The sequence below is a fragment of the Stenotrophomonas sp. NRRL B-14846 genome (genome assembly GCF_050473585.1).
In the GTDB taxonomy this organism is placed as follows: domain Bacteria; phylum Pseudomonadota; class Gammaproteobacteria; order Xanthomonadales; family Xanthomonadaceae; genus Stenotrophomonas.
The window spans coordinates 2,038,592-2,095,070 of sequence record NZ_JBFLUN010000022.1 but is presented as its reverse complement, the minus strand read 5'-3'; the positions used below and the strand labels follow the sequence as shown (position 1 = coordinate 2,095,070).

Genomic DNA, 56,479 nt, shown 5'->3' with positions numbered 1-56,479 from the left:
CCAACATCCCGCCGCACAACCTGAGCGAATCGATCAACGCCTGCATCGCGCTGATCGACAACCCGGACATCGATGTCGACGGCCTGATGGAGTACATCCCGGGCCCGGACTTCCCGACTGCCGGCATCATCAATGGCACCGCCGGCATCGTCGCCGGCTACCGCACCGGCCGTGGCCGCGTGCGCATCCGTGCCAAGGCCGATATCGAAGTGGCCGACAACGGCCGCGAATCGATCATCGTCACTGAAATTCCTTACCAGGTGAACAAGGCGCGTCTGATCGAGAAGATCGCCGAGCTGGTCAAGGAAAAGAAGATCGAAGGCATCAGCGAGCTGCGCGATGAGTCCGACAAGGACGGCATGCGCATCTACATCGAGATCAAGCGCGGTGAATCTGCCGAGGTTGTGCTGAACAACCTGTACCAGCAGACCCAGATGGAGTCGGTGTTTGGCATCAACATGGTGGCGCTGGTCGATGGCCGCCCGCAGTTGATGAACCTCAAGCAGATGCTGGAGGCGTTCGTCCGCCACCGTCGCGAAGTGGTCACCCGCCGCACCGTGTTCGAGCTGCGCAAGGCGCGCGCCCGTGCGCACGTGCTGGAGGGCCTGACCGTTGCGCTGGCCAACATCGACGAGATGATCGAACTGATCAAGACCTCGCCGAACCCGAACGAAGCCCGCGAGCGCATGCTGGCGCGCGTGTGGGAGCCGGGCCTGGTCGGTGCGATGCTGGGTGCGGCCGGTGCCGAAGCCTCGCGTCCGGAAGACCTGCCCAAGGGCGTGGGCCTGATCGAGGGCGGCTACCAGCTGACCGAGATCCAGGCCACCCAGATCCTGGAAATGCGCCTGCACCGCCTGACCGGGCTGGAGCAGGACCGCCTGACCGACGAGTACAAGCAGCTGCTGGAAGTGATCGCCGGGCTGATCCACATCCTGGAAGATCCCGACCGCCTGCTGCAGGTGATCCGCGAGGAGCTGGTCAACGTCAAGGCCGAATTCGGCGACGAACGTCGTACCGAAATCCGCCACAGCGAAGAAGACCTGGACATCCTCGACCTGATCGCGCCGGAAGACGTGGTCGTCACCGTGTCGCATGCCGGTTACGTGAAGCGGCAGCCGGTGAGCGTGTACCGCGCACAGCGCCGTGGTGGCCGTGGCCGCAGTGCGGCGGCGACCAAGGAAGAGGATTTCATCGAACAGCTGTGGCTGGTCAACACGCACGATACGCTGCTGACCTTCACCAGCTCGGGCAAGGTGTTCTGGCTGCCGGTCTACCAGCTGCCCGAAGCCGGTTCCAACGCCCGCGGCCGTCCGATCATCAACTGGATCCCGCTGGAACCCGGCGAACGCGTGCAGGCCGTGCTGCCGGTGCGTGAGTACGCCGACGGCCAGTTCGTGTTCTTCGCCACGAAGAACGGTACGGTCAAGAAGACCCCGCTGAGCGAGTTCGCCTTCCGCCTGGCCCGCGGCAAGATCGCGATCAACCTCGATGAGGGCGATGCCCTGGTCGGCGTTGGCCTGACCGATGGCGAGCGTGACATCCTGCTGTTCGCCTCCAACGGCAAGACCGTGCGCTTCGGTGAAGACAAGGTCCGCTCGATGGGCCGTACCGCCACCGGCGTGCGCGGCATCAAGATGCCGGCCGGCGAGGAAGTGGTCAGCCTGATCGTGGCCGAAAGTGCCGGTGGCATCGAGGACGAGAACGAGGACGACAACGGTGTCGAGGAAGCCGTCGCCAATGGCGATGCGGTGATCGACGGCGCCGATGACGCCAGCGTGCAGTACATCCTCACCGCCACCGAGAACGGCTACGGCAAGCGCACCCCGCTGCCGGACTACCCGCGCAAGGGTCGTGGTACGCAGGGCGTGATCGGCATCCAGACCACCGAGCGCAACGGCAAGCTGGTCGCCGCAGTGCTGATGGGGTCGGGCGACGAAGTCCTGCTGATCTCCGATGGTGGCACCCTGGTGCGTACGCGTGGCTCGGAAATCAGCCGCGTCGGCCGCAACACCCAGGGCGTGACCCTGATCCGCCTGTCCAAGGACGAGAAGCTGCAGGCGGTGGAGCGCATGGACGCCTCGATCGACGAGGACGAGGACGAGGTGGCAGTGGCCGCCCCGGCCACGACCACGACCGATGGCGCCCCGGCGGCTGCCAGCAGCGAGGACGCCGCACAGGAGTGATCCTGCCGCGAGCCTGAGGTACCCGACGACGCCGGCCCTGTGCCGGCGTCGTCGTATCCGGATGCCGCACATACGCGCGCGCTTCACGTCGGCGGTGGGATAACGGCGCATGCTGCCCCCGGAGATCGACGATGTCCGCCACGCCGCCGTCTGCTCCTGCTCCCGTCCGCGCCTTCCGGCATCCCCTGGTCACCGTGCTGTCGCTGCTGCTGGTCGTGCTTGGCCTGGTCATCGGCGGGCTCGGCGCGTGGCTGCTCAGCCTGGGCGGCTCGGCGTACTACGCCATCGCCGGGGCCGGCCTGCTGGCCAGTGGCATCCTGTTGTTCGGCAATCGCCGCAGTGGCGCGCTGCTGTACGCGCTGGTGTTCATCGGCACGCTGCTGTGGACCTGGTGGGAATCGGGCGGCGACTACTGGCGCTGGGTACCGCGGCTCGGGCTGGTGACCGCGCTTGGCATCGTGCTGGCGCTGCTGGCGCCCACCCTCCACCAACCGGTCTCCAGGCGCCTGTCGCGCAGCGTGGCCGGCGTGCTGATGCTGGTGTTCGTCGCTGCCTTCGGATTGGCGTTCGCGCCGCACGGCGAAGTGGATGGGCACCAGCCGTTCCCGGAAGGCGCGGCCAGCGCCGGGCTGGAACCCACGCGTGACACCACCGGCCTGCAGCCTGCTGACCAGCCGGCCGAGGGGGACTGGCCTGCGTGGGGCCGCAGCAATACCGCCACCCGCTATTCGCCGCTGCAGCAGATCACCCCGGCCAACGTGGCCACGCTGCAGCCGGCCTGGCAGTTCCGCACCGGCGATATGCCGAAGAAGCGCTGGGGTGCGGAAACCACGCCGCTGAAGATCGGCGACCGCCTGTACCTGTGCACCGCCCGCAACCGCCTGATCGCACTTGATGCGGCCAGCGGCAAGGAAGTGTGGCGGTTCGACCCGAAGGTGAAGGACGCTTCGATTCCGTACACCGCCGCCTGCCGCGGCGTGAGCTACTACGAGCAGCCGGCCACGCCGACCTTCGCCGACGTGGCATTGGCCGATGTCGCTGCTGATCTGGCGTTGCCGGAACCGCCGCCCAGTGCCACCCGCAGCGCTGTACCGGGCAGTCGCCCGGCGTGCTGGGCGCGCATCATCGAAGGCACACTGGACGGGCGCATCATCGCGGTGGATGCGGACAGCGGCCGTCCGTGCGCGAATTTCGGCAACAACGGCCAGGTCGACATCACCCTGGGCATGGGGGAGGTGCCCCCTGGATACGTGTCGATCACCTCGCCACCGGCCATCGTGCGCGGGGTGATCGTCACCGGCCACCAGGTGCTTGATGGACAGCGCCGAGATGCGCCATCGGGCGTGATCCAGGCCTACGACGCGATCACCGGCAAGCTGCGCTGGGCGTGGGACATGGACCAGCCCGAGCGCAGCGGCCTGCCGCCGCATGAGCAGACCTACACGCGCGGCACGCCGAACATGTGGACCACCGCGACCGGCGATGAGGCGCTGGGGCTGGTCTATCTGCCGCTGGGCAATTCCGCGGGCGATTACTGGAGTGGCTCACGTACGGAAAACCAGAACCGCTATGCGACGTCGCTGGTGGCGATCGACGTGGCCACCGGCAAGCCGGCCTGGCATTTCCAGGCCGTGCGCAAGGATGTGTGGGATTACGACCTGGGTTCGCAGGCCAGCCTGATCGACTACCCGACGGCGGCGGGCAAGGTGCCGGCGCTCCTGCTGCCGACCAAGCAGGGTGATCTCTACATCCTCGACCGCCGCAACGGCCAGCTGCTGACCGCCGCCGAAGAGCGCAAGGTGCCGGTTGGCGGTGTCGAACCGGAACAGCGCTCACCCACGCAGTTGTTCTCGCTGTACCACACGCTGCGCCGCCAGCATGACCTGACCGAGCGCGACATGTGGGGCATCACCCCGATCGACCAGCTGATCTGCCGCATCCAGTTCCGCAAGGCCTATTACGAAGGCTTCTACACACCGCCGAGCAGTGATCGCCATTCCATCGAGTACCCCGGCTACAACGGCGGTTCGGATTGGGGCAGCGTGTCCATCGATACGCGCCGCGGCGTGATCGTGGCCAACTACAACGACATGCCCAACTACAACCGGCTGGTGCCACGTGCCGAGGCCGACCGGCTGGGCTGGTTGCCACGCGAGAAGATCCGGTTCGACAAGGGCGGCGCTGAGGGCGCGGGCGACCCACAGGTGGGCACGCCCTACGCCATCCAGGTGAATGCCGGTTGGCGCCTGCCGTTCACCGGTCTGCTGTGCAAGCAGCCGCCCTATGGCGGCATCCGTGCCATCGATCTGCGCACCGGCAAGCTGCTGTGGGATCGGCCGTTCGGCAGTGCGCGCGGCAATGGGCCGTTCGGCATCCGGTCCGGCCTGCCGATCGAGATCGGCACGCCGAACAATGGCGGTTCGGTGGTGACTGCCAGCGGACTGATCTTCATCGCCGCCGCGACCGATGACCTGCTGCGTGCCATCGACCTGAAGACCGGCAAGGAGCTGTGGCACGCCAAGTTGCCTGCCGGCGGCCAGGCCACGCCGATGGTATACGCGCAGGGCGGGCGCCAGTACGTGGTGATCATGGCTGGCGGCCACCATTTCATGGAAACCCCGAACGGCGATTACGTGATGGCCTTCGCCCTGCCGAAATAGCGGCTGCCGGCCTGAACACGGCATGCGGGGCTGTGATCGCTGTCGCTGAAGTTGCGCTGGCGAGCGGGCAGCATCCATCATCGGAACAGGACGGGGCCGGTCAAAGCCCCAGGGAAGGAATCGCATGCTGAACTCTGAACGCCTGCCGGGGCGCGCCACCCGGTTGCTGGCAGGACTGCTTCTGCTTGGCCCGTGCCTGGGGGCAAGCGCGCAGGCGTCACCCCAGCCCACCGTACGCAAGGTACCCAGCGGTGCCGAACTGATCGCCGGCGATGCGCGCTATCTGAGCCCCGCCCATGCGCCCTGCATGGCGGCCGCGGGCAACGCGCTGGACGCCCGGCGTCGTTGTGCCGACGCTGAATTCAAGGTGCACGACGATGCGCTCAACGCCGCCTACAGCGCGGCGCGCTCCGCGCTGACGGCCAGTGACCAGCAGGTGCTGCGCGACCTGCAGCGGCAATGGCTGCGCCAGCGCGACAGCCGCTGCCCGGAGGGTGGCACGGCCGTTGCCCAGCTGGATGCACAGCAGTGCCGCACGCATATGACCCTGCTGCGTGCCCGCCAGTTGCAGGGCAGCGGTGCGGCGGCGCTGGTGGCGGAAGCCAAGGCGGCCCCGGCGCCGGCGCAGGCCGCTGTGCATGCCGCCGATGCCGCACCCGACAAACAGGGCAGGATCGTCCTGCGGCCCGGGGAGGGCAGGATCACGCCTGCACTGCAGGTGGTTTTCCAGGTGGCCGATTGCAGCGGCACCGACAACGTGACGACCTGCCGGGTGCGCAGCATGAGCGTGACCCGTGGTGGGCGCAACGTGGCGGTCACGGGCGTGCAGCCGCGCCTGACCCGCGCTGGTGCCGATGCCCAGGGGGCGGCCGCCGTGCTGCTGACCGCTTCGGATTTCAATGGCGATGGCGTGCCGGACCTGCAGGTGTGGCAGGACAACAACGGTGTCTACAACGTTCCAGTGCATGCGTTCTATCTGTTCGACGCCAAGGGCAACCGCTATGTGCGTGCCAAGGCATTGGAAGCGGCCATCGGTGGGCGCGACATCGACCATATCGACAATGGGCGGTTCGTGCTGCGTGCGAAGGTCAGCCCGTGCGAGCGCGAGGACATGGTCATCCAGCTGCGCGGAACCGAGCCACGCACGCTGCTGCAGCGCCGCTATGACACCTGCAGGGGCGAGGCCCCTACCGAATCGGACCTGCTGAAGTAGGCCGTCCCCTGACGAACGGATGCGTTCCGGAACTGGAGAGCTGAAGGATGAGCGAAGGCTATGGAAAAGGTGGGGTGGGCTTCGGCCTGACCCGGGACCAGTCGGTCGAGATGATCGTGCGCACCTGCATCGACAACGGCATTACCGACCATCGGCAGATTGCCTACGTGCTGGCCACGGCGCAGCACGAATCGCGTGATTTCGCCGCGCCCGAGGAAGACTGGGGCAGGAAGCAGGCGGTGGATCTGCGCTACTTCGGCGGCGAGGAATATTTCGGCCGGGGCTTTGCCCACCTTACCCACGTCAACAACTACGAGCGACTGGGCGAGGCGCTGGGCATGGGCCGCGAGCTGGTCGAGCATCCGGAACGGGCTGCCCAGGCGGAAATCGCCACCAAGGTGCTGGTGGTGGGGATGCGCGATGGCATGTTCGGTGCGCGGTTGTCCGACAACGTCAACGCCAACCATGCCGACTACCGGCAGGCGCGGGCCTCGGTGAATGGCGGTGAGCTGATCAACGGCAGTCCCTATCCGGACGCCATCGCCACGCTGGCCACTGGATGGGAATCCCAGGTCGCCGGCCTGGTCCAGCGCGTGCAGCAGCCAGGCTTCCAGATGCCGGTGCCAACCCTCCAGGCGCCCGCCGGGGCGTTGGACCTGCACCGGGGTGACGCCAACCAGCAGGTGCTGGAAGCGCAGCAGTACCTGCAGCGGCTGGACATCCGCAACAACGCCAATGCCGCGATCAAGCCCGACGGTGATTTTGGCGCCTCCACCGAGCAGGCCGTGCGCCGCTTCCAGACCGAACGGGGCATCAGTCCCGCCAATGGCCGCATCGACGATGCGCTGCTGGAACGCATGCGCACCGACACGCTGGAGGTCGATCCGGACTTCAAGCGCCGGACGGTGACCGACCTGACCGGGCCGCTGGCCGACGGCAACCTGGGGCCCGGTGAGAAGGGCGAGCCGGTGTTCGAGATGCGCCGGCAGCTGGAGGCGTTGGGGTACCTGACCGAACCGAACCCACGTGCCGAGCGCGAGGCGCGCACGTTTGATGCCGGCATGCAGGCAGCCCTGCGCACCTTCCAGCAGGACTACGGCCTGCCGCTGCGCCCGGGCGGCATCATCGACGCGGATGCGCGCCGGCAGTTGAACGATGCCGCCGTCGCACGCGAGCATGCGCCGACCACCGAGTTCGACCGCGCGGAGAACTGGCCGCCGCAGCGCCCGCCCTATACGCGGGCGGAGTTCCAGCCGGAGCAGGTGCAGGCGCGGCAGCAGGCGGCGGCGAATCCACCGGTCGCTGGTCCAGCCACGCCGGAGCCCGCACCGCAGCCCAATGGTGTGGAATCGCTGTCGCCCAGGGACGCCGCGCTGTTCGAGCGCATCCGCCAGGGGGCGCCTGGCAGCATCGGCGACGAGCACGTGATGCAGGCGGTACTGGAATCCAAGCGCAATGGCATCGACGATGCCGGGCGCGTCGACCGGGTGATGATGGCCGGAGATCGCTTGTGGGTTGCCGGGTTGATTCCAGGTGAGCGCGCCAGCGTGGATACGGCGCAGCCCGCGCGCTCGATGGAGCAGACCGTGAATGATCTGGCCACCGACAACCGGCAGCGCGAGCACCAGCTCGCCGTGGACAGCCGCCAGCATGAGAGCCGCGGGCCTTCAATGGCCTGAGCCTGCGGCAGCGACGTGCCCGTTGTGGGCCTGTCGCTGCCGCCAGCGGATTACAGCGTCACCACCACCTTGCCGATCTGCTCGTTCGATTCCAGGTAACGGTGTGCGTCCTGGATCTGCGCGAACGGGAACACCCTGGCGATCTTCGGTGCCAGCGTGCCCTTGTCCAGGCCATCGACGATGAACGCCTTGGCACGTGCCAGCGCGGCATCGTCGGAGACGATTTCCGAGTACAGGTAGCCCTTCAGCGTCAGCGACTTGCCCAGTACGTTGAACAACGGGAAAGGGGTGGGCTCGCTGCTCAGCGCGCCGTACTCCAGCAGGATGCCGCCACGCGCCATCGCCTCGGTCAGCGGCACGAACTGCGGGCCACCGATCGGATCGAACACCACGCGGGCACCGGCACCGCCGGTGATGCGCGCCACTTCGGCTGCCAGGTCCTGCTCCTCGGTGGCGATGACATGGGCGGCGCCAGCATCGAGCAGGGCCTGGCGCTTGCCTGGGCCACGCGTTACCGCGATCGGCGTGGCACCCATCGCGTTGGCGATCTGGATCGCGGCCAGGCCGACGCTGCTGCTGGCAGCGGTGATGATGACGAAATCTCCGGCGGACAGGTGCGCCTGCTCCAGCAGCGCCCCCCAGGCGGTGACGTACTGCATCCACACCGCGGCGGCCGTTTCAAAGTCCAGTGCCTGCGGGTGCTTGACCACCAGTCGTGCCGGCACGTTGGCCAGTTCGCCGTAGGTGCCCCAGCGGGCGATATCCAGCGGCGGTACCACGCTGACCGCATCGCCCGCGGCGAATCCGCTCACCGCACTGCCGATGGCTTCGACCACGCCGGCCGCTTCGTAGCCCAGCCGGCTGGGGAACTGCGCCTCCTGCAGGTAGGCGCCGGTGCGGAACATCACCTCGGCGCGGTTCAGGCCGATGGCCTTGACCCGGATCTGGACCTCGTCGGCGGCGGGGGCGGGAACGTCGATGTCGTCGATGCGCAGTACATCGGCATTGCCGTATTCGTGGATGCGGACAACCTGGCTCATGGGGGCTCCTGGGCAAGGCCGGCGCTGGGGCCGGCGGAAAGGTGAGGGCTACTGTGCGCGTGGCCTGCATCCAGAATAAGGGGTAATCTGGCGTTTCATTGAAAAACAATTGTTTGCAATGGACCTGATCGCTCCCCTGCGTACGTTCGTCAAAGTGGCCGAGGTCGGCTCCTTCGCCGCGGCTGCCGACGCGCTGGACCTGTCGCCTCAGCTGGTCGGCAAGCACGTGCAGTCGCTGGAACACCACCTGGGCGTGCGCCTGCTCAACCGCACCACGCGCAAGCAGAGCTTGACCGACTTCGGCCAGGCCTATCTGGCCCGTGCGCGAGTGATCCTGGAGGAAGTGGAAGGTGCCGAGCAGCTGGCCGAAGTGGCGCGTGGGCGGCCGATGGGGCGCCTGCGCATCAGCGCACCGGTCACCTTCGGCGTGCACGCGCTTGGGCCGGCGGTGGTGGCTTACCTGCAGCAGTACCCGGACGTGCAGGTCGATCTGAACCTGTCCAACAGCCTGGTGGATATCGTTGAAGACGGCTTTGATCTGGTGTTCCGCACCGGCGATCTGGCCGACAGCGGGTTGGTGGCGCGACGGTTGGGGCCGTATCCGCTGGCGCTGTGTGCGTCGCCGGGCTATCTCGCTGCACGTCCGGCCATTACCCATCCGACCGATCTGAGCCGACACGAGTGCCTGGGATTCGCACATTCGATCATCCGCACGCGCTGGAGTTTCCGCGACATCGATGGCAGCGTGCTGACCGTGCCGGTGTCCAGCCGCTTCATGGTCAATCAGGCCGAGCCGCTGCTGACCGCCGCCATCGGAGGGCTGGGGCTGATCCTGCAACCGCACGAAATGCTGGCCGGAGCATTGGCGCGCGGTGAACTGGTGGAAGTGCTGCCGGCGTACGTGCCGGTGTCGACCTGGATCAACCTGGTGTATCCGCGCGATCGCCAGCTGACGCCCAAGCTGCGCAGCTTCCTCGACTTCTGCGTGGCGTGGTTCAACGAACAGACCATGGCACGGCGATAGCGCGACCATCGGTTAGCATGGTTTCCATCTACCGCGAAGGATCGCATCCTCATGTCGCCTCCATGGCCGGAACGTCTCGCGCGTTTCATGCTGCCGGTACTGCCTGCATTGCTGTTCACCACCGGTTTGCTGGCTGCCGAAATTCCAGCACAGGCACTGGCGGAGTGGGAGGCGCATGGCCGTGCCGACGGCCTGGCCCGACCTGACACGGTCTGCCAGGACTTCCTGCAGGCAATGGGGCGGAAACCCGAGGGACTGGAATACATCGGCTGCAGCCAGGACGATGCGTCCTACATCAAGCCGATGGAAGCCCACTATCGGGTTGCGGGTGCCGGGGCAGCGAAGGTCGAAGCCTTCCTGCACGCAACGTTCGGCCTGCCTGCATTGCGTTACGCCTGCTGCGGTTGGAGCAGCGGTGAACCCTATTACTGGCGCGAAGGTCCGGACGCGGTGAGGTACCAGATCGGCATGGGCGTGGAATCCCTGCCGCACGCGCGGAGCGAATGGCATCGCATCGAGGCATTCAATGTAACGGTTGAGGTGTTTCGGCAGAGTCCCTAGCGCCGATGCGGCGGGCGTAGCCTTGGTCTAGGATGCATCCAGGGATCCCGCAAAGGAACGGCCATGAAGGCGGTTGGACGTTTTTTTCTCTGCAATGCGCTGGCCTGTTCGGTTCTGATGGCTACCCCGGTTTTTCAAGCAGTAGGCGCAACCTCTGCCGAGCGTGCACATCCACGTGCGCAGGACGCCATCGACGACTGGCTGGCGGCCTTCAATGCCGGCAGCCTCGAGGATCTGCAGGCATTCGCCGATACCTACGCGAAGAAGGAGGGCAGCAGCCCCAGGGATTATCTCGAGTTCCGCGGGAGTACCGGCCCACTGCGCGTACTGGAAACAATCCAGAGCACGCCCAACCAAGCGAAGCTGCTGGTGATGGGGCAGCTGAACGAACGTGCGATGTGGGTGACAGCCGGCATGGACCCGGACAACCCGCCGCACGTGAAGCAGTTCCAGATCGAGGGCACTGAAACGCCGGACAAGTACAAGCCGGCACGGGTTGCATTGCCTGTCCTGATGGCCGATGCCACGGCAAAGCTGGAGGCGCTGCGGGCGCAGGACGCACTGTCGGGAGCGCTGCTGGTAGCGCGGAACGGCGAGGTGCTGCTGGACTGGCGCGGTGGCGAAGCGGACCGTGAAGGCGGCGTTCCTGTGGATGCGGATACGCGCTTCCGGTTGGCTTCATCCAACAAGATGTTCACCTCGGTGGGCATCCTGCAGCTGGTACAGGCCGGCAGGCTGGGGCTGGACGATACGATCGGCAGGCACCTGCCGGACTATCCGAACAAGGCCGTTGCCGGCGCCGTGACCGTTCGCCAGCTGTTGACCCATACCAGCGGCCTGGGCGATTTCTTCGGGGATGATTTCGACCAGTACTCCGCCTCGCTGAAGACGCTGGATGACTATGTGCAGCGCTTCGCCAAGGATCCGCCGCAGTTCACGCCTGGCAGCCAGGACAGCTACTCCAACTATGGCTTCATCGTGCTTGGGCGCATCATCGAGGCCGTTTCCGGGCAGTCGTACTACGCCTATGTGGAGGAGCACATCCTGCGTCCGGCCGGCATGGCCGGCACCGGCTTCGAGCCGGAAACAGTGACGGTGCCACAGCGTGCCGTCGCCTACACGAAGCAGGATGGGCAATGGATGCGCGAAACGAAGTCGCTGCCTTGGCGCGGCATGTCGGCCGGTGGTGGTTACAGCACGGTAGGCGACATGATGAAGTTCGCCGAGGCGCTGCAAGGCGGAAAACTGGTCTCACCTGCATTGCTGCAGCTGGCCACCACGGCGCAGAACCACAAGGGCTGGTACGGCTACGGTTTCGTGGTGCAGGGCGAGGGCAGGGAGCACCAGTACGGCCATGAAGGCGGTGCGCCCGGCTCCAACAGTGCCATCGTGGTGCTGCCCGCGCAGGGCTATGTGATTGTCGGGCTGGCCAATGTCGATCCGGATGCGATCGGCAATGTGGTCAACTACATCGCGCGACGGGTGCCACTTTGATCGCGACGCGTGCCGGTCATTCCGGCACGCGCACCATCTTCGTCATCAGGTGTTCCACCACACCCGCAGGATCGGCCGTGCGGCCGACATGCGTGCTCGACATCTGCACGACCGAGCTGCGCTTGGCGGTGAGGAAATGGAAGCGCGCGCGCGCGGGCAGCTGCGCGATTGGTCCGGCGGTCGCGTCGCCGCGGCAGATGGCCACGATCGCATCCAGCCACGGCTGCAACGCGTCCTGGTCCAGCGCCGGCGCGAACGCGTGCAGGCGTGCCGGATCAATCTCGATGGCCGCTTCCAGATGGCGTGCGCCGGGGCAGGAGACGATCACCCCGACGTTGATGAATTCCTCGCGTTCCACCCGCGGTACCACGCGGATGACCGCGTAGTCATACGTGTGCAGCGTGGGCACGGATGGCCTCCTGCACGAACACCGCACGCACTTTCAGGCGGTGCTTGAGATAGTCGATGTAGCCCTGGCGATAGGCCTGCGGGCTGTCGAATGCCGGCTCGTTGACCAGCCAGCTGTCCGGCACCAGGCCGACGATGCGCTCGATCTCGGCATCGGTCAGGCGCGCGGCCAGCTCGGCATCCACCTCGGCGATGCGGCTGGCGAACGACAGCAGCACGTGGTCGCGGATCAGCACGAAGGGCTTCTCGCAGGCATCGCCGGCGTTGGCCCAGTCGTGATGGAAGTACATCGCCGCGCCGTGATCGATCAGGTACAGCTTTCGATGCCACACCATCAGGTTGGGATTGCGCGTGGTGCGATCGACATTGCTGGTGAACGCATCGAACCAGACGATGCGTGAGGCCAGGTCAGCATCCACGGGCATCGCTGCCGGGTCGTAGTTGATCGCGCCGGGCAGGTAGTCCAGGCCCAGGTTCAGGCCCTCGCTGGCGCGGATCAGCTCCTGGATCTCCGGGTCGGGCTCGGTGCGGGCGAACTCTCGGTCCAGCTCGACGAACAGGATTTCCGGAATCGGCAGGCCCAGCGTGCGCGCCATCTCGCCGGCGATCAGCTCGGCGATCAGCGCCTTCGGGCCCTGGCCGGCGCCACGGAACTTCAACACGGCCATGCCGTCGTCGTCGGTCTCGACCACGGCCGGCAGGGAGCCACCTTCCCGTAAAGGGGTGATGTAGCGGAGGGCATGTACGGTGCGCATGGACGCATTCTAGCGTGGCGTCCGGGGCAGGCGTGCGGCAGCAGAGCGGGGCGCCAGCTTAATGAACGGGTACCGCGCGAACCGCCTGTTACAGGTCGCCTGCAATCTTCACTTGTTCCTTCCGCGCAGAGTGGCAGCATTCGTTCCAACGGAGCAGAACACCCGCGTGTGACCTTCAACAGGAGGCCCTCATGCCGCTACAGTGCAGCTGTCACGCTTCATCGTGTATGCAACGCAACGCGTGGTGTTGACCTTGACCTGACACGGTCACGCCATCGGCGCAGATGGCCATCCCCCGCAGTCCCAGACACCGTTCACCCATCGCGCCCCGGCGTTGCCCGGTTGGTCCTGCGATCCAGGTACTTGCGCCCCAAGAGAGATCCCTGCGTTGCCGTCGACGCTGGCAACGTGGGGCCGCCGAATCCACGCTATCCCCACAGGCTTTGGAGGTGCTCCGATGAACGACGAATTCAATCCCATGCTGCCCCCACTGGACGATGCCAAGGCCGAGGAAATGATCGGCAAGGTCGTGCTGGTGGGTGTCACCCGCTATGGTGGCGACGGCCAGGTGCAGGGTCTGGAGCAGTACGCGGGCACCGTGCTGCGCATCAGTGCCGACGAAGGCGTGGTGCTGGCCGACGAAGACGATGGCCATGAGCGCTACCTGCCGCCCATGCTCGACCAGTACCAGCGGGCCGAGCCAGGCGAATACCGCATGCGCAACAGTGGCATGATCGTGGTCGACCCCGATTACCTGACGGCCTGGGACCTGCACGCCCAGCAGTGATGACAGACCACGCCTGGCAGATGCCGGCCCATCGCCGGCCTCTCCGGGCGTGTCCCACTTTGCCCCATCCGGCCACTAGCCCTTCCGGCCCATTCACGACAACCCCTGCGGTGCTAGATTCGGGTCCATGCCCGATTCCGGGTACCCATTCACACCCAGGGGATAAGGATGCTGATCCGTCGAACCTCTCTGGCGGCGGCTGTTGCCGTTGCCACCGTCGGCCTGCTGGCCGCTGGCCCGGCCTTCGCTGATTACGCGAAGCCGCCGGAACACCTGCTCAAGGTGCTGAAGGCACCGCCGCCGCCGGCACCGAACGTGGCCCCGGGCGGGCAACGCCTGCTGCTGACCACCGCGCAGACCTACCCGTCGATCAGCCGCGTGGCCCAGCCCTACCTGAAGCTGGCCGGCGTGCGCCTGGAGCCGAAGAACCGCAGCCGCCATGACACGCCCGGCGGCTACGGCATTCCGGCCTGCGTGGCCGACTTCACCCTGGTTGATATCGGCAGTGGCAAGGAAACCAAGGTGAACCTGCCGCAGGGCTGCGCTACCGGCGCGCTGTGGTCGGCCGACGGCAGCCACTTTGCCTTCCAGAACGCCGTCGATACCAGCGTGCAGCTGTGGGTGGGCGATGCCGCGACCGGCCAGGTGAAGCAGGTGCCGAACGTGCAGCTGAACCCGATCTTCGGCAACACCGTGCAGTGGCTGGGCGGCACCCGGAACCTGCTGGTGAAGCTGGTGCCGGCCAACCAGGGCCCGGCGCCGTCCAATGGTGGTGTGCCGACCGGTCCGGACGCGCAGGAGTCGCTGGGCAGCAGCGGCGAAAGCAGCACCTACGAGGCCCGCGACACGCTGACCAGCGTGCATGACGAAAAGCTGTTCGCTTACTACGGCGCCTCGCAGCTGGCCGTGGTCGACACTGCCGCGGGCAGCGTGCGCCCGGTCGGGCAGCCGGCGCTGTTCAACGAGGTCAGCGCCGCGCCCGATGGCGTGCATGTGCTGACCGAATCGATCAAGGCACCGTACTCGCATGCGGTGACCTACCAGCGCTTCGCCAATGACGTCGCAGTGCTGGATATCAGCAACGGCCGCAGCACACCGATCGCCAGCCTGCCGCTGGCCGACCGCGTGCCGGTGCACGGCGTGCCGGAAGGCCCGCGCGGTTTCGACTGGCGTGCCACCGATCGGGCCACCCTGGTCTACGCCGAAGCGCTGGACAAGGGTGACTGGAAGGTCAACGTGCCGCATCGCGATCGCGTGCTGATGCTGAAGGCCCCGTTCAACGGCAAGCCGACCGAAATCACCCGCACCGCGCAGCGCTTTGAAGGCTTCGCGTGGACCGCCGATCCGGCCGTGGCCTTCCAGTACGAGAACGACGAGAACCGTCACTGGATGCAGACCCGCATCGTCGACGTGGACCAGCCGAAGAAGGAAGGTCGCCTGCTGTGGGACATGTCCAGCGATGAGCTGTACGGCAACCCCGGCAACCTGGTCTTCACCCGCCTGCCGAATGGCGCGCAGGTCGTGCGCCAGGACGGCAACCACGTGTTCCTCAGTGGCCGTGGCGCCTCGCCGCAGGGCGATCGTCCGTTCCTGGACCGCCTGGACCTGGGCACGCTGAAGAGCGAGCGCCTGTTCCGCAGCAGTGCCGACGCCTATGAACAGTTCCTCGGTTTCAGCAACACGCCGGGCCGCTACCTGACCTGGCACCAGTCGGTGATCGATCCGCCGAATGCCTTCATCCGCCAGCAGGGTGAGGCAGTGGCCGATGCGAAGACCGGCGAGGCGCAGTTCGCGTCCACCGCGACTGCGCTGACCAAGCTGGTCGACCCGACCCCGGAAGTGCGCCAGATCAAGAAGCAGCTGGTGACCTACAAGCGCGCCGACGGCGTGGACCTGTCGTTCACCCTGTACACGCCGCCGGGCTACAAGGAAGGCCAGCGCGTGCCGGCGATCCTGTACGCCTACCCGGCCGACTTCGCCAACGCCGCGCAGGCGGGGCAGGTGTCCGGTTCGCAGCAGACCTTCACCCGCCTGCAGCCGTACCGCCTGATGCTGCTGGCCGGCTACGCGATCATCGACAACGCTTCGTTCCCGATCGTGGGTGACCCGAAGAACGCCTACGACACCTACCTGGAGCAGCTGGAAGCCGACGCCAAGGCGGCAGTGGACAAGGCGGTGGACATGGGCGTGGTCGACCGCAACCGCATCGGCGTGACCGGCCACAGCCACGGCGGCCTGATGACCGCCAACCTGATCGCGCACACGAAGCTGTTCAAGGCCGGCGTGGCGACCAGCGGTTCGTACAACAAGACCTTTACCCCGTTCGGCTTCCAGAACGAGCGTCGCTCGGTGTGGCAGGCGCAGGACGTGTACCTGAAGGCCTCGCCGTTCTTCTATGCCGACAAGATCAAGCTGCCGCTGCTGCTGGTCCACGGCGAGGACGACGCCAACCCGGGCACCGAACCGTTCCAGTCGCGCAAGCTGTACCAGGCGATCCGCGGCAACGGTGGTACCACGCGTCTGGTGATGCTGCCGAACGAGCCGCACTGGTACACCGCGTTGGAATCGAACGAGCAGCTGGTGTCGGAGATGCTGAACTGGTTCGACACCTACGTGAAGAACGCCAAGTAAGGTAACGGGAAGGCCGCCTTCGGGCGGCCTTCCTGCCTCCTGTAGAGCCGAGCCCATGCTCGGCTGCCGTTGGCATGTAAACAGAGGCAAGCGCTCTGCAATCAACTGTGGAGACTCGGTAACGACGTGTTACCGGCACATTCCCGCGTCATGCAAATGGGCTAGGCTGAGGCCGTGTGCTCGTTCCAGGTCGGTGCAATGAAAGCCATCCTCCTTGCTGCAATGCTGTCGTTGGCCCTGGTCTCCACTGCATATTCCCAGCCATTGCCCACCGAACTGGCACAGTTGGGCATCGTCGCCGGCATGCCCTATGCCAAGGCCAAGCGACTGCTGGATGCGGCAGGGTGGCAGGCGAGTCCGGCACAGGGCGCTCCCGAGTCACTTGAGGGCTTTCCGGAAGTCGGATGCCAGAAGGGCGGAAAGCAGTGCGCAACGACCTTCGAGAAGGGCGGGCAGCAGATCGCGGTGCGGCTGGGCACTACCCTGGCAGGGCAGCCGTTCGTGCAGGGCGCTGACTGAGCACCCGCCCTCACGCCAGCGGTAGGCGGTCCTGCGCGTGCGACAGCCGGTCATGCAGCTCGCGCACATGCTCGGCCTTGGCGTGCACCCGGGAAGTGTCGCCGAAGCTGCGCAGATAGGCGCAGGCCGCGAAGCCGGCACTCTTCTTTTCGTAGTCGGCAATCCAGGCCAGTCGATCCGGATTGTTGGCCTGTTCGGCTGACCACGCGGCCACCGGCGGCCGGATGCGGTACTTCAGGCCAACGCGCCACGGCTTCGGTGTCAGTCGCGCACGGAAGCAATGCTGCAGCCGGCACATGCGCGCGTACAGGGTGTCGGTGCCCAGTGCCTTGAAGAATGCCTGCAGCTGCTCGTCCTCAGGTGAGAACGTGGCATGCATCGCCAGTACACGCAGTCCCGCAGGCGTCCGGTAGGCGCGCAGATGCCAGTGGGGGTGTTGTTCGCTGAAGGCTTCCACGCGTCGCAGCGCCAACCCCTCGGCGCCCCCGGCGGCGGCCAGCCGCTGCCTGCGGCGCATCAGCAATGCCGCATTGACCAGAACCACCGCCGCCACGCCCAGCACCAGTCCCACCAGCCAATGCCACAGCAGCGTGCCGGTGACGGCGCCGGCAAGCAGCACGACCGCCGCAACGATGGCCGGCATCACGCAGCCGGCTGGCGGCTGCGCATGGTCGATGTCGGCGAACAGTACGTCCGGGCTGTTGAGGCACAGTGCGCCATAGCTGTTGCGGGTGATGATGACATCGCCGTCGCGCTGCACGATCTGCTCGCGGATCGGTACGCCCTCCACACCGTAGTTGCTGCGCACTTCGCGACGCGGCAGTACCTGCCCGGCGATGATGGCGTTGAGGGCTTCATGGGCACGTGCGTCGGCGTGGGCCTGGGCTTGGGCAGGTCCCTCGTCGGACCAGCCGAAGCGGCGCACCACCACCGGCCGGCCACGGAAACGGGCCTGCAGGCGGGCTTCGGCCCAGTAGGCGGGAACGATCATCATCGCGGGGTGCTCTATCTTCCGTGGCAGGTGCCAACGCGAGTCTGGCACAGCGCCGGGGTGCCCGCATCTGCTTGCTGCGGCGGCCGGGCCGGAGTGATAGATTGCGCGCTTCGCATGCACTCCACCAAGGACGGAGCGATGTCCATGATCCTGCGCGGCCTGTTGGCCCTGGCCTGTGCCGGGGTGGTTGGCATGGCCACGGCGGCGGCACCGGCCGGGCCGCAGATTGTCACTGACGATGTCAGCCGCTTCTACGCGCTGTACGACAACGCAGGTGGCAAACCCAGCGTTGCGCAGTTGCGTGGCTACATGGCCGAGGGTTCGGCGGGCCTGGCCGAGCTGGCCAAGGCGCGCCGGGTCACCCCCGAGCGCATTGCCGAGTCCATCGCCAGCCAGCCGGAGCTGTATGTGCAGGGGCGAAGCTGCCTGGCCGAACTGCCGGCGGTGAAACAACGTCTGACGCAGGTGTTTTCCAACCTGCAGGCCATCTATCCGCAGGCTGCGTTTCCGCCGGTGACCATCGCCGTCGGCCGTGGTCGTCCGGTAGGGTTGACCTCGAAAAGCGGCGTGATCATCGGCCTGGAAGCGCTGTGCGCAGCCGATTTCATGAATCCCAATGTGCAGGACCGCTTCGTGCATGTGATCGCGCACGAGTACGTGCACATCCAGCAGACCGGCCTGACCGACTTCGAGCCGGGCGACCCGCATGCGACCGTGCTGCGTGTTTCGTTGGGCGAGGGCATCGCCGAGTTCATCGCCGAGCTGATTTCCGGCAACGTCGGCAATGGGCGTCACGCGGCCTGGACCCGTGGCCGGGAAGTGCATATCGAAAGCGCGTTCGCGCTGGATCTGGACAGCACCGATCTGTCGCCGTGGCTGTACAACTACAAGCCTGGCTCGCAGGAACCCTACGACCTGGGGTACTGGGTGGGTTACCGCATCGCCAAGGCCTATTACCTGCAGGCCAAGGACAAGCGTGATGCGGTGCGTGCGCTGATCCAGCAGGACAACCCGAAAACGATCCTGGCCGCCAGCGGCTGGACGCCGGGTATGTGGATGCCGGCGAAAGTCACGGGTGTGGCGGCGCGTACGGCTGCACGCTGAGCACAGGGTGGGGCGTTAGACTGCTGAAGATGATTTCAGGAGTACCCGCATGCGTAGACCTGTTGAGCTTGCCACTGCCACTGTCGTGACGTTGGGCCTCGCGTTGGCTTCTCCGCTGGGCGCCGTTGAGGCCGTCGCAGTCAACCCGCTGCTGCAGACGCCCATCGATCAGCTACGCCCCGACGAAGTGCGCTTCATGCAGCAGCGCCTGGCCGATTGGCCGGAGCTGCAACGCTATCGTGATGCCAATGAGCGCCTACCTGATGTGGTGCCCGGCCAGCCGCGCGTGGTGTTCTTCGGTGACTCCATCACCGAGGGCTGGGGCAGGGAGGGCAGTGCCGGTTTCTTCCCCGGCAAGGGCTGGCTCAACCGCGGCATCAGCGGCCAGACCACGGCGCAGATGCTGGTGCGTTTCCCGCAGGACGTACTGGCACTGAAGCCACAGGTGGTGGTGATCCTGGCCGGCACCAACGACATTGCAGGCAACACCGGCCCGTCCACGCAGGCGATGATCGAAGACAACCTGCACGCGATGGTGGACCTTGCCCGTGCACATGGCATCGCCGCAGTGCTGGCATCAGTGCTGCCGGTCAGCGATTACCCGTGGCTGCCGGGCACAGCACCTGCGCCCAAGGTGCGTGCATTGAACACGGCATTGAAGCGCTATGCCGATGCACAGCAGCTGGTCTATCTGGACTACTACACGCCGATGGCCAATGCGATCGGCGGACTGGACCCGCAGTTGGCGGAGGACGGCGTGCATCCTACGGCGAAGGGCTATGCGGTGATGGCGCCGTTGGCCGAGGCGGCGGTTAGCCGAGCTCTCAAGGACATGAATGCTGAAGCACCATAGTCAGGCCGGAACGTCAGACATTGACGCATGCGCCGCAGTGGCTGGCGCTTGTTTGCTGCAGAATGGCTGATTTGGATCGGGAGGGACGATGGGCGCTGTTTCGCTCACGGTAGTAGAGATTGTGGCGCGCGCGATTTTCAAGCGCGCACCGTCGTTGGTCACCGAAATCTACTCCACGCCGGGCGAGACCCTCCAGCGATTCGGTAGCGCAGAGGATCTATGCAGCTATGCGGAATTGCTCCGGCAGGTAAAAGGAGGAGCGGTTTTTGTCGGAGTGAGATATCCCGATATGGACGGTGACGTCACCATCCGAGAGTTTGAGCTGACCAAGGGGCCAGATCGCGGGAAGATGCGCTCGAGCGTTGCAGGCTGGGGGCTGATACACGTTCTTCTACCGGTAAATCAAGACGCCAGTAGCTTGGCAAGTATCTATCGCATGTCCGAACGCGGCGCCTTCGCCAGAGAGCGCGGTGGAATCGATCTTCCTCCCGTGAGGGATTGGAATTGGAAGGCGGTTGAATCGCACGCGCGCAGATTGAAGCGTGTTCTGAAGGATGCAATCTGAAGGAGCGCGAAGTCTGTACGTGCAGGTGGCGGGGTACTACTTGAGCGACATTGTTGTCAGCAGCCACTCACAGAAACTAATCACCAGCGGATCGGCTGTGCTGTCCTCGTGCACCAGCCAGCTCCAGCGCGGGCCGCGCACGCGTGCCTCATCCAGGGGTTGCAGCAGGCCTTGTTCGCACGCACGCGCGCTCAGCAGTTCGCTGACCAGCGCGATGCCCAGCCCTTGGCACGCGGCATCCAGCAGCTGCCCGGGCTCGGAGAAGTTCATGCCCTCGCGGCGCTGGCCGACATCGGCGCCGCCCTGCACCTGCCATTGGCTCCAGTCCATTTCGCGCTCGCCATGCAGGGTCAGTCGTTCGTGCATCGGTGTGGCGAGCAGGGCCGGATGGCAGGCCGGAAAGAGGCGGTCCTGCAGCAGCACGCGGTGCTGGCACTGCGCCTGTGAGTCGAGGTCATCGCGTACCGCCACGTCCAGCGTCTGCGTGGTCATGTCCGGCGCTTCCTCGCTGGTCAGCAGCCACAGATCGGCGTCGGGATGCAGCCGGTGGAAGCTGGCCAGGCGTGGCACCAGCCAGTGTCGGGCGAAGGCCGGGCTGGTGTTGACGATCAGTTGATTCGGCTTGCGGTACTGATCGAGCCGGCGGATGCCGCTGGCCAGCTGGCGCAGCAGTGACTGGGTGGTTTCCAGCAGGTCGATGCCGGCGTCGGTGAGGGTGACGCTGCGGCCTTGCCGGAAGAACAGTGGTTGTTGCAGCGACGCCTCCAGCCCGCGGATCTGCTGGCTGATGGCCGACTGGGTCAGGTGCAGTTCCTCGGCCGCCCGGTGGAAGCTGCCCAGGCGGGCGGCGGCCTCGAAACCACGCAGCGCGTTCAGCGGGGGCCAATGCTTGAGCATTCTGATAAGAAAAACTGTTCAGTTGATGGCTGAATCTATCGTTTGTTCTTATGGATGGGCAAGCGCAGCATAGCGCCCATCCCACACCGGCCATGGAGCCTGTCATGACCAACCGTCGTCACTTCCTCACCCAACTGGCGGGCGCCGCCGGCCTTGGCGGCTTGGCCGCGCTCGGCCTGGCCGGGCTGCCGGGTCGCGTATCCGCAGCAGGGCCAGGTGCGGGGACTTGGCGCATGCCGGACGAGCACGGCCCACAGGAACGCGTTTTCCTGGCCTTCGCCGCGCAGCCGCGGGTGTGGGGCGCGCAGGCCGATGCGGTGAACGCCGCCGTGGCCCGCCTGGCCCGTACCATCGCCCGCCACCAGCCGGTCAGCGTGCTGTGCCGCCCGGCGCAGTTGAAGCAGGCGCAGGACCGCTGCGGCCGCGACAACATCGAGTTCCTCGAGGTGCCGCTGGATGACATCTGGGTGCGCGACTACGGCGGGTGCTTCGTCACCGATGGCCAGGGCGGGCTGGGCCTGGTCGACTTCAACTTCAACGGCTGGGGCGGCAAGCAGAGCGCGCGCAACGATGGCGCGGTGGCGCCCTGGCTGGCACAGGTGACGGGTGCGACGCTGCTGGAAAGCGATCTGGTGGGCGAGGGCGGTGGCATCGAAGTCGATGGCCACGGTACCGCGATCCTCACCGAGAGCTGCTGGGTCAACCGCAACCGCAATCCGGACGGGTCGCGCGCCGATATCGAGGCCGAGCTGAAGCACCACCTCGGCCTGCGCAAGGTGATCTGGCTGCCCGGCATCGCCGGCAAGGACATCACCGATGCGCACGTGGATTTCTATGCGCGCTTCGTGCGGCCGGGCGTGGTGATCGCCAACCTGGACAATGATCCGGAGTCCTACGACTACGATCTGACCCGCGAACACCTGCAGATCCTGCGCGGGGCCACGGATGCCGATGGCCGCCGCCTGCAGGTGCACACACTGCCGCCGCCGCTGGACGGGCGCGACAACGTACATACCCGCGACAACGACGATCTGGCCATGGGTTACATCAACTACCTGCCGATCAACGGCGCCGTGGTCGCGCCGCAGTTCGGTGACGATGCAGCCGATGGCTTCTGCCGTGAACTGCTGGAAGACATGTATCCGGGGCGCGTGATCGAACAGGTGGATATCGACGCGATCGCGGGCGGCGGTGGCGGCATCCATTGCGTGACCAAGAACATGCCGAAGGTGTAGTCCGTCACGGTAGAGTGGCGCGGTAGCCGGCTACGCAGCGTGGCCGCCAGGGACGATGGAGCGGGTGATGCGGAAGGGAATCCAGGGGTGGCTGCGCCGTGGCGGCGCTACGATGGCAGTGCTGCTGGCCGCCGTGCCGGTGTTCGGTGCGGACACGGCGGCGCCTTCGCCGCTGACGCGTGAACCAGTGGGCGGCGTTTCGTTGGCCGAATGGACCGCGCGGTGGTGGCGGTGGGCCGATGGCCAGGGGGGCGCGCCCTATCTCGACCCGGATGGCCGTGTGTGTGATCTGGGCCAGGAAGGCCCGGTCTGGAACCTGGCCGGCACCAATGGCCGTTTCCGGCCACATCGCGAATGCGTGGTGCCGGCTGGCAAGTACCTGTTACTACCGATCATCAACATGGCGCACTACCAGGTGGATGAGCGTGTGTCCTGCAAGGAGCTGCAGGCCGGGGCGGCGGTCAACAACGATTACCTGATCAGTGCGGTGGTGCTGCTGGACGGCCAGCCATTGGGCGACATGCGCAGGCATCGGGTCCGCAGCGAAGGCTGCTTCCGCATGGATGCCGATGACGAACACTCTCGGCTGGCTGCCGCCGATGGGTATTGGGTGATGCTCAAGCCGTTGCCGCCGGGACGGCATACCCTCAGCGTGGGCGCCAACTACGGCGTACCGGATGGTGGCGCGTACAGCCGCATGCGGCAGTCATTCGAGTACGTGCTGCACGTGGGAGGGCGTACCCAGGTCGTATCGCGCGGACAGCCCACGATGCCGATGGCGGCTCCCTGAGGCTCAGGCGTCGTCCTGCTTCAACGCCACATCGGCGGCCAGCAGCGCTTCGGCGGCTGCACTGAGCGGCGGCGACGGCGGGGCGACCACGCCGATCGCTTCCATCATTTTCGGCATGCCGAGGAACTGGCGCGCGCGGCGGTCGTAGATGCCGGTGACCAGCAGCGCGCGCGTGGCAATCTTCTGCTCGGCACCGACCAGCACGCGCTGCTCCATGATGCCGCGCGAGCCGACCCAGCCAACCAGTCGCGTCTCCAGGGTGAAGCGCTGGAACGGTTTGAGCTCGCGGCGGAACTGGATGGTGCCGGCACCAACGATCGGTGCCCACTTCTCGCGCAGCGCCACCCGGCCCAGGCCCATGCGCAGGATCAGGTCCAGCCGGCCCAGGTCGAAGATGTTCCAGTAGCGGCCGTTGGTCATGTGCAGGTTGCTGTCCAGGTCATTGGGCAGTACCCGGAACTGCAGCCGCGAGACCCCGAACGGGGCCTCCAGCTTCGGCCGGAACAGGCTGCACAGCAGCAGATGGAGCAGGCGGAACCAGAGATTCATGGCTATGACGACTGTTATAGAACGGCCGGTACGCTAATCTATGACGACTGTCTTAGCAAGGAGCCTGCCGTGAGCCCGCGACCCTCTGATGCGCCTCAACGCGTGATGGATGCTGCGGCACAGATGCTGGCGCGCGTGGGTCTCAATGCCACCAGCATCCGCGAAGTGACGAAGCTGGCCGAGGCGCCGCTGGGTTCCACCTACCACCACTTTCCCGGCGGCAAACAGGAGCTGCTGGCGCGCGCCACCCACATGGCCGGCGACAAGGTGGAGGCGCTGCTGGTGGAGCTGTTGAAGGATGGGGCAGTACAGGGCCTGCAGCAGTTCCTGGCGCTGTGGCGCGAGCGCCTGCTGCGCACCGGTTTCCGCGCCGGCTGCCCGGTGCTGGCCGCTGCCGTGGAGGAACCGGTGGAGGCGACGCCCAGCCAAGCCCGCGCGGCGGCTGCCGAGGTGTTCGCGCGCTGGCAGGGCCACCTTGCCACGGCGTTCGTCGCCGAAGGGCATGCCCCGGCGGCGGCGGGTGAACTGGCCAGCCTGGTGATCGCCAGCGTGGAAGGTGCGGTGGCGATGTGCCGCGCGCTGCAGGACATCGCCCCGTTCGACCAGGTGGCCGCGCAGCTGCTGAAGGCTGCCGCGCGGCCTTGATGGACCGGTGCTGGCAGGCGAGACTCGCCAGCAGCCCACGACTGGATGCCGCCATGGACGATCCGCTCCGCCGTCAGTTGATCGAGCACTACCTGCAGGCCTACAACCGCTTCGACGTCGACGCCATGCTGGCGGTGCTGGCGCACAACGTGCGCTTCGAGAACCACAGTGATGGCCAGCTGACGATGGTCACCGAAGGCATCGATGCCTTCGGCGAACTGGCACGGCAATCGGCGCAGATGTTCCTCGAGCGTGAGCAGCAGTTGCTCGAGCTGACCTTCAAGGACGACGTGGCGCTGGCCAGCATCGGCTGGCGTGGCGTGTTCGCGCAGGACATTCCCGATGGTCCCAGTGCGGGCACGGAACTGGCACTGCGGGGACGCAGCGAGTTTGCTTTTGAGGGCGGTCGCATCGTGCGGATCATCGACCGCAGCTGAGGGACGGCCGCATAGGTCCGCCGTCTGGACAGCGGACCTGCCCGCGGTAGAATCCGCCCATCACCGCTTACGCGTGCCCGGCAAGGATGTCCGCATGCAGTATCAGGTTCCCGACGTTCCCGGCCGCCATGCCTCCCGCCCGCTGGCGGCTGCATGAAGCGTTCGCGCCACTTTTCACGCAGCCCGCTGAAATTGCCGATGAACCACGGCAGCGAAGTCGTGCGCGCGCGCCGGCACCTTCAGCAGCGCGGCTGGCCGCGCCTGCAGATGGCGCTGATCGTGGCCTTGACCGGTGCGGCCGGTTTCCTTGCCTCGCATCTGCTGCGCCTGGCCGGCATCGACGCGATGCTGCTTCGCTACCCGATGGCCGTGCTCCTGGCCTATGGCGTGTTCCTGCTGCTGATGTGGGTCTGGATCCGCTGGCGTTGGGACAACGTGCTGGATGGGCTGTCGCCGGATGCAGGCGGTAGTGGCGCATCGCCGCGCGGTAGTGCCATGGAATCCCTGTGGAGCGGCGCTGGCGGGCGTTCCGGCGGTGGTGGTGCATCGGCATCGTGGAACGTGCCGGCCGGTGGTGGCGATGCGGGAGAGCTGCCGTTGACCCGGCTGGCCGAAGATGAAGCGGGCCTGCCGTTGCTGGCCATCCTCGGCCTCGTCGCGCTGGTGGCGACCGTCCTGCTGGCCAGCGTGTGGGTGGTGTGGTCGGCGCCGGTGCTGATGGCTGAACTGCTGGTGGACGCGGCCATCGCCGGAGGCCTGTACCGGCGCATGCAGGGCATGCAGCAGCAAGGGTGGTGGCGGGTATGCGTGTCGCATACGATCTGGCCGCTGCTCGGGCTGCTGCTGTTCTTCGCGATGCTGGGCTGGCTCGCGCAGGAACTCGCGCCAGGTGCGAGCCATCTGCTGCAGGTCATTCAAGCGCTGTAGCGCCACGTTTCCGGCCGATATCCCAACCTGCTTCATTTATTCCAGGAGCTCCATGCGACAGCGCATTGCACGGAAGCGCATCCTGACGACAGCGGTCGTCCTGTTCGTGGCTGCGGGCGCAGTGCTGATGGCCAGTGTGGGCCCGCAGTGGCGGCAGGACGCCGGCCCGCCGCCGATCAACCTGGGAACTGCACAGATGCAGGCCGAGGTGATGGCAAAGCTCATCGACCTGCGACCATTACCGCCAGGAAAGCCGCCGGTACCACCGATTCCAATGAAGGCAGTCTCCTCCTCGATGCTGACCGGCAACGGTGGGTTCGCGACCGCGGAGGTGCCACTGCAAGACGTCGGGCCTGCACGCTTCGAGCCGCGCAGCTGGGAGCCTGACACGCCATTTGCAGTGATGGACTGGACAGTGCCGTCCTGCGGCGAAGGAGAAGCCGCCCCGGTCTGCCAGGTGCGTCACAGCATCGTCGAATGGCGCGATGATGACAGCGCGGCATCCTTTCAACTGCAGCAGCATCTGGAGGCGATGCTGCAGGTTGCGAACCGCCGGGCTGTACGGGTACCCGACCTCGCGTTTGAGCTTGCGCATGTGCGGGCGCAACGGATGACGCGGGACGAGCTTCAGCGACGGCGTGCGCGCGGTATCGAGGGATGCATGGGGGGACCGGGCAATCCGGATCTGGGCGTTGTCTATCTGCAGCGTCCTGTGTTCAGCCTGGACGGGAACTGGGCAATGGCATCGATCGCCTCGGATCTGTGCAGTGGAGGAACGGCGATGCGCGTCCTCTACCTCCTGCACCGCAGGAAGGGCGGATGGGAGCGTATTCGAGTGGAGCCTGTCCGCTATACGGGCTTTGGACACGGCCTGTGGCCCGCGTTGCCGGAGTCGTGATGACAGATACCTCGTTCAAGCCAGACCGTGACTGCCAACAGCGGATCGCCTGGCGACGCATTGCATCGCTGGCGGCGGCGCTGTCGGCTTTGGCTCTCATGGCCGGAATCTGCAGCCTGCGCCCGAGGTGGCGGCAGGAGATCGGTCCGCCACCGATCAACCTGGGAACGGTGCAGATGCAGGCTGAGGCGATGGCGATGGCGCTGGCGATCCGGCAGAGGCCGCCATTCCTCCTTCCACCCCCGCCAGAGCCGCAGCCAACGCCAGCGCTGCCATCGTCGCTGAGCGAGGTGCCCACCGCACCGCAGACACCGTCCACGCGCGTCGATCAATGGCGCCCGCAGGAACAGCCGCAGTTGACCGACCCGGTGGGGGAGGACATCTACGTGATGGAGCAGACCTTGCCCTATTGCTGGCCGGGTAGCAGTGCCTCCACCTGCCAGGAGGTGGACGATCTGGTCCTGCCGCTGGACGACCGGTGGCCGCCGGACATCCATGCGCTGCGGTTGCAGCTGCAGGCGGACCTGGTTCCCGCCAATCGCCGTCCCACGCCAGTGCCTGCGGCCGCATTGGCCGGTGCGCAGCGGATGGACGGCGCGGGGCTTCGAGCGCTGCGGGAGCAGGGGTGCAGGGCAACGGTGCATGGGCCGGCTCGGACATACGACCACTTCGCCTATCTGACCCGGCCCGTTTTCAGCGTCGATGGGCAGTGGGCTATGATCGCAGTCGCCTGGGCTTCGTGTTCCGACGATTTCGTCTACCGGGAGCTTGTCGTACTGCATCGGGAACAAGGACGCTGGATAGCCGAACCCCCGGAACGGGGTCTGGGCGGCGCATGGGACGGCCGCATACTGCGGCCCTGGACGTACAACCACTGACGAGGAAGAGCGCATGGATGTCGCTGCACGCAGGAACAGGACGTTGTTTCGTTGGATCATGATGACGCTGCTGGCGATGTTGTTGCCGTTTGCAGCACTGGCGCAGCCCGCAGCCGGGCAGGCCGATGGCGCCGAAGCCGCCACTGCCGCGGAAGAGGCGCAATGCCGCGCCTGCGCCTATGAGCGCATTGGACCGAAGGTCGATATCGGCCTGGTGGCACTGGTGTCGCTGCTGGTGGTGGGCCTGCTGATCGCGGCATCCCGGGAATGGGGCAGCACCTCGCAGCGCTGGACCTGCCGCACGCTGGCCCTGCTGCTGGTGGGCATTGGCGCAGCGTTGCTGTGGTGGGCTGGCAGCATCCTCTACCTGGGTTACAACCCCTGGCAGGAGCAGCTCGCACCCGGCGACGGCTCGCTCGGTTCGACGCTGCTGAGTACGTCGCCGAAGTGGCTGGCGGCACTGGTGCTGATCGGCTTCGCGCCTTCCATCTGGAAGCGCAGCGAGCGCCTGCCGGCGTGGCGTATCGGCTGACCCTGGAATGGCGGCGCCGGGTCACACCCGGCGCCGCCTGCGGCAATCAGTCAAAGCGCCAGCGCACGCCCGCATAGACGCCACGGCCTTCGCCCGGGGTCGAGCGCGCGACATCCTTGCCGGCGTCGTCGTAGCCCGGCGTGACCGTGGCGGCGTAGTGGCGATTTCCGATGTTGCGCATCTCCGCCCAGGCCTGCCAGCGGCCACCGGGTGCGTCGTAGCCGATGCGGCTGCCGAAGATCACACGGCTGTCGGCCCAGTAGCTGTTGGCGTAGTCGACGGCGATGCGCGAGGCGTATTCGGTATTGAGCGCAGCGTACAGGCCGGAGGCGTGATCGAAGCGCAGCTCGGCCTGGTAGGCGTGGCGCGGCAGGCCGGGCAGGCGGTTGCTGCCGAAACGCGCATCGTGGCGATAGCGGAAGTCGCTGAAGGTATAGGCCTGGCGCAGCGACAGGCGGCCCGGTGCAGCCTGCCACAGCGTGCTGTCCAATCCGGCTTCGATACCGCGGTGAACGGTGGGGCTGGCGTTGTTCTCGGCGATGAACAGGTTCGGCACCGGTTGCAGCTCGACGCTCAGCAGTTCGTGGTTCACGTGTGCGTAGTAGCCGGTCAGTTCCCAGCGACCCAGCGCCGCGTCACCGCGCGCACCCAGTTCCAGCGTGGTGGCCGTCTGGTTCTGCATCGGCACCGGCGCGCGCTGGCGGCCGCTGGACGGGCCATTGCCCGGCCCGAAGTACTGGTTCGAGCCCCAGATCATCGACCACGGGTGCGGCGCCTCCACCGAACGGCTGAGGTTGCCGAACCACTGGGTCTGCGCGCTGTGCTGCCAGGTGAAGCCCAGTCGCGGCGCGTAGTCCCAGTCGTGGTCGCGCAGGCGGCCGCCGCTGCTCGGCCAGGTCACCTGTACATCGCGACGGGTGTTGATCAGTGCCAGCCCGGTCTGCATGCGCAGGCGGTCATTGAAGGCGAGGGTATTGCTGACGTGCAGCGTGCTGTCGGTGCCGTGGTGGCGGAAGTCACGCGTGCGCGTGCCGGCAGCGTAGCCGTTGCTGGCAAAGCGCAGCGACTCGCGCACGTCGGCATCCAGGTCATGGGTGACGCGCAGGCCAACCGCGGTTTCGCTGTCCAGGCCGAACAGCCGGTGGCGGTGGCGGTAGTCCAGCGTGGCGTTGAGGTTGGCGTAGTCCAGCTGCTGGCGGTACAGGCTCTCGTTCAAGTCCATCGGGTACTTGTGATAGACCAGTCCCGCCTGCAGCGAGGAATCCTCATCGATCTGCAGTGTGGTGACGTTGCCCACCCACGTGCTGCCGGGCTGCGGGCGACGTGCATCGATGGCCAGGTTGGCCGGGTTGGCCGCATGCGGGTCGTTGCGGATCTGGTCGCGGGTCAGGCGACCGGGTGTTTCGTGGTTGGTTTCGCGGTAGCGCACGAAGAAGCGCGTCTGCAGGTCGGGCGTGATCTGCCAGCCGATGTTGGCCATCGCCCCCTTGCCGTCGCCGCGCGCATGGCGCTGATAACCGTCGAACTCGGTATCGGTGTAGGCCAGGAAGTAATCGACATCGCCACTGACGCCGCCCCAGCTGATGCCGCGCCTCTGGTAGCCACGGCTGCCGGCTTCGTAGTGCAGCTGCACGCCTGCCGAATCACGGCCGCTGCGGCTGATGTAGTCGATGGCACCGCCCAGTGCCAGCGCGCCACGCTCGAAACCGTTGGCGCCGCGCAGGACTTCCACGCGCGACAGCCACAGTGGTTCCAGCAGTTCGTAGGGCGTGCCGCCCGGGCCGGTCAGTGGCAGGCCGTCGATCGACACCGCAATACCCGAGGCATGCGCGCCGGGGCCCCGGTTGATGCCTGAGCCACGGATCGAAATCTTGGTGCCTTCGTTGCCCGGCGACTGCGCGCTGATGCCCGGCTGGTAGGCCAGCACATCGGCACTGCTGGACAGCCGGCTGTCCGCCTTGGCCACGTCGATGACGTTGCTGGCGCCGGGTACGCGCTTCAGCGCCTCGCGCGCCTGGACGCTGGCATCGGCGGCGGTGACCTGCACCGCATCCAGCGTGGTGGCTTGCGGGGCCGCGGCGGCGGTGGAGGAAAGGCCGAGGGAAACGGCCAGGAACAACAGCGACGGGGTGGGGCGGTACGGCGAGAGCGACATGCTGGAATGCTGTAAACCACGAAAGTGGCGCGCAAGTTAACAGGTCGACGCCGCTACGTCACCCATCGCCCGCGTATGGGCCACGCGACCTTTATAGAGCCGAGCCCATGCTCGGCTGCTTTTCGCCTTCTGTAGAGTCGAGCCATGCTCGACTGCTTTTCGCCTTCTGTAGAGTCGAGCCATGCTCGACTGCTTTTCTGCGCCGGAGTCGAGCATGGCTCGACTCTACGGAGCAGGCTTCGCCAGCGCCTTGGCCTTTGCATACAGCCGATCAGCCGCTTCCTTCTCACCCAGCGCCGCATGGCATTCCGCCAGGCTGTCCCAGGCATTGGCCGAATCCGGATACAGCTCGGTGTTGAGCGCGAACACCTTCACTGCCTTGCGCGCCCCGAGGCTCTCGCGGATCGCGTAACCATCGGCATTGATCGCGCGTTCCAGTTCACTGGCAGCAACCTTGTTGCTGTCGCGCAGCCAGCGATGCACTGCTTCGGCCGCGCCAGCGCTGTCATCCAGCGCATACGCGATCAGTCGCTCGGACAATACCGCATGCGGAAACTCCTCCGGCGCGGCTACCGCCATCGTGCTCTCGACCAGCGTGCTCGACCAGACATTGCGGGCGCTGCCGTTGGTCAGGTACACGAACACCCAGTAGCCGCTGGCCAGCGTGCCCTTGTACGCCAGTCGCGCACGCACGCGGGTGCCGCCATCGTGGCCGACCTGGGTGTAGCCGTCGCTGCGGGTGGTGTCCCAGCCCGTGGAGAAGAAGTTGCTGCCGCCGCCGCTCAGCTTCTGTGGCTGCCAGAGCGTTTCCAGCGTGGACGTGCGCAGCAGCTTGCCGGTCGCCAGCGCCTGCAGGAACCGGTTCATGTCGCCCACGGTGGTCTGCAGGTCGGCGTGGCCCCAACCGTAGTCCGGCCAGGGGTCTTCGTTCGCTGGCTGCAGCTGGCCGTCCTTGCCGATGTACGGCACCGCTGCGCGCTGCACCGGCACGCTGGCTGCTCCCCATGAAGTGCGGGTCATCTTCAGCGGCTGCAGGATACGTTCGCGTGCAATGGCCGGGTAGGGCTTGCGGTAATGCGCTTCCAGCAACGCCGTCAGTACCAGGTAGTTGGCCTGCGTGTACTGCACGCGGCTGCCGGTGGCGAACTGCATCGGCGCCGCCGCAGCCACCTTCAGCGCAGCTGCAAGGTCGGGCGCCACACCGGTGTAGCCCTTGCTCACCCAGCGGTTGTCCACCCGGTCGTAGTACTCGCCGATACCCGAGCTGTGGTTGATGAAATCGCGCACGTGGATTGCCTGCCAAGCAGCCGGAAGGTTCGGAACATAACGGCTGGCCGGCGCGTCCAGATCCACCTTGCCCTGGTCCACCAGTTGCATCACCAGCGTGCTGGTCAGCAGCTTGGCCATCGATTGCGCGGCGAAGATGGTATCGACAGTGGCCGGTGCATGGGCAGCGGGATCGCGCTCGCCGCTGGCGCCCTGATAAAACACTTGGCCATTGTGTGCGACCAGTACCGCCTGGCCGGCGATGCCGTAGCGTTCGCGGTTGGCCTGCAGCTGGGTGTCGAGCTGATTGGAAAGATCACTAGGGGACTCAAGCGCCGAAGCGATCGGAACGGCGAAGAGGGCGCAGAGCAATGCGGCAGCAAGGGTGCGGTACATCGCGGTGTTCCATCAGCGGTGATGGCGCATGTTGCTCACGGCGGAAGAGCGGGTCAAGGGCACCGATTCCCGCATCAGGGAGAGCCGGCCAGCGGCCGGCACTACCCTGCGTTTCCGGTAGTGCCGGCCGCTGGCCGGCAACCCCGCGATCAGCCCAGGATGCCCGGCAGATCCAGCCCCTTTTCCTTCGCGCAATCAATCGCGATCTCATAGCCTGCATCGGCATGGCGCATCACGCCGGTGGCCGGGTCGTTCCACAGCACGCGGCCAATCCGCTTCGCCGCCGCTTCGGTGCCGTCGCAGACGATCACCATGCCGGCGTGCTGCGAGAAGCCCATGCCGACGCCACCGCCGTGGTGCAGCGACACCCACGTCGCGCCGCTGGCGGTGTTGAGCAGGGCGTTCAGCAGCGGCCAGTCGGACACGGCATCGGAACCATCGGCCATCGCTTCGGTTTCGCGGTTTGGCGACGCCACGCTGCCTGAATCCAGATGGTCGCGACCAATCACCACCGGTGCCTTCAGTTCACCGTTGGCCACCATTTCGTTGAAGGCCAGGCCCAGGCGATCGCGGTCGCCCAGACCGACCCAGCAGATGCGCGCCGGCAGGCCCTGGAACTTGATCTTCTCGGCAGCCATGTCCAGCCAGCGGTGCAGGTGCGGGTTGTCCGGAATCAGTTCCTTCACCTTGGCATCGGTCTTGGCGATGTCTTCCGGGTCGCCGCTCAGTGCGGCCCAGCGGAACGGGCCGATGCCGCGGCAGAACAGCGGGCGGATGTAGGCCGGTACGAAACCGGGGAAGTCGAACGCGTTCTCCACGCCTTCTTCCAGTGCCATCTGCCGCAGGTTGTTGCCGTAGTCCACGGTCGGCACGCCCAGCGCGTGGAAGCCGAGCATGGCGCGGATGTGGTTGGCCATCGACGCGCGCGCGGCTTTCTCCACTTCCTTGGGCGCGGAGACACGTTTCTCATCCCACTGTTCGACCGTCCAGCCCTGCGGCAGGTAGCCGTTCACCGGATCGTGCGCGGAGGTCTGATCGGTCAGCAGGTCCGGCTTCACGCCGCGCTTGAGCAGTTCGGCCAGCACATCGGCAACGTTGCCGAGCAGGCCCACCGACTTCGGCGTACCGGCCTTGCACGATTCGTCGATCAGGCGCAGCGCTTCGTCCAGATTGTCGGTCCAGGTATCCAGGTAGCCGGTGCGCAGGCGCATGTCGATGCTGCTCTTCCGGCACTCGACGGCCAGGCACGAGGCGCCGGCCATCACGGCGGCCAGCGGCTGCGCGCCGCCCATGCCGCCGAGGCCGCCGGTGAACAGCCACTTCCCGGTCAGGTCGCCACCGAAGTGCTGGCGTCCCATCTCCACGAAGGTCTCGTAGGTGCCCTGCACGATGCCCTGCGCGCCGATGTAGATCCAGCTGCCTGCGGTCATCTGGCCGTACATGGCCAGGCCCTTTTTATCCAGCTCGTTGAAGTGGTCCCAGTTGGCCCAGCGCGGCACCAGGTTGGAATTGGCGATCAGCACGCGCGGCGCATCGACGTGGGTGCGGAACACGCCCACCGGCTTGCCCGACTGCACCAGCAGGGTCTGGTCGTCGTCCAGGCGCTTGAGGGTTTCGACGATCGCATCGAAGCTTTCCCAGTCGCGCGCAGCGCGGCCGATGCCGCCGTACACCACCAGTTCCTGCGGCCGTTCGGCCACGTCCGGGTGCAGGTTGTTCATCAGCATGCGCAGCGGCGCTTCGGTCAGCCAGCTCTTGGCGTTCAGCGTGGTGCCGGTCGGCGCGGCAATGGTGCGGGACGGGTCGTTGCGGGTCATGCGGCGCTCCGGTTCGTTGCGAATTCAAGGCAGGCATTGAGCACCTGCGCCAGGGTGTGGCGCAGCGGTGCGGCGTGGTCGGGGTCGAGCGGGGTGGGCCAGCTGTGTTCGTCCACCTGGTCCGGCAGGGGTTCGTGCATGTAGCCGCGGCAGGCAAGTTCCATCTGCAGGCTGTGCACGCCGCCGGCCACGTTGCTGTAGTGGCGGGTGATCCAGCCGCCCTTGAAGCGCCCGTTGCGCACCTGGCTCATGCCACTGATCTTCAGCAGGTTCTCCACCACATCGCTCAAGGCGTTGTCGCAGGAGGTATCCGGTGCACCGGAGGGGCCGGCGGTGCCCAGGTTGAACTGCGGCAGCTCGCCGTCGAACAGGTGCGGGATATGCGAGCGGATCGAATGCGCGTCATACACCACGACAGTGCCGAACTTCGCACGCAGGCGCGTGATCTGTGCGGCCAGCGCATCGTGGTAGGGAAGGAAATACGTGTCGCGGCGACGGGCGATTTCCGCGTCATCCGGTTCGCGGCCGGCGTGGTACAGCGGCTGGTTGTCGAAGGTGGTCAGCGGGCACAGGCCGGTGGTGTTCTGGCCGGGGTACAGCGACACGCCGCTGGGATCGCGGTTGAGGTCGATCACCGAGCGCGAGATCGCCGAGCGCACCGTGGTCGCGCCCATGCCGCGCACGAAATCGTACAGTTCGTGCACCCACCAGTCGGCGTCGCGACGGGCCAGCCATGGCGAGTGGTAGTCGCCGATCAGGTCGTGCGGCAGCTCGCTGCCGGTATGCGGGAAGCTGACGATCAACGGGGCATCGCCTTCGTGCACCGTCAGCCATTCGGGATGGGTCTTCATGCCTGTGGTTCCACAGTCGGCAACAGATCGGTCAGGCCCTGCGCCAGCGCGCCACTGCGCACCAGGTTCGTGGCGGTCACCATGTCGGGATGGAAGTAGCGGTCTTCTTCCAGCGTCGGCACCTGCGTACGCAGGGTGGCGCGCACGGCTTCCAGCGCGGCACTGGAGCGCAGCGGGGCGTGGAAGTCGCAGCCCTGCGCAGCGGCCAGCAGCTCGATGCCGATCACGTTGGCGGCGTTCTCGGCCATCTGCATCAGGCGGCGTGCACCGTGCGCGGCCATCGACACATGGTCTTCCTGGTTGGCCGAGGTCGGAATCGAATCGACACTGGCCGGGTAGGCGCGCTGCTTGTTTTCCGAAACCAGCGCGGCCGCCGTCACCTGCGGGATCATGAAGCCGGAGTTCAGGCCCGGGCGCGGGGTCAGGAACGCCGGCAGGCCGGACAGCGCCGGGTCCACCAGCATCGCCAGGCGGCGCTCGCTGATCGAGCCGATCTCGCACACCGCCATCGCCAGCATGTCGGCAGCGAAGGCCACCGGCTCGGCGTGGAAGTTGCCGCCTGACAGTGCCTCGCCGGTATCGGTGAATACCAGCGGATTGTCGGACACGCCGTTGGCTTCGATTTCCAGCGTGGTCGCAGCCTGGCGCAGGATGTCCAGCGCTGCGCCCATCACCTGCGGCTGGCAGCGCAGGCAGTACGGGTCCTGCACGCGCACGTCGTTGTCGCGGTGCGATTCGCGGATGTCCGAGCCCTGCATCAGCGTGCGCAGCGCGGCCGCAGTGGCGATCTGCCCACGCTGGCCGCGGATGGCGTGGATGCGCGGGTCGAACGGCGTGTCGGAACCCTTGGCCGCTTCCACCGACAGCGCACCAGTGACCAGCGCGGCCTGGAACACCGTCTCGATCTCGAACAGGCCGGCCAGCGCATAGGCGGTGGAGAACTGGGTGCCGTTGAGCAGCGCCAGGCCTTCCTTTGCACCCAGTTCGATCGGCTGCAACCCCGCGCGTGCCAGTGCATCAGTTGCCGGCAGGCGTTCGTCACCGATGAAGGCCTCACCCACGCCGAGCATCACGCTGGCCAGGTGCGAGAGCGGTGCCAGGTCACCCGAGGCACCCACCGAGCCCTGCGCGGGCACCACCGGCAGCACGCCCTTGACCAGCATCGCTTCCAGCAACAGCAGGGTCTCCTCGCGGATGCCCGAAGCACCCTGCGCCAGGCTGACCAGCTTCAGCGCCATCATCAGGCGCACTACGCTGGCCGGCATCGGCTCGCCCACACCGGCAGCATGCGAGAGCACGATGTTCCGCTGCAGGGTAGCCAGGTCTTCGCGCTCGATGCGCACGCTGGCCAGCTTGCCGAAGCCGGTGTTGATGCCATACACCGGCGCGCCCTTGGCGACGATCGCGGCGACGGCCGCCGCACTGGCGCGCACCACCGGCAGCGCGGCCGGGTCCAGTGCAAGCGGCGCACCGCGATAGACCTGCCGCCACTGGGCGAGAGTGACATGGCCGGGGCGAAGAACCAGGGTGTTGCTCATGTGTTGCTCCAGGAGGCAGGCAGGTCGGGCTGTCCGCGCACCACGCGCGCGTGCAGCGGGTTGAATCCAATGCGATAGACCAGGTCGGCGGGGGCGTCGATGTCCCAGATCGCCAGGTCGCAGTCCAGGCCCACGGCCAGGCGGCCGATTCGGTCGCCATGGCCCAGTGCGCGCGCCGCTTCACGGGTGAAGCCGGCGATGCACTCGTCCACGGTCAGGCGGAACAGGGTGGCGCCCATGTTCATCGCCAGCAGCGGGCTGGTCAGTGGTGAGGTGCCGGGGTTGCTGTCGGTGGCCAGCGCCAGTGGCACGCCGGCCGCGCGCAGCGCCGCAATCGGCGGCCGAGTGGTATCGCGGGTGAAATAGAAGGCACCGGGCAGCAGCACGGCGACGGTGCCGGCCGCCGCCATCGCGGCAATGCCGGCATCGTCCAGATGTTCGATATGGTCGGCCGACAGTGCACCGAAGCTGGCGGCCAGTTCGGCGCCATGCTGGTTGCTCAGCTGCTCGGCGTGGATCTTCACCGCCAGCCCGTTGGCGCGCGCCGCTTCGAAGACCTGCCGCGCCTGCGCCGGCGAGAAGGCGATGTTCTCGCAGAACACATCCACCGCTTCGGCCAGGCCTTCGGCGGCGATGGCCGGAATCATCACGTTGCACACCTCGTCGGTGTATTCCTGTGCTTCGCGGCCCGGCGGAATCGCGTGTGCGCCGAGGAAGGTGGTCACCACGTTGACCCGACATTCCTCGCCCAGCGCACGCGCCACCTGCAGCTGCTTGCGTTCGTCGGGCAGGGTCAGGCCGTAGCCGGACTTGATCTCGAGGGTGGTCACGCCCTCGGCGCGCATCGCCAGCAACCGTGGGCGGCTTTCGCGGGCCAGCTGTTCCGGCGTGGCGGCGCGGGTGGCGCGCACAGTGGAGACGATGCCGCCGCCGGCACGGGCGATCTCGGCATAGCTGACGCCCTGCAGGCGCTGCTCGAATTCGTTGGCGCGGTTGCCGGCGTAGACCAGGTGGGTATGGCAGTCGATCAGGCCGGGCGAAATCCAGCGGCCTTCGCCGTCGATGCGGGTGGTCGGCTGCAGGTGGGCATCGCTGCCGGCTGGGCCGACATGGACGATGCGGCCCTCGGCGCAGGCCAGTACGCCATCGCGGATGACACCCAGCCCCTCGCCATCGAGGGTGATCAGGTGGACGTTGGACCAGAGGGTATCGACGTGCATGGCATCCACAACGCGGCTGTGCTTATATGTCTATACAATATAGGCGTCCATTTCGGGTTGTCCAGCCATGTCCGATTCGCGTTCCCCGCACCGTTTCCATGCCGCCCACGCCCTGCTGGCCGACGGCTGGGCCCGCGATGTCCGCCTGCAGGTGCAGGACGGTCGCATCACGGCGATCCACACGGGGCAGGGCGCCCAGGCCGGCGACACTCGCGTCGGCATCCTGGTGCCGGGCCTGCCCAATCTGCACAGCCATGCCTTCCAGCGCGGCATGGCCGGGCTGACCGAGATCGGCGGCGGCGACGGTGACAGCTTCTGGAGCTGGCGCGAGCTGATGTATCGCTTCCTGGCCCATCTGCGCCCGGAAGCGGTGCAGGCCATCGCCGCCCAGGCCTACATGGAAATGCTGGAAAGCGGCTTCACCCGCGTCGGTGAGTTCCACTACCTGCACCACGACGCCGACGGTCGGTCGTATGCCAACCGCGCCGAGATGAGTGCGCGGGTTGCGGCGGCGGCCGAACAGACCGGCATCGGCCTGACCCTGTTGCCGGTGTTCTATGCCCATGCCGACTTTGGCGGTGCGGCGCCGAATCCCGCGCAGCGTCGCTTGATCCACGACGTGGACGGCTTCGCGCAGCTGTTGGATGCCGCCAAGCCGTCATTGGCCGCGCTGCCCGATGCGGTGCTCGGCATCGCACCGCACAGCCTGCGTGCGGTCACCGGCGAGGAACTGAGTGCGTTGCTGCCGCTGACCGACGGCCCGGTGCACATCCACATCGCCGAACAGGTGCGCGAAGTGGAGGCCTGCCTGGCCTGGAGCGGCCAGCGTCCGGTGCAGTGGTTGTACAGCCATGCGCCGGTGGATGCGCGCTGGTGCCTGGTGCATGCCACCCACATCACCGATGACGAGCGCGCGGCCATCGTGGCCAGCCGGGCCGTGGCCGGCCTGTGCCCGATCACCGAAGCCAACCTGGGCGACGGCCTGTTCCCGATGCAGGCGTTCGCGCGCGAAGGCGGTCGCTTCGGTGTCGGCTCCGATTCCAATGTATTGATCGACGCTGCCGAAGAACTGCGCCTGCTCGAATACGGCCAGCGCCTGACCCTGCGCGGTCGCAACGTGCTGGCCCCGGATGCCACCCGCAGCACCGGCCGCTTCCTGTTCGAAGGTGCATTGCAGGGCGGCGCACAGGCGTTGGGCGTGGCCGCCGGGCTGCAGGTGGGCGCCAGTGCCGATCTGGTTGAGCTGGATGCTGCGCATCCCGCGCTGCAGGCGCGACAGGACGACGCATGGCTTGACAGCTGGGTGTTCGCCGCACGTAATGGCGCGCTGCGATCGGTCTGGCGCCATGGCCGCCAGTGCGTGGCCGACGGCCGCCACCTGCAGCGCGAGGCGATCAACAGCGCCTTCGCTGCCGCCCTGCGCGGCGTGCTGGGCTGATCGCCTCCCGCCACCGAGACCCCATTACGTGAAGGCCAGCAAGTCCGCCACGCTCAACCAGCGTATCCGCAGCGATCTGGAAAGCCGCATCCTCAGCGGAGAGTGGGCGCCGGGCTTCCGAATTCCGTACGAGCACGAGCTGATGGAGCAGTACGGCTGCTCGCGGATGACCGTGAACAAGGTGCTGACCGCGCTGGCCGAGAGCGGCATGATCGAGCGCCGCCGCCGCGCGGGTTCGTTCGTGGCGCGGCAACCCCCGCACCTGGAGCAGGTGGCGCTGGAGATTCCCGACATCGCGATGGAAGTCGGCTCGCGCGGCCATCAGTACGCGTATCGCCTGCTGCAGCGCGAACTGCGCCTGGCCGATGCCGGCAATGCTGGCGAAGTCGAGCTGGCCGGCAGCGAAATGCTGCTGGCGATGCGTTGCCTGCACCTGGCCGATGGCCGTCCGTTGGCGCTGGAGCACCGCCTGATCAGCCCGGTGGGCGTGCCCGAGGTGCTGGAGGTCGATTTCAGTACCACCGCGCCGGGCAGCTGGCTGCTGCAGAATGTCTCGTGGACCCGTGCCCAGCACCGCATCAGTGCCTGGGGCGCGGACACCGCCACCGCCAAACTGCTGGACGTGAAGCCCGGCACCGCCTGCCTGGTGATCGAGCGCCTGACCTGGCGCGGTGAGCAGCCCATTACCCGCGTGCGCCAGGTGTTCCTCGGCGACGCCTGGGACCTGGTCGCGCGCTTCGCGCCGGGCGCGCGGTAAGCGCCGTATCCACGCATGGCGTGGATCTACCGAAGCCTCGCTTGGATTACGCGATGGGTGTGAACCCCTGGTAGATCCACGCCATGCGTGGATGCCGCCTGATCAATACGTAGCGCACTGCCGCCAGCGCACCGGCTCATCCACGCCGGGGCGGGCGTTGAGCTGGATGCGCACGTTGCGCAGGGCAGGGTAGTGCAGCACTTCCTCGCAGACGCGCGGCCACACCGCTTCCAGCTCGCCGGTGCGGTTGATTGCCAGCGTCTGCCGGGTCAGCCAGACGCCGCTGGCGATGCCGGGCTTGCCAGCCAGTGCGCGGGCCAGATCGGCCTGGAAGCGCTCCAGCGTGGCGGCATCCGGGTTGGGGTTGCTGCGCGCGTCGGTCGCCGGGGCGACGGCAGTCGTGGGAGCGGGGGCGGCGGTAGGGACGGCTTCGATCGGGGCAGGTTCGGCGGCAGGCGCGGCCGAGGGCGTTGCCACCACCGGCGCCGCAGCAACCGGCGCGGCCTCTTCCACATGCAGGCCCTGCAGGCCCAGGCCGACCAGCAGCCCCAGCGTGACCGAACCCAGTGCGGCGATGGCAATGCGGCGCAGCGCCTCATGCCGGGCGCTGGCACGCACGCGCGCTTCAATATCGCCGGGGAGGTAGGGCTGCAGCAGCGGCCACAGGCGGGGGCCGTCCAGCACCTCAACGGCCTGCTTCTCGGCGGCGCCACGGCCGTCGCGCTCGATACGGCCTTCGGTCAGCAGCACGCCGCCCTTGGCCCCGGCCAGGCGCGCGGCCGCACCCAGCTCGTTCACTGCGGCGGTGCCGATGCGATAGGCCAGGCCATGCTTGCACGACACCAGCCATTGATTGGGACCATCGCTGAGCAGGAAGTCGCTGCTCGGCTCGCGGGCATCTTCGGTCGGATCGATCAGCTCACGCAGGCCACGCTGTTCGCGCAGCATGCGCTTGACCAGTACCGAGAATTCGCGCCAGTGCATGCCGGCCAGAGCCTGCAGGCCGAGTTGCATCTCCTTCTGCCGCCGCTTGATCCACCACAGATAGACAACGGCCAGGGAACAGGTAAGCAGGGCCGACAGCAGGGCCAGGATCCAAGGGAGCATGCAGGAGTAGGGCGGAAGGGGCGAAAGCGGAGAACGACAGTGTAAAGGTCGCGGTGCCCGGCTGGGTCAGGATGTTCCTGACAGGAAGCGTGATGGAGCGCGCAGATCGGCGCACGGCGGGCACGAAAAACCCGCCAATCCTGAAGCCGTGAGGGGAGGGAACAAACGGCAGCCGAAGCGATTGGCGGGTTGCTCGCGATTGTCAATCAATTTTTATTGCATTGCAACAATTGAACTCAGGGCACGCTGTCCGGCGATTGATGGCTGCCCGGTGCAGGGGCGTCGGTACCGGACGCGGCGCGGGTTTCCAGCTTGGCCAGGCGCGCATGCAGGGCATCGATGCGGGCCTCCAGCGCGGTCACTTCGTCAGCGGTGGGGACATGCAGGCGCTTGAGCACGCCCTGCACCTGGTCATCAAAGGCCTTCTCGACCTTGTTCCAGGTGCCGGAGGCTTTCTCGCGGGCCTCGTCCAGCGACGTTTCGACGTTGTCACGCCAGCCCGGGCCCTGTTCGCCATTGCGCTCACGGCGGCGGGCCTCCCAGGCTTCGCCTTCCTTCACCAGGCCATCGAAGAAGCGGCTGCCTTCAGCCTGTGCGCGGCCCAGGGCGCCCAGCCCGGCCAGCCAGACCTGTTGCGCCGAATCGCTGAGCTTGCGCGAGAAGCGCTCGGCCTGGTCACCGAAAGAGGCGTCGTCGTTGCGGCGGTCGTCGTTCTCGTAGTGGTTCATCGCACTTCCCGTGGGAGTTGGGCCTGCCCCGAGAGTAGCGCGCGTTGGCGTTGCACGGCCGTGACGGCCGCCGCCGGGGTTCAGCCCAGCTTTTCCTTCAGCACGCGCTGGATCTCGCCTTCGACCATGCCCTTCATCGCCGACAGCAGGAACCCCAGCTTGGCGGTCACGCGCACGGCGCCCGGCTGCAGTTCGATCGCACCGTCCACGCCGCTGCCGGAGAAGTTCAGGACGTCGGCGGTCCAGGACGATTTCAGGCCGAAGCGCTCGGACAGCTTGGCAGCGACCTGTTCGATCGCGGCGCGCGCCTGTGCGTCGGGCAGGGCGTGGGCGTGGCGGACATCGATGGTGGACATGCAGGCTCCTGGCGCAGGGCGGGGATGATCAAAGAGGGCGAGCATTGTGCGCATCGCGGGCCGCCGCGCCAAGCACTCATCGCAGGTTCTTCTTCGTTGGCGGCCAACCTGCTAGGCTGCGCCGCGTGCAGAACCTGCTTGTTCACTTCAGTCAACAACAACAGCCCGACCAGCCCCTGCGGCCCGGGGTGCAGCGCATCGTGCGCCAGGCCAACGGCAGTGTGCGGCTCGGCGATGCCGGCAACGGCGCTCTGCTGCTGGCGCAGTTCTGCATGGATGACCGTGGCCTCTGGCTGCAGGTCGGTAACGGTATCCGCGGCATCCACGTGAATGGCCGCCCGGTACGCCGGATGGCCCTGCTGCGTGCAGGCGATGCGGTGTACGTGGATGGCGTGGAAATGGTCCTGCAGGGCGAAGTCGAGAGCCTGCTGCAGGCGCCCGCACCGAAAAACGACGATGGCTCCGATGAGCAGCAGCGGCTGCTGCGTGGCGTCGGCGGGCTGCACCACGGGCGCAGCTATACCCTGTCGCGGGCCCGCCTGATCGGCCGCGGCAACGACGCCGACATCGCCATCGATGACCCGGCCTTCGCCGAACAGCATGCCCGCGTGGAAGTGCACGGCGAGCGCGTGCTGCTGCGCGATCTGGGCAGTGCCGACGGCACTCGGGTCAACGGCGTGGCCGTGCGCCACTGCTGGCTGCAGGCCGGCGACCAGGTGGTGTTCGATGGCCAGCACCGGTTCGTGCTGGAAGTGCCGCATGATCCGCGCCGGCGGCCGCTGCCCGCCGAGGACGACGCCAGCCACGAGGCCGAGCAGGCGCCGGTGCTGCCGGCCGCGCCGCGCAGGGTCCGGCGCTGGCCGTGGCTGCTGGCGAGTGCGCTGCTGCTGGCCGCACTGCTCAGCCTGCTGCTGTGGTTCGGCGCGCGCTGACGGTCGCGCGGTGACGGTAGTGCCGGCCGCTGGCCGGCAGTTGCCGCCCCGTATCCCTGGGGGTGCCGGCCAGCGGCCGGCACTACCCGGTCGCGTCGCGAATGGATTCCAATGAAACCAAATTTCCCTTGCCGCACTAGGCCGCAAGGCTGGTGCACTGCGGCATACTAGGGGTCTTGCCCCACAGGTGTGACATGACGCGCGCGTTCAACTTCAGTGCCGGCCCTGCAACCTTGCCGGAATCGGTCCTGCGCCAGGCGCAGGCGGAAATGCTGGACTGGCACGATACCGGTGCCTCGATCGTGGAAATGAGCCATCGCGGTGCGGAGTTCATGTCCGTGGCCGCCGAGGCCGAGGCCGACCTGCGTCGCCTGCTCGATATCCCCGAAGACTATGCGGTGCTGTTCCTGTCCGGTGGTGCCACCACCCAGCAGGCGCTGATCCCGCTCAACTTCGCCGCCCCCGGTCAGCGCGCCGACTACGTGGTCAGTGGCCACTGGGGCAAGACCGCGATCAAGCAGGCCGGTGTCTACGTCGACGTCAACATTGCCGCCAGCAGCGAGGCCGATGGCTACCGCACGCTGCCGCCGCGTGCCGACTGGCAGCTGTCACCCGATGCCGCCTACGTGCACATCACCGCCAACGAGACCATCCACGGCGTCGAGTTCCGTGATGTGCCCGATACCGGCAACGTCCCGTTGATCGCCGATTTCAGCTCGTCCATCGCCAGCGAGCCGCTGGACGTGCGCCGCTACGGCGTGATCTATGCCGGGGCGCAGAAGAACCTGGGCCCGGTCGGCATCGCGGTGATGATCATCCGCCGCGACCTGCTCGAGCGCAGCGGCCAGCCGCGCGCGGACATCTTCGACTACCGCTCGCATGTCGCCCGCGATTCGATGCTCAACACCCCGCCGACCTGGAACTGGTACCTGGCCGGCCTGGTGTTCAAGTGGATGCTGGCCGAAGGTGGCGTGGCCGAGTTCGCCAGGCGTAATGCCGCCAAGGCCGCGCTGGTATATGGCGCCATCGATGGTTCCGGCGGCTTCTATCGCAACGAGGTCGCACACGCGGCACGCTCGCGGATGAACATCCCGTTCTTCCTGCCCGATGCCGAGCTTGATGCCCGCTTCGTCGCCGAAGCCAAGGCTGCCGGCCTGCTGGCGCTGAAGGGGCACAAGGTGGTCGGGGGCATCCGAGCCTCGCTGTACAACGCCATGCCGCTGGCCGGGGCCGAGGCGCTGGTCGCCTTCATGGCCGATTTCCAGCAGCGTCACGGTTGAGCAATGAACGGCGCGCACCGTCGGGTGCGTGCCCCGCAACAAGGAATTCCGATGGCAAGCAGCAAATCCAGCAAGAAGGCGCCGAAGAAGGCCGAGCCGGCCAAGGACAGCGCGCCCACCAAGGCGAAGGGCAAGGCCAAGGCCGCTTCGAACCCGGCACCCACCCTGGCGCCGCTGGCGCTGGCCGATGTGCGTTCGAAGATCGACCAGATCGACCGCGACATCCAGAGCCTGATCGCCGAGCGCGCGCGTTTCGCCCACCAGGTTGGCAAGGCCAAGGGCAAGCTCGCCGCCGCCGTCGACTACTACCGCCCCGAGCGCGAAGCGCAGGTGCTGCGCATGGTGGTGGACCGGAATGAGGGCCCGCTCAGTGATGAGCTGCTGGTGCATGTCTACCGCGAGATCATGTCGGCCTGCCTGGCCCAGCAGGAGCCGCTGAAGATCGGCTACCTCGGCCCGGAAGGCACCTTCAGCCAGCAGGCGGTGCTCAAGCACTTCGGCCGCTCCGCGCTGGGCCTGCCGATGGCCAGCATCGAGGAAGTGTTCCAGGAAGTAGAAGCGGGCAACGCCGATTTCGGCGTGGTGCCGGTGGAGAATTCGGGGCAGGGCACCATCCAGATCACCCTGGACATGTTCCTGACCTCCAACCTGAAGATCTGTGGCGAAGTGGAACTGCGCGTGCAGCAGTACCTGATGTCGCGCAGTGGCCGCATCGAGGACATCGAGCGCATCTACGCGCATCCGCAGTCGTTCATGCAGACCTCGGCATGGCTGCGCGCCAACCTGCCGAAGGCCGAGAAGATTCCGGTCTCGAGCAATGCCGAGGGAGCGCGTCGTGCGCGCAACGCCGATGATGCGGCGGCCATCGGTGGCGAGAGTGCCGGCCACGTGTACGGCCTGAAGAAGGTGGTCACCAAGCCGATCCAGAACGATGCCGACAACACCACCCGCTTCCTGGTGGTGGGCCGCAACATCTTCCCGACCTCCGGCCACGATCGCACCTCGGTGCTGGTGTTCATCCATGACAAGCCCGGTGCGCTGTTCGACGTGCTCAGCCCGTTCGCCCGCCACGGCATCAGCATGAACCGCATCGAGTCGCGGCCGTCGCACCACGGCAAGTGGGAATACGGCTTCTTCATCGACCTGGCCGGCCACATCGACGACGCGCCGATGCAGGCCGCGCTGGCTGAACTGGAAGCGCACTCGGCGCAGATCAAGGTGCTGGGCTCCTATCCGGTGGCCGTGCCCTGAGTGCTGCCGCGGCGGCCATGGCCGCCGCTCCCTGATGCATCGCCGGCGCTGCCGGCGTTTACGGAACGATCGAACGATGAGCAACGCGCAACACTGGATCGCCCGCAAGGGCCAGCCGCTGCAGGGCAGCCTGACCATTCCCGGCGACAAGTCGGTCTCGCACCGCTCGGTGATGTTCGCCGCGCTGGCCGATGGCACTTCGCATATCGAAGGCTTCCTGGAAGGCGAAGACACTCGTGCCACCGCGCGCATCTTCAGCCAGTTGGGCGTGCGCATCGAGACCCCCAGCCCGTCGCAGCGCATCGTGCATGGTGTGGGTATCGACGGCCTGAAAGCACCGGATGCACCGCTGGACTGCGGCAATGCCGGTACCGGCATGCGCCTGTTGGCCGGTCTGCTGGCGGGCCAGGCGTTCGACTGCACGCTGATCGGCGACGAGTCGCTGTCCGGCCGCCCGATGCGCCGCGTGACCGGCCCGCTGTCGCAGATGGGCGCGAAGATCGATACGGAGAGCGATGGCACGCCGCCGCTGCACGTGCATGGTGGTCAGACGCTGCACGGCATCGACTTCGCTTCGCCGGTGGCCAGCGCGCAGATCAAGTCGGCGGTGCTGCTGGCCGGCCTGTATGCGCAGGGCGAAACCAGCGTACTGGAACCGTACCCGACCCGCGATTACACCGAGCGCATGCTGTCCGCGTTCGGCGTGGACATCGAATTCTCGCCGGGCAAGGCCCGCCTGCGTGGCGGCCAGCGCCTGCGCGCCACGGATATCGTGGTGCCGGCCGACTTCTCCTCGGCTGCGTTCTATCTGGTGGCCGCCAGCATCATTCCCGGCTCCGAGCTGCGCCTGAAGCAGGTCGGCCTGAATCCGCGCCGCACCGGCCTGCTGCACGCGCTGCGCCTGATGGGGGCCGACATCACCGAAGAGAATCCGGCCGAGCAGGGCGGTGAGCCGGTGGCCGACCTGGTGGTGCGCTATGCCCCGCTTAAGGGCGCGCGCATTCCGGAAGCACTGGTGCCGGACATGATCGACGAGTTCCCGGCGCTGTTCGTGGCCGCCGCCGCCGCCGAAGGCCAGACCGTGGTGAGCGGTGCCGCCGAACTGCGGGTGAAGGAATCCGACCGCCTTGCGGCGATGGCCACCGGCCTGCGCGCGCTGGGCATGCAGGTGGACGAAACCGAAGACGGCGCCACCCTGCACGGCGGCGTGCGCCTGGGCAGCGGCACCATCGAAAGCCACGGTGACCATCGCATCGCCATGGCATTCGCCATCGCCGGCCAGATCAGTGACGGCGAAGTGCGCATCAACGACATCGCCAACGTCGCCACGTCCTTCCCGGACTTCGATGGCGTGGCGCGCAGCGCCGGATTCAACCTGGCCTGAAAAGGCCACGCCCGGCGGATGACGCAACTCGGTAGGTGCCAACCTTGGTTGGCACGCTTCTCCGCATAACACGCTTCTTCGCATAAAAGGACGGAGGCCGAAGCCTCCGTCTAAACATCACGAACCCCTCGTCCGCGATCAACGCTGTTCGGTACGGAAATCCACCGGAACCCGCACCACACTGGCCACTGCACGGCCTTCATGCATCGCCGGCTGGAACTTCCAGTTCTGCACGGCGCTCAGCACCGCACGATCCAGGTCACGGCTGCGTTCGCCGCTGCGCGAAACAATCGCGGCATTGGTCACCTGGCCACGGGTATCGACATTCAGGCTGGCGATCACGCTGCCCTGCACGCCGTTGCGCAGCGCGGCAGCGGGGTAGGTCGGCTTGCTGTTGCCTGCCAGCGGGCGCGCCTCGCGATTGCGTACTGCGGGGGCGGCTTTGTGCTGGCTGCCGGCCGGTGCGGCCTGGCGGGCAGCGGGCTCCTGCGCGTCGGCGACCGGCGCCTGCTCGGGGGCGGGCAGCATGCGCTCGCCGACCGGTGCCGGCGCCACGTCTTCCTGGTTCGAATGACGCAGCCAGAGCAGGGCGGCGGCAAACATCGCCACGATCAGCGCGATCCACATCCAGGGCGACGTGGGCTTGTGCTGTTCGCTGGCATCCTGCTGCAGCTGCGGCGAATGAAGGTCTTCGTGGGTGGTGGCGGTCATCGCAAACTCCTTCCGTCAATGGACGACGGGGAGAGTGTTGCGCGGGCCAGTGGCGGGAAGTGTCAGCGTTGCGTCAACGCGACCGGCAGGGTTCAGTTTGCCTGCCGGGAAACGTTCAGTTACTGGGTCTTGAAGTCGAACGGCACTTCAATGCTGCCAGGCACGGGCTGGCCGTTGCTCTGTGCCGGGGTGAAGCGCCAGCGGCGCACGGCGTCGGTGGCGGCACGGTCGAGCTCGCGTGAGCCGCTGCGCTGGATCACGGTGGCATTGTTCGGGTAGCCGGTGGCATCCACGTCCACGCGCACCACCACGCTGCCGGTTTCGCCGGCGCGCAGCGCGGCGGCCGGGTAGGCCGGCGGCGGCGACTGGCCGGCAATCGGCATCGGCTGGCTGTTGCCGGTGGCGGCCGGCGCAGGGGCCGGCGCGGCCGGGGCCGGTTCAGCGATGGGCGCCGGCGGTGGCGGGGCGATTTCGACCAGCTTCGGGGCGTCGTCCTCTACCGGGGCCGGCTTGGCGTCGGGCATGTCGCTGGAGCCTGCGGCTGCGGCCAGCGGTTCCGGCAGCGGTTCCACCTGCGCGGTCTCCTGCGGGGTCTGCGCGGCCGGGTCGGCACGGAAGAACTCCTTGTCGCGGCCGGTCAACCAGACCAGTACGAACAGCAGCACGCCCACGCCGAAGGCGATGCCGGCGATCTTCAGGGCGTTGCGCGGGATATGCACAGTGAACGACTTGGCGGACGACGAGCGGGGTGCAGACATGGACCGGACCAGTACGGAATAGCCCGATTCTGCCACGCCAGGAATGAACCGGGCGGCAGAAATCCGTATAACAAGCGATAATCCCATCCCTGATACCCACCACGACACCTGCCATGCTTGATCCAGCCCTGCTCCGCCACCAGCCCGCCGACCTCGCCGAACGCCTGCGCACCAGCCGCGGCTTCGAGCTCGACGTGTCTGCCCTGGAGTCCCTGGAGGCTGATCGCAAGCGCATCCAGGTGCGGACCCAGGAGCTGCAGAGCCTGCGCAACAGCCGTTCCAAGGCCATCGGCCAGGCCAAGGCCAAGGGCGAGGACGTCTCGGCCATCATGGCCGAGGTCGCTGCCTTCGCCGACGAGCTGAAGGCTTCGGAAGTGGCGCTGGACGAGCTGCGCGAGAAGATCGAAGCGATCTCGATGGGCATTCCGAACCTGCCGGCCGATGACGTGCCGGCCGGTGCCGACGAGAACGACAACGTCGAGCAGGCGCGCTGGGGCACCCCGCGCCAGTTCGATTTCAAGGTGCTCGACCACGTTGAACTGGGCGCCCGCAACGGCTGGCTGGACGGCGAGACCGCGGCCAAGCTGTCCGGTTCGCGCTTCACCGTGCTGCGCGGCCCGATCGCACGCCTGCACCGCGCCCTGGCCCAGTTCATGGTCGACCTGCACACCGGCGAGCACGGCTACGAGGAAACCAACGTGCCGCTGCTGGTCAACGCCGACTCGCTGCGCGGTACCAGCCAGCTGCCGAAGTTCGAGGACGACCTGTTCAAGACCGCCGTGGGCGACTCCACGCGTTACCTGATCCCGACCTCGGAAGTGCCGCTGACCAACATCGTGCGCGACGAGATCGTCGACGCCGAGCGCCTGCCGCTGCGCATGACCGCCCACTCGATGTGCTTCCGCGCCGAAGCCGGCAGCGGCGGCCGCGACGTGCGCGGCATGATCCGCCAGCACCAGTTCGAGAAGGTCGAGCTGGTCTCGATCAGCCGCCCGGAAGACAGCGACGCCGAACACCAGCGCATGACCCGCTGCGCCGAAGTGGTGCTGGAAAAGCTGGGCCTGCCGTACCGCAAGGTGCTGCTGTGCACCGGCGACATGGGCTTCTCGGCCATCAAGACCTACGACCTGGAAGTCTGGCTGCCGTCGCAGGAGACCTACCGCGAGATCTCCTCGTGCTCGAACTGTGGTGACTTCCAGGCCCGCCGCATGCAGGCCCGCTGGCGCAACCCGGCCACCGGCAAGCCGGAGCTGGCGCACACGCTGAACGGCTCGGGCGTGGCCGTTGGCCGCGCGATGATCGCGGTGATGGAGAACTACCAGAACGCCGACGGCAGCATCACCGTGCCAGAGGCCCTGCGCCCGTACATGGGTGGCCTGGAAACCATCGCCTGATTCCCTGATCGGGTGGGTGCCATGCTTGCATGGCACCGAATCCACGCATGGCGTGGATCTACTGGAGGGTGTTGCACGTGCCCGGCATGAATTCACCGATGACCCGGTAGATCCACGCCATGCCAGGAACCAGTCGTCCCAGCCCTCCGGGCCTTCATAACGTTCGCCCACCACCAGCGCCTGGCCGCGGCGCAGGGTGATCGGGTGTGGAAATTCGCTGCGGTGCGCAGCCGTCACGATGTAGTCCATGGCCCCAGCGTAGCGCGCTCACAAAAAAACGGCCCCGCAGAGCGGGGCCGCCAGGGTGGGCCGGGATGGGGGAGGGGATCCCGGCCCGCGTTCAGCGCCCAGACGAGGAGAGAGGGGCGCCGAACGTTGGAACGCGTTATGCCGCGACGGCTTCATCCGCTGCGTGCGACGGCAGTGCCGCCAGCGCGCCGGCAATGGCGTCTTCACGGTGCTGCGGCGAGTAGGCGATGCCTTCGGCGCGCACGAACTCGACTTCGTTGATGCCCATGAAGGCGAACACCTGGCGCAGGAACGGCTCCTGGAAGTCGGCCGGCGAGTCGGTGTAGATGCCGCCGCGGCTGCTGGCGATGATCACCCGCTTGCCACCGGCCAGCCCGACCGGGCCGTTCTCGGTGTACTTGAAGGTGCGGCCGGCCACGGCCACGCGGTCGATCCAGGCCTTCAGCGTGGACGGGATGCTGAAGTTGTACATCGGTGCGCCGATCACCACGATGTCGGCCTCCAGGAACTGCTGCATCACCTGTTCAGCGTCGGTCGCCTCGGCGGCGTCGGTCTTGGCCAGCGAGCTGCTGCGCAGATGCGGTACCGGATTGGCGTCAAGATCGCGATAATCGACCTGCAGGCCGTCGATCTGGCCGGTGAAGCGGGCGACCACGGCGGCCGACAGCTGGCGGGACACGGAGTTGTCGCCAAGCACGCTGGCGTCGAGATGCAGAAGCTTCATGGCAGTCACCTATGTTCTGGGAGGAAGGGGCGGGGTGCCCCGCCGACGGAGAGAACGATAGGTTGTTGCAAAGACGGGATAAAGGTGGTTGAATGCCACGTATTGTTCTAGATATGGAACTCGGGCATGCATGACCTGAATGATCTGTACTACTTCGCGATGGTGGTCGACCACGGCGGATTCGCCGCCGCCGAGCGCGCCTTGGGCATCCCCAAGTCGCGCCTGAGCCGCCGCATCAGCCAGCTGGAAACCGACCTGGGCGTGCGCCTGCTGCAGCGCTCCACGCGCCGTTTCGCGGTCACCGACGTCGGCACCAGCGTGCACCGCCATGCGCAGACGATGCTGGCCGAGGCCCAGGCCGCGCGCGAAGTGGTGGACCGCCTCAGCGCCGAACCGCGCGGCGTGGTGCGCGCCAGCGTGCCGGTGTCGCTGGCGCAGATGCAGCTGCCCAAGCTGCTGCCCAAGTTCCTCGAGCAGTATCCGAAGGTGCGGCTGCAGCTGAACATCAGCAACCGCCGCGTGGACATCATCAATGAAGGCTACGACGTGGCCCTGCGCGTGCGTTCGCGCCTGGACGACGACGGCAGCCTGGTGATGCGCAGCTTCGGCCAGGTGCAGGAACTGCTGGTGGCCAGCCCGAAGTACCTGGACCGCGCCGGCCGCCCCAAGGATCCGGAAGAACTGACCCAGCATGTCACCCTCAGCATCAGCGAAGACGAAGCCCGCCAGCGCTGGGAGCTGCATGGCCCGGAAGGCGAAGTGCGCCGGGTCGACCTGCAGCCGCGCGTGGCCGGCTTCGACTTCCCGCTGCTGCAGAGCATGGTGAAGGACGGCTTCGGCATCACCATGCTGCCGGAAACCGTGTGCGCCGACGCCGTGCGCAACGGCGAGCTGGAAGTGGTGCTGCCGGACTGGTCACTGCCGCAGGGTGTGTGCCATGCCGTGTTCGCCTCGCGCCGTGGCCTGCTGCCGGCGGTGCGCGTGTTCATCGACTTCCTGGCCGAGCACCTGCCGCCGCAGCTGGAGGCCTCGCGCCTGGATTGCGGTGGCGCCTGTGAAAAGGCCAAGGAGCGGATCAAGGCCAGCGCGCTGGGCGCGTTGGCGGTGGACGCGGGCTGAGAGCGCTGAACGGCAACGCCGGGCCATGCCCGGCGTTGCTGTATTCCGGCGCCGATCACTTCCGGCCGAACAGCCGGTCCCAGAAACTACGGCGTCGCGGCGCGGCCGGTGGTGGTTCGGCTGCAACGACGGGCGCTTCCAGCACTGCCATCAGCTCCGCGCTGCGTGGCTTCTTCAGGAAGCGCGCATAGTCCAGATAGCTGGTCACCTTGCTCATGTGCAGGCGCTCGGGCATCGCCGGCAATGCACCGTTCTGCAACAGCACCCGCAATGCCTGCGGACGGTCCAGGCGGATCGCCTCGAACAGCGCGGTGCCGCCACAGCCCGGTTCGATCTGGTTGGCGCGCTGCGGCGCATCCTTCAGCAGGGCTCGCAGCGCCTCCGCGTCATCGCGCTCCACGGCGGCCACCAGCCGCGCCAGTGCCTCGGCTTCCGCAGGCGGCAGGTTGTCGCGATAGGCCTGATCGGCAATCTCGCGCTCGTCGCGCCCATCACCGCCCTCGATGCACAGGAAATCGGTGACCAGGGCGACCGGTATGCCGGACGTATCCAGCGCCCAATAGCTGGGATAGACACCGTCGCCCCAGCCACTGGTGAATACCACCAGGCCGTGCGGCGAGTCCTCGCCCCAGGGGCGGTACTCGGCGCCTTCATCCAGGCCATCGTGATCGATCAGTGCATCCGACCATTCACTCTCTTCGTCGCCATCGGCCTGTTCGATCAGGGCCAGCAGCGCCTGCTGGGTGTCGGTGTCCATGAAACAACCGATACCGGCGTCGACCGGATAGCCGATGAAGCTGTCCTCATCCAGGCCGGTCAGGTCCTGCGTGGTCCAGCGCGCCATCTGCCAGTGCAGGGCGGACGCGGTGAGCGACTGGCGCGGCTTGAACCAGACCACGGCCAGCGCCGGGCGGCCGCTGTGCACGATGATCTCGACCGGGTGGCGGCCCAGCGGGGCGGTGTAGTCGGCCAGCGCGGGCGCCTCGGCCTGGACCAGCGGATCGCAGACCACCAGCTGCCCGCTGCTGACCGGCAGGTGCCCGGCGAAGGTGCGATGCAGGGCCACTGCGGCCAGCTGGGTGTCGTCCAGCAGGCAGGTGCGCAGGTTGGCCAGATCGAGATGGGCCATGGCGGCTCCGAGTGCGGTGGAGGCCCCACCGTGCCGGATGCGGAGGGCAGGGGCAAGGTGGTCTTGGGCAAATGCCCTTCACGTGCGAGAATACGCCGCTGCCCGGGCGACCGGGACCCGATTGGAGAGATGGCCGAGCGGTTTAAGGCACCGGTCTTGAAAACCGGCGAAGGGTTAAACCTTCCGTGGGTTCGAATCCCACTCTCTCCGCCAAGAAGTCCAGAGGAGCCCCTGGAAGCAGGGGCTTTTTTGTTTCTACGGTCCTTGCTGACCAGCCATCCGGCCACTATGGTCAGGTGAACGAATAAATCGATGCATTCCTCTGGCAACAGGGAATTACTTCATTGAAGGACGGTAATCGTTCCAGGTGCACAAGCGCTGACGTTGGCGCCAGGCAATTTGAATGTGCCAGACACCCGCGCTAGGCTTCGGATGCCCAAGGAGGGCGACCAACGGAGTCATGGCATGAAGATTGGATTCAAGCTTTCTGTTGCTGTTGCGGCCTGTGCGTTGACCTTTGGAATCGGCAGCGCCACGGCGAAAGCCCCCGGCCCTTGTTCCGTCTGCGAGGTCCAATACATTGCATGCGAGGCGTCAGGTACAAACTTGAGTATCTGCACCCGGAACTATATGCAATGCCTGCGTCTGAACGGCTGCATTATCCCGTAGCAGGGCGCGGCGGGGACGTGTGGGGACCTTGCGATACCCTGCAACCTTGCCACGCTCCAGACAAAAGCCCCGGTCCTGCCGGGGCTTTTTCGTTTCCGGAAACGCCGTGGCGCGGAGCGGGCGGGATGCATTCATCCCCGACGCCCACCCTTCGGCTTGTTATGGCACGACGGGTAACTGGAGCACGACCGGAACGCCCCATGCGGCCCATTCCGGTCCACGAACACGCCCACCTTGCACACCGGGCAGCGCTCTTCGTGGATGGCCGCGCCTGAAATCGCGGTCACTTCCACTGCGCCGTCCTTCACCAGCTCATCCAGGAACGGCGAGTGCTTGCCCTGCAGGGTGAACATCGCAACCGATCGTCGCGCACGCGTCAGCGCGACATAGAACAGGCGCCGTTCTTCGCTCAGCGGATAGGTATCGCCGTCCGGCATTGCCAGCGAAAGCACGGGATCATCCGCGCGCAGGCTCGGGAAGCTGCGGTTGATCATGCCCGGCAGGATCACGTAGTCCGCCTCGCGTCCCTTCGATCGATGTGTGGTCAGGAACTCGATGTCCATCGTGCTGGCGAAGGCCGTCTTCCAATCAGAAGGCACTGCGCCGCGATCCGCGCGATACCGCCCCAGAACAAAGACCGTCACACGCCCGTTGCGGCCTTGTGGAACGGCCCCGGACAGCAGCTGCTGATGCAGCTTGGCGAGGTACTGGCGAACACCATCCTGCACCTCCTCACGCCGGTTCATCTGGAACGCCTGCAGTACCGGGCCCATCGCCGGTGCAGCTGAGCGAACTGCTTTGGCGATCTGCGCGGGGTTGCGGCTGATGAAGCGGCTGGACACATCGCACAGTGCCTGCGGGCAACGGAACGTCTGCTCCAGTTTCAGCACCTGGCCATGGCCCATCCACTCGCGGAATCCGGTCATCACCGAAACGTCGGCACCGGCGAAGCGATTGATCGACTGCCAGTCGTCGCCCACCGCGAACAGATGGCGGCCCGGTTGGCTGACCAATGCACGGCAGAGGCGCGCACGGGCGCGCGATGCGTCCTGGAACTCGTCGGCCATCACCAGTTCGTAGGGTGATTCATAGTGGCCCTGTTCCAGCAGGCCGGCCGCCATGTTGAGCATGTCCTCGAAGTCGATGCTGCGCTCGTCAGCCAGCGCATTGTCCCAGGCCTGGAAAACCGGCCCGGCGATCTCCAGGAAGCGCCGGTAGCGTTCCTTGAAGTGATCCTCGGGCATCTGCCGCAGGCGCGCCGCCATATCGTCCAGCGTCAGGCAGTTGCTCTTGGCATGGGCGATGAAGGTGCGCATCAGGCCGATCAGGTCCGCGTCCGGCATCGGCTTGGCACCCTGGTCAGGCAGCTCGCGATCCGGGTTCGGGTCGAGCTCGACATCAGACGCGCCGAGCCGCTCCGCAAGATCGTGCAGCGCCTGTCCACTGCGCAGGCCAAACGACGTCGTCTCGACCAGGGCGGTGCCGCGCGCCATATGCTGCCGGCGCTTCCAGTGCATCCCTTCGCTGTAGTTGGCAAAGTGCTTAGGCGGCTGGCCATCGGCATCCAGCGCAAAGTGCTCGTGATACAGCTGGGCGTCCGGATAGTAGAAGTCCGGACGATACTGGCGGTGGGTGTCTGTCGCGGTATCGAACTCGTAGCGCCGCTCGTAGTCGTAGGCCACGCCGTTGTAGAACAGCCAGTCGGCGATGACGCACTCTTCCAGGCTCTTCACCCGCTCACCCTGCAGGGTACGGATGTAGGGCGTGCCATCGCGGTCGTAGCCATCGGCCATCATGTCGGCACCAAGTGGCGGAAGGTCGCGCCCGAACACCAGGCGGAACATGTCCCATTGGGTGCGGAAGTGGGTCGAGCGGTCCTTCAGGTCGTCCACCAGTTCGGCCAGCTTGTTGAAGCCCAGCGTTGCGTCGACCGCCCATTCCGGGATATCGGGCTTGCGCCCTGTCGCTTTGGCAATGATGGCCAGGCCGAGGGCATGGAAGGTCCGGGCTTCCACCACGGTGTCGCCCATGCCGAGCCGGTCGAAGCACCGCTGCGCGCGCGCTTCCAGCTCCTTGGCGGCGTCCTTGTTGAAGGCGAGCATCACGATCCGTTCGGGTTCGACAAGGCCGCGATCGATGGCATAAGCGGCCTTGGCGACCATCGTGGAGGTCTTGCCCGAGCCGGCCGCGGCCACGACCTGCACCCGGTTGTCGAAGCAGATGACGGCGCGGGCCTGTTCCTCGGTCAGCGGTCTGCTCTCGACCCGGTCCAGGAAGTCCTTGGCCAGCACCCGCTCACGCGTTGCCATGGTGGCGTTGGCCTCGGCCCAGGCGGCGGGCCAGTCCAGCTGCCAGTCGTGCAAGGCATCCAGCGCAGCACGATGGCTGTGCGAATGCAGGTCGCCATGCACGCTTTCATCAAGGAACAGTTGCTCCAGCTCCGGCGACTGCAGCGGCAGGGACGAGCGCTCGGCCAGCAGCGCCTGCTGCTGCTCGTGGGTAATCCAGCGGCGGCCGGCACTGCCGCGGTCGATGAGGGCGTCCGCGGCGCTCAACCACGCCTGGATCTGCTGCAGGATCGTGTCAAACAAGGCCTTGCGCCCGCGTGTGGTGCGCGCAAAGCGCACCTGCTGCAGCGCCGCCGCAAGCCGGGACGCCTGCGCGTTGGCAAGCCCGTCCACCGACAGCCGCGCGCCGCCTTCTGCCTGCAGCTCGACCCGCGACCAGAAAAGCCCGGGAATGACCTGCGCGCTGTGATCGTCATCCACGCGTTGCCGGTACTGCTGGCCGGCGACGTTCAGCTCGATGCTTTCGCCCTCCAGCCGCAGCCACCAGTGTGGCGAACGAGTCACACGTTGGCCCCAGATCGAGGGGCGCCATTCCATAGACATCCAGGTACTGCCTTGCAAGCGTCAACCGGGCATGTAGAGCCCCTAAGCCCGCATGATAAGGGGCCTTGACGCTGCATGTGGTCTTTCACCCGCGGGCAGGG

Annotated in this window: 49 protein-coding genes, 1 tRNA gene and 1 pseudogene (1 of these 51 only partly in view); 30 read left to right on the top strand and 21 right to left on the bottom strand. The window is 66.9% G+C overall.

Translation table 11 applies throughout. The features are described 5' to 3' along the window. The 4 genes from gyrA to AB1281_RS11905 all read left to right on the top strand — a co-directional run. Positions 1 to 2,183, top strand: partial view of a DNA gyrase subunit A gene (gene gyrA / locus AB1281_RS11920; RefSeq protein ID WP_014037724.1) — the 3' portion only. The gene continues 538 nt to the left of window position 1, outside the view; only the last 2,183 of its 2,721 coding nucleotides appear in the window; its start codon lies off the left edge, out of view; it ends in the stop codon at positions 2,181 to 2,183. A gap of 131 nt (positions 2,184 to 2,314) precedes the next feature. Continuing rightward, entirely contained in the window at positions 2,315 to 4,843 is a 2,529-nt protein-coding gene (locus tag AB1281_RS11915) for a membrane-bound PQQ-dependent dehydrogenase, glucose/quinate/shikimate family (RefSeq protein ID WP_430346023.1), read from the top strand. 124 nt (positions 4,844 to 4,967) lie between these two features. Further along, on the top strand, positions 4,968 to 6,056 hold the full coding sequence (locus tag AB1281_RS11910) for a lysozyme inhibitor LprI family protein (RefSeq protein WP_430346022.1): 1,089 nt from the start codon (positions 4,968 to 4,970) through the stop codon (positions 6,054 to 6,056). Positions 6,057 to 6,103: 47 nt separating this feature from the next. Beyond that, a complete protein-coding gene (locus tag AB1281_RS11905) occupies positions 6,104 to 7,735 on the top strand; it encodes a peptidoglycan-binding domain-containing protein (RefSeq protein WP_430346021.1) in 1,632 nt (543 codons plus the stop codon). A 50-nt stretch (positions 7,736 to 7,785) separates the two neighbouring features. On the opposite strand, the gene AB1281_RS11900 is transcribed toward AB1281_RS11905, so the two are convergent. Beyond that, positions 7,786 to 8,775: a zinc-dependent alcohol dehydrogenase family protein gene (locus tag AB1281_RS11900; protein WP_430346020.1), complete on the bottom strand. Its 990-nt coding sequence runs from the start codon at positions 8,773 to 8,775 to the stop codon at positions 7,786 to 7,788. A gap of 118 nt (positions 8,776 to 8,893) precedes the next feature. Here AB1281_RS11900 and AB1281_RS11895 point away from each other — a divergent pair, with 118 nt between their 5' ends. From AB1281_RS11895 to AB1281_RS11885, 3 genes are all read left to right on the top strand, one after another. After that, entirely contained in the window at positions 8,894 to 9,799 is a 906-nt protein-coding gene (locus AB1281_RS11895; RefSeq protein WP_430346019.1) for a LysR substrate-binding domain-containing protein, read from the top strand. 108 nt (positions 9,800 to 9,907) lie between these two features. After that, the gene (locus AB1281_RS11890; RefSeq protein WP_430346018.1) at positions 9,908 to 10,360 is read left to right on the top strand and encodes a DUF4952 domain-containing protein; all 453 of its coding nucleotides are present in this window, start codon (positions 9,908 to 9,910) and stop codon (positions 10,358 to 10,360) included. 63 nt (positions 10,361 to 10,423) lie between these two features. Further along, a complete protein-coding gene (locus tag AB1281_RS11885; protein WP_430346017.1) occupies positions 10,424 to 11,854 on the top strand; it encodes a serine hydrolase domain-containing protein in 1,431 nt (476 codons plus the stop codon). Positions 11,855 to 11,870: 16 nt separating this feature from the next. On the opposite strand, the gene AB1281_RS11880 is transcribed toward AB1281_RS11885, so the two are convergent. Continuing rightward, positions 11,871 to 12,263, bottom strand: coding sequence for a DUF3037 domain-containing protein (locus tag AB1281_RS11880; protein WP_049443217.1), 393 nt, complete (start codon positions 12,261 to 12,263; stop codon positions 11,871 to 11,873). Continuing rightward, on the bottom strand, positions 12,241 to 13,017 hold the full coding sequence (locus AB1281_RS11875) for a HipA family kinase (protein WP_021202746.1): 777 nt from the start codon (positions 13,015 to 13,017) through the stop codon (positions 12,241 to 12,243). The genes AB1281_RS11880 and AB1281_RS11875 overlap by 23 nt, the downstream gene beginning before the upstream one ends. 457 nt (positions 13,018 to 13,474) lie before the next feature. On the opposite strand from AB1281_RS11875, the gene AB1281_RS11870 reads away from it, so the two are divergent. The 3 genes from AB1281_RS11870 (at position 13,475) to AB1281_RS11860 (ending at position 16,954) form a co-directional block, all read left to right on the top strand. Next, on the top strand, positions 13,475 to 13,804 hold the full coding sequence (locus AB1281_RS11870; protein ID WP_049443219.1) for a hypothetical protein: 330 nt from the start codon (positions 13,475 to 13,477) through the stop codon (positions 13,802 to 13,804). Between the two features lie 168 nt (positions 13,805 to 13,972). Further along, positions 13,973 to 16,435 (top strand): S9 family peptidase, encoded by a 2,463-nt coding sequence (locus AB1281_RS11865; RefSeq protein ID WP_430346016.1) that lies wholly within the window; start codon positions 13,973 to 13,975, stop codon positions 16,433 to 16,435. A 198-nt stretch (positions 16,436 to 16,633) separates the two neighbouring features. Next, positions 16,634 to 16,954 (top strand): hypothetical protein, encoded by a 321-nt coding sequence (locus AB1281_RS11860; RefSeq protein ID WP_049443221.1) that lies wholly within the window; start codon positions 16,634 to 16,636, stop codon positions 16,952 to 16,954. 10 nt (positions 16,955 to 16,964) lie between these two features. On the opposite strand, the gene AB1281_RS11855 is transcribed toward AB1281_RS11860, so the two are convergent. After that, positions 16,965 to 17,948 (bottom strand): hypothetical protein, encoded by a 984-nt coding sequence (locus AB1281_RS11855; RefSeq protein WP_430346015.1) that lies wholly within the window; start codon positions 17,946 to 17,948, stop codon positions 16,965 to 16,967. Between the two features lie 138 nt (positions 17,949 to 18,086). Between AB1281_RS11855 and AB1281_RS11850 the strand changes: the two genes are divergently transcribed. The 3 genes from AB1281_RS11850 to AB1281_RS11840 all read left to right on the top strand — a co-directional run bounded on the left by AB1281_RS11850 (position 18,087) and on the right by AB1281_RS11840 (position 20,470). Next, the gene (locus AB1281_RS11850; RefSeq protein ID WP_430346014.1) at positions 18,087 to 19,052 is read left to right on the top strand and encodes a DUF2268 domain-containing putative Zn-dependent protease; all 966 of its coding nucleotides are present in this window, start codon (positions 18,087 to 18,089) and stop codon (positions 19,050 to 19,052) included. Between the two features lie 49 nt (positions 19,053 to 19,101). Beyond that, positions 19,102 to 19,905, top strand: a complete 804-nt coding sequence (locus AB1281_RS11845) for an SGNH/GDSL hydrolase family protein (protein ID WP_430346013.1) — start codon at positions 19,102 to 19,104, stop codon at positions 19,903 to 19,905. An 88-nt stretch (positions 19,906 to 19,993) separates the two neighbouring features. Continuing rightward, entirely contained in the window at positions 19,994 to 20,470 is a 477-nt protein-coding gene (locus AB1281_RS11840) for a hypothetical protein (protein WP_430346012.1), read from the top strand. A gap of 36 nt (positions 20,471 to 20,506) precedes the next feature. On the opposite strand, the gene AB1281_RS11835 is transcribed toward AB1281_RS11840, so the two are convergent. Next, entirely contained in the window at positions 20,507 to 21,367 is an 861-nt protein-coding gene (locus AB1281_RS11835) for a LysR family transcriptional regulator (protein ID WP_430346011.1), read from the bottom strand. 104 nt (positions 21,368 to 21,471) lie between these two features. Between AB1281_RS11835 and AB1281_RS11830 the strand changes: the two genes are divergently transcribed. Both AB1281_RS11830 and AB1281_RS11825 read left to right on the top strand, forming a co-directional pair. Next, positions 21,472 to 22,602, top strand: coding sequence for an agmatine deiminase family protein (locus AB1281_RS11830; RefSeq protein WP_430346010.1), 1,131 nt, complete (start codon positions 21,472 to 21,474; stop codon positions 22,600 to 22,602). Positions 22,603 to 22,669: 67 nt separating this feature from the next. Beyond that, positions 22,670 to 23,392: a hypothetical protein gene (locus AB1281_RS11825; RefSeq protein WP_430346009.1), complete on the top strand. Its 723-nt coding sequence runs from the start codon at positions 22,670 to 22,672 to the stop codon at positions 23,390 to 23,392. 3 nt (positions 23,393 to 23,395) lie between these two features. Here the strand turns inward: AB1281_RS11825 and AB1281_RS11820 are convergent, their stop codons facing one another. Continuing rightward, positions 23,396 to 23,941, bottom strand: a complete 546-nt coding sequence (locus tag AB1281_RS11820; RefSeq protein WP_430346008.1) for a thioesterase family protein — start codon at positions 23,939 to 23,941, stop codon at positions 23,396 to 23,398. 69 nt (positions 23,942 to 24,010) lie between these two features. Between AB1281_RS11820 and AB1281_RS11815 the strand changes: the two genes are divergently transcribed. The 6 genes from AB1281_RS11815 to AB1281_RS11790 all read left to right on the top strand — a co-directional run bounded on the left by AB1281_RS11815 (position 24,011) and on the right by AB1281_RS11790 (position 28,258). Then, positions 24,011 to 24,586, top strand: a complete 576-nt coding sequence (locus tag AB1281_RS11815) for a TetR/AcrR family transcriptional regulator (RefSeq protein WP_430346007.1) — start codon at positions 24,011 to 24,013, stop codon at positions 24,584 to 24,586. Between the two features lie 53 nt (positions 24,587 to 24,639). After that, positions 24,640 to 25,023, top strand: a complete 384-nt coding sequence (locus AB1281_RS11810) for a nuclear transport factor 2 family protein (protein ID WP_430346006.1) — start codon at positions 24,640 to 24,642, stop codon at positions 25,021 to 25,023. 153 nt (positions 25,024 to 25,176) lie between these two features. Continuing rightward, a complete protein-coding gene (locus tag AB1281_RS11805) occupies positions 25,177 to 25,950 on the top strand; it encodes a hypothetical protein (protein ID WP_430346005.1) in 774 nt (257 codons plus the stop codon). Positions 25,951 to 26,002: 52 nt separating this feature from the next. After that, entirely contained in the window at positions 26,003 to 26,848 is an 846-nt protein-coding gene (locus AB1281_RS11800) for an energy transducer TonB (protein ID WP_430346004.1), read from the top strand. Further along, the gene (locus AB1281_RS11795) at positions 26,848 to 27,726 is read left to right on the top strand and encodes a hypothetical protein (protein ID WP_430346003.1); all 879 of its coding nucleotides are present in this window, start codon (positions 26,848 to 26,850) and stop codon (positions 27,724 to 27,726) included. Before AB1281_RS11800 ends, AB1281_RS11795 begins: the two co-directional genes overlap by 1 nt. Before the next feature lie 13 nt (positions 27,727 to 27,739). Next, positions 27,740 to 28,258, top strand: a complete 519-nt coding sequence (locus AB1281_RS11790) for a hypothetical protein (RefSeq protein ID WP_430346002.1) — start codon at positions 27,740 to 27,742, stop codon at positions 28,256 to 28,258. Between the two features lie 46 nt (positions 28,259 to 28,304). Here the strand turns inward: AB1281_RS11790 and AB1281_RS11785 are convergent, their stop codons facing one another. The 6 genes from AB1281_RS11785 to hutI all read right to left on the bottom strand — a co-directional run bounded on the left by AB1281_RS11785 (position 28,305) and on the right by hutI (position 37,501). Next, positions 28,305 to 30,413: a TonB-dependent receptor family protein gene (locus AB1281_RS11785; protein WP_430346001.1), complete on the bottom strand. Its 2,109-nt coding sequence runs from the start codon at positions 30,411 to 30,413 to the stop codon at positions 28,305 to 28,307. A 225-nt stretch (positions 30,414 to 30,638) separates the two neighbouring features. After that, positions 30,639 to 32,075 carry a serine hydrolase domain-containing protein gene (locus tag AB1281_RS11780; protein ID WP_430346000.1) on the bottom strand — a complete coding sequence of 479 codons (1,437 nt, stop codon included), beginning with the start codon at positions 32,073 to 32,075 and terminating at the stop codon, positions 30,639 to 30,641. Between the two features lie 149 nt (positions 32,076 to 32,224). Next, on the bottom strand, positions 32,225 to 33,892 hold the full coding sequence (hutU, locus tag AB1281_RS11775) for a urocanate hydratase (protein WP_430345999.1): 1,668 nt from the start codon (positions 33,890 to 33,892) through the stop codon (positions 32,225 to 32,227). Continuing rightward, the gene (hutG, locus tag AB1281_RS11770) at positions 33,889 to 34,743 is read right to left on the bottom strand and encodes an N-formylglutamate deformylase (protein ID WP_075677475.1); all 855 of its coding nucleotides are present in this window, start codon (positions 34,741 to 34,743) and stop codon (positions 33,889 to 33,891) included. Before hutG ends, hutU begins: the two co-directional genes overlap by 4 nt. Next, a complete protein-coding gene (gene hutH / locus AB1281_RS11765; protein WP_430345998.1) occupies positions 34,740 to 36,281 on the bottom strand; it encodes a histidine ammonia-lyase in 1,542 nt (513 codons plus the stop codon). The genes hutG and hutH overlap by 4 nt, the downstream gene beginning before the upstream one ends. After that, entirely contained in the window at positions 36,278 to 37,501 is a 1,224-nt protein-coding gene (gene hutI / locus AB1281_RS11760) for an imidazolonepropionase (protein WP_430345997.1), read from the bottom strand. The genes hutH and hutI overlap by 4 nt, the downstream gene beginning before the upstream one ends. A 67-nt stretch (positions 37,502 to 37,568) precedes the next feature. Between hutI and AB1281_RS11755 the strand changes: the two genes are divergently transcribed. Together AB1281_RS11755 and hutC are read left to right on the top strand one after the other, a co-directional pair. Beyond that, positions 37,569 to 38,939: a formimidoylglutamate deiminase gene (locus tag AB1281_RS11755; protein WP_430345996.1), complete on the top strand. Its 1,371-nt coding sequence runs from the start codon at positions 37,569 to 37,571 to the stop codon at positions 38,937 to 38,939. A gap of 28 nt (positions 38,940 to 38,967) precedes the next feature. Beyond that, the gene (gene hutC / locus AB1281_RS11750) at positions 38,968 to 39,696 is read left to right on the top strand and encodes a histidine utilization repressor (protein WP_188485246.1); all 729 of its coding nucleotides are present in this window, start codon (positions 38,968 to 38,970) and stop codon (positions 39,694 to 39,696) included. Between the two features lie 102 nt (positions 39,697 to 39,798). On the opposite strand, the gene AB1281_RS11745 is transcribed toward hutC, so the two are convergent. The 3 genes from AB1281_RS11745 to AB1281_RS11735 all read right to left on the bottom strand — a co-directional run bounded on the left by AB1281_RS11745 (position 39,799) and on the right by AB1281_RS11735 (position 41,887). Continuing rightward, entirely contained in the window at positions 39,799 to 40,803 is a 1,005-nt protein-coding gene (locus AB1281_RS11745; RefSeq protein WP_430345995.1) for a restriction endonuclease, read from the bottom strand. Between the two features lie 236 nt (positions 40,804 to 41,039). Next, the gene (locus AB1281_RS11740) at positions 41,040 to 41,531 is read right to left on the bottom strand and encodes a phasin family protein (RefSeq protein WP_014037692.1); all 492 of its coding nucleotides are present in this window, start codon (positions 41,529 to 41,531) and stop codon (positions 41,040 to 41,042) included. Between the two features lie 80 nt (positions 41,532 to 41,611). Further along, a complete protein-coding gene (locus AB1281_RS11735) occupies positions 41,612 to 41,887 on the bottom strand; it encodes a polyhydroxyalkanoic acid system family protein (RefSeq protein WP_005417302.1) in 276 nt (91 codons plus the stop codon). A gap of 125 nt (positions 41,888 to 42,012) precedes the next feature. On the opposite strand from AB1281_RS11735, the gene AB1281_RS11730 reads away from it, so the two are divergent. The 4 genes from AB1281_RS11730 to aroA all read left to right on the top strand — a co-directional run bounded on the left by AB1281_RS11730 (position 42,013) and on the right by aroA (position 46,734). Beyond that, positions 42,013 to 42,819 carry an FHA domain-containing protein gene (locus tag AB1281_RS11730; protein ID WP_430345994.1) on the top strand — a complete coding sequence of 269 codons (807 nt, stop codon included), beginning with the start codon at positions 42,013 to 42,015 and terminating at the stop codon, positions 42,817 to 42,819. A gap of 194 nt (positions 42,820 to 43,013) precedes the next feature. After that, positions 43,014 to 44,099, top strand: coding sequence for a 3-phosphoserine/phosphohydroxythreonine transaminase (gene serC / locus AB1281_RS11725; RefSeq protein ID WP_430345993.1), 1,086 nt, complete (start codon positions 43,014 to 43,016; stop codon positions 44,097 to 44,099). A gap of 51 nt (positions 44,100 to 44,150) precedes the next feature. Continuing rightward, positions 44,151 to 45,350 carry a prephenate dehydratase gene (pheA, locus tag AB1281_RS11720; protein WP_014037689.1) on the top strand — a complete coding sequence of 400 codons (1,200 nt, stop codon included), beginning with the start codon at positions 44,151 to 44,153 and terminating at the stop codon, positions 45,348 to 45,350. Between the two features lie 76 nt (positions 45,351 to 45,426). Then, a complete protein-coding gene (gene aroA / locus AB1281_RS11715) occupies positions 45,427 to 46,734 on the top strand; it encodes a 3-phosphoshikimate 1-carboxyvinyltransferase (protein ID WP_430345992.1) in 1,308 nt (435 codons plus the stop codon). A 138-nt stretch (positions 46,735 to 46,872) separates the two neighbouring features. On the opposite strand, the gene AB1281_RS11710 is transcribed toward aroA, so the two are convergent. Continuing rightward, positions 46,873 to 47,445 (bottom strand): energy transducer TonB, encoded by a 573-nt coding sequence (locus tag AB1281_RS11710; RefSeq protein ID WP_075677495.1) that lies wholly within the window; start codon positions 47,443 to 47,445, stop codon positions 46,873 to 46,875. A gap of 119 nt (positions 47,446 to 47,564) precedes the next feature. After that, on the bottom strand, positions 47,565 to 48,203 hold the full coding sequence (locus tag AB1281_RS11705; RefSeq protein ID WP_430345991.1) for an energy transducer TonB: 639 nt from the start codon (positions 48,201 to 48,203) through the stop codon (positions 47,565 to 47,567). A gap of 113 nt (positions 48,204 to 48,316) precedes the next feature. On the opposite strand from AB1281_RS11705, the gene serS reads away from it, so the two are divergent. Next, positions 48,317 to 49,597 (top strand): serine--tRNA ligase, encoded by a 1,281-nt coding sequence (gene serS, locus AB1281_RS11700; RefSeq protein ID WP_006452392.1) that lies wholly within the window; start codon positions 48,317 to 48,319, stop codon positions 49,595 to 49,597. A gap of 123 nt (positions 49,598 to 49,720) precedes the next feature. Here serS and AB1281_RS11695 read toward each other — a convergent pair. Together AB1281_RS11695 and AB1281_RS11690 are read right to left on the bottom strand one after the other, a co-directional pair. Continuing rightward, positions 49,721 to 49,846 (bottom strand): annotated as a pseudogene (locus AB1281_RS11695) (ligand-binding protein SH3); the annotation flags it as partial. A 136-nt stretch (positions 49,847 to 49,982) separates the two neighbouring features. After that, positions 49,983 to 50,570 (bottom strand): FMN-dependent NADH-azoreductase, encoded by a 588-nt coding sequence (locus AB1281_RS11690; RefSeq protein ID WP_014037684.1) that lies wholly within the window; start codon positions 50,568 to 50,570, stop codon positions 49,983 to 49,985. 126 nt (positions 50,571 to 50,696) lie between these two features. Between AB1281_RS11690 and AB1281_RS11685 the strand changes: the two genes are divergently transcribed. After that, positions 50,697 to 51,689, top strand: coding sequence for a LysR family transcriptional regulator (locus AB1281_RS11685; protein ID WP_005410175.1), 993 nt, complete (start codon positions 50,697 to 50,699; stop codon positions 51,687 to 51,689). Between the two features lie 55 nt (positions 51,690 to 51,744). Here the strand turns inward: AB1281_RS11685 and AB1281_RS11680 are convergent, their stop codons facing one another. Continuing rightward, a complete protein-coding gene (locus AB1281_RS11680; RefSeq protein ID WP_430345990.1) occupies positions 51,745 to 52,818 on the bottom strand; it encodes a DUF4241 domain-containing protein in 1,074 nt (357 codons plus the stop codon). A gap of 123 nt (positions 52,819 to 52,941) precedes the next feature. Here AB1281_RS11680 and AB1281_RS11675 point away from each other — a divergent pair. After that, positions 52,942 to 53,031: transfer RNA gene (locus AB1281_RS11675), tRNA-Ser, on the top strand. A 587-nt stretch (positions 53,032 to 53,618) separates the two neighbouring features. On the opposite strand, the gene AB1281_RS11670 is transcribed toward AB1281_RS11675, so the two are convergent. Next, positions 53,619 to 56,372, bottom strand: coding sequence for a UvrD-helicase domain-containing protein (locus tag AB1281_RS11670; protein WP_430346999.1), 2,754 nt, complete (start codon positions 56,370 to 56,372; stop codon positions 53,619 to 53,621). Positions 56,373 to 56,479: the final 107 nt, after the last annotated feature.

Excerpts from the sequence above, each read along its gene's own strand:
- hutU (WP_430345999.1), bottom strand. The coding sequence starts at position 33,892 with ATGACCCGCAACGACCCGTCCCGCACCATTGCCGCGCCGACCGGCACC.
- AB1281_RS11860 (WP_049443221.1), top strand. The coding sequence starts at position 16,634 with ATGAAAGCCATCCTCCTTGCTGCAATGCTGTCGTTGGCCCTGGTCTCC.
- AB1281_RS11905 (WP_430346021.1), top strand. The coding sequence starts at position 6,104 with ATGAGCGAAGGCTATGGAAAAGGTGGGGTGGGCTTCGGCCTGACCCGG.
- AB1281_RS11800 (WP_430346004.1), top strand. The coding sequence starts at position 26,003 with ATGCGACAGCGCATTGCACGGAAGCGCATCCTGACGACAGCGGTCGTC.
- AB1281_RS11755 (WP_430345996.1), top strand. The coding sequence starts at position 37,569 with ATGTCCGATTCGCGTTCCCCGCACCGTTTCCATGCCGCCCACGCCCTG.
- AB1281_RS11910 (WP_430346022.1), top strand. The coding sequence starts at position 4,968 with ATGCTGAACTCTGAACGCCTGCCGGGGCGCGCCACCCGGTTGCTGGCA.
- AB1281_RS11825 (WP_430346009.1), top strand. The coding sequence starts at position 22,670 with ATGCGGAAGGGAATCCAGGGGTGGCTGCGCCGTGGCGGCGCTACGATG.
- serS (WP_006452392.1), top strand. The coding sequence starts at position 48,317 with ATGCTTGATCCAGCCCTGCTCCGCCACCAGCCCGCCGACCTCGCCGAA.
- AB1281_RS11850 (WP_430346014.1), top strand. The coding sequence starts at position 18,087 with ATGTCCATGATCCTGCGCGGCCTGTTGGCCCTGGCCTGTGCCGGGGTG.
- AB1281_RS11885 (WP_430346017.1), top strand. The coding sequence starts at position 10,424 with ATGAAGGCGGTTGGACGTTTTTTTCTCTGCAATGCGCTGGCCTGTTCG.
- aroA (WP_430345992.1), top strand. The coding sequence starts at position 45,427 with ATGAGCAACGCGCAACACTGGATCGCCCGCAAGGGCCAGCCGCTGCAG.
- AB1281_RS11810 (WP_430346006.1), top strand. The coding sequence starts at position 24,640 with ATGGACGATCCGCTCCGCCGTCAGTTGATCGAGCACTACCTGCAGGCC.
- AB1281_RS11780 (WP_430346000.1), bottom strand. The coding sequence starts at position 32,075 with ATGTACCGCACCCTTGCTGCCGCATTGCTCTGCGCCCTCTTCGCCGTT.
- hutI (WP_430345997.1), bottom strand. The coding sequence starts at position 37,501 with ATGCACGTCGATACCCTCTGGTCCAACGTCCACCTGATCACCCTCGAT.
- AB1281_RS11915 (WP_430346023.1), top strand. The coding sequence starts at position 2,315 with ATGTCCGCCACGCCGCCGTCTGCTCCTGCTCCCGTCCGCGCCTTCCGG.
- AB1281_RS11865 (WP_430346016.1), top strand. The coding sequence starts at position 13,973 with ATGCTGATCCGTCGAACCTCTCTGGCGGCGGCTGTTGCCGTTGCCACC.
- AB1281_RS11735 (WP_005417302.1), bottom strand. The coding sequence starts at position 41,887 with ATGTCCACCATCGATGTCCGCCACGCCCACGCCCTGCCCGACGCACAG.
- AB1281_RS11845 (WP_430346013.1), top strand. The coding sequence starts at position 19,102 with ATGCGTAGACCTGTTGAGCTTGCCACTGCCACTGTCGTGACGTTGGGC.
- AB1281_RS11785 (WP_430346001.1), bottom strand. The coding sequence starts at position 30,413 with ATGTCGCTCTCGCCGTACCGCCCCACCCCGTCGCTGTTGTTCCTGGCC.
- AB1281_RS11895 (WP_430346019.1), top strand. The coding sequence starts at position 8,894 with ATGGACCTGATCGCTCCCCTGCGTACGTTCGTCAAAGTGGCCGAGGTC.
- AB1281_RS11820 (WP_430346008.1), bottom strand. The coding sequence starts at position 23,941 with ATGAATCTCTGGTTCCGCCTGCTCCATCTGCTGCTGTGCAGCCTGTTC.
- hutH (WP_430345998.1), bottom strand. The coding sequence starts at position 36,281 with ATGAGCAACACCCTGGTTCTTCGCCCCGGCCATGTCACTCTCGCCCAG.
- AB1281_RS11875 (WP_021202746.1), bottom strand. The coding sequence starts at position 13,017 with ATGCGCACCGTACATGCCCTCCGCTACATCACCCCTTTACGGGAAGGT.
- serC (WP_430345993.1), top strand. The coding sequence starts at position 43,014 with ATGACGCGCGCGTTCAACTTCAGTGCCGGCCCTGCAACCTTGCCGGAA.
- hutG (WP_075677475.1), bottom strand. The coding sequence starts at position 34,743 with ATGAAGACCCATCCCGAATGGCTGACGGTGCACGAAGGCGATGCCCCG.
- AB1281_RS11900 (WP_430346020.1), bottom strand. The coding sequence starts at position 8,775 with ATGAGCCAGGTTGTCCGCATCCACGAATACGGCAATGCCGATGTACTG.
- AB1281_RS11670 (WP_430346999.1), bottom strand. The coding sequence starts at position 56,372 with ATGGAATGGCGCCCCTCGATCTGGGGCCAACGTGTGACTCGTTCGCCA.
- AB1281_RS11680 (WP_430345990.1), bottom strand. The coding sequence starts at position 52,818 with ATGGCCCATCTCGATCTGGCCAACCTGCGCACCTGCCTGCTGGACGAC.
- AB1281_RS11840 (WP_430346012.1), top strand. The coding sequence starts at position 19,994 with ATGGGCGCTGTTTCGCTCACGGTAGTAGAGATTGTGGCGCGCGCGATT.
- AB1281_RS11685 (WP_005410175.1), top strand. The coding sequence starts at position 50,697 with ATGCATGACCTGAATGATCTGTACTACTTCGCGATGGTGGTCGACCAC.
- AB1281_RS11835 (WP_430346011.1), bottom strand. The coding sequence starts at position 21,367 with ATGCTCAAGCATTGGCCCCCGCTGAACGCGCTGCGTGGTTTCGAGGCC.
- AB1281_RS11790 (WP_430346002.1), top strand. The coding sequence starts at position 27,740 with ATGGATGTCGCTGCACGCAGGAACAGGACGTTGTTTCGTTGGATCATG.
- AB1281_RS11795 (WP_430346003.1), top strand. The coding sequence starts at position 26,848 with ATGACAGATACCTCGTTCAAGCCAGACCGTGACTGCCAACAGCGGATC.
- AB1281_RS11745 (WP_430345995.1), bottom strand. The coding sequence starts at position 40,803 with ATGCTCCCTTGGATCCTGGCCCTGCTGTCGGCCCTGCTTACCTGTTCC.
- AB1281_RS11830 (WP_430346010.1), top strand. The coding sequence starts at position 21,472 with ATGACCAACCGTCGTCACTTCCTCACCCAACTGGCGGGCGCCGCCGGC.
- AB1281_RS11710 (WP_075677495.1), bottom strand. The coding sequence starts at position 47,445 with ATGACCGCCACCACCCACGAAGACCTTCATTCGCCGCAGCTGCAGCAG.
- AB1281_RS11870 (WP_049443219.1), top strand. The coding sequence starts at position 13,475 with ATGAACGACGAATTCAATCCCATGCTGCCCCCACTGGACGATGCCAAG.
- pheA (WP_014037689.1), top strand. The coding sequence starts at position 44,151 with ATGGCAAGCAGCAAATCCAGCAAGAAGGCGCCGAAGAAGGCCGAGCCG.
- AB1281_RS11705 (WP_430345991.1), bottom strand. The coding sequence starts at position 48,203 with ATGTCTGCACCCCGCTCGTCGTCCGCCAAGTCGTTCACTGTGCATATC.
- AB1281_RS11805 (WP_430346005.1), top strand. The coding sequence starts at position 25,177 with ATGAAGCGTTCGCGCCACTTTTCACGCAGCCCGCTGAAATTGCCGATG.
- AB1281_RS11690 (WP_014037684.1), bottom strand. The coding sequence starts at position 50,570 with ATGAAGCTTCTGCATCTCGACGCCAGCGTGCTTGGCGACAACTCCGTG.
- AB1281_RS11740 (WP_014037692.1), bottom strand. The coding sequence starts at position 41,531 with ATGAACCACTACGAGAACGACGACCGCCGCAACGACGACGCCTCTTTC.
- AB1281_RS11855 (WP_430346015.1), bottom strand. The coding sequence starts at position 17,948 with ATGATGATCGTTCCCGCCTACTGGGCCGAAGCCCGCCTGCAGGCCCGT.